At 64.7% G+C, this 55,638-nt stretch carries 54 protein-coding genes, 1 tRNA gene, 1 other RNA gene and 1 pseudogene (1 of these 57 only partly in view); 34 read left to right on the top strand and 23 right to left on the bottom strand.

Going from position 1 to position 55,638, the window contains the following annotated elements:
* From pth to GV368_RS08570, 11 genes are all read right to left on the bottom strand, one after another.
* On the bottom strand, positions 1-567 hold the 5' portion of the coding sequence (gene pth / locus GV368_RS08620; protein WP_169116238.1) for an aminoacyl-tRNA hydrolase. The gene continues 57 nt to the left of window position 1, outside the view; the window shows 567 of its 624 coding nt (coding positions 1-567); the start codon lies at positions 565-567; the stop codon falls past the left edge of the window.
* Positions 568-587: 20 nt separating this feature from the next.
* The gene (locus tag GV368_RS08615) at positions 588-1,193 is read right to left on the bottom strand and encodes a 50S ribosomal protein L25/general stress protein Ctc (RefSeq protein WP_169116237.1); all 606 of its coding nucleotides are present in this window, start codon (positions 1,191-1,193) and stop codon (positions 588-590) included.
* A gap of 90 nt (positions 1,194-1,283) precedes the next feature.
* Entirely contained in the window at positions 1,284-2,234 is a 951-nt protein-coding gene (locus GV368_RS08610; protein ID WP_169116236.1) for a ribose-phosphate pyrophosphokinase, read from the bottom strand.
* Positions 2,235-2,321: 87 nt separating this feature from the next.
* Positions 2,322-2,398, bottom strand: a tRNA-Gln gene (locus GV368_RS08605).
* Between the two features lie 22 nt (positions 2,399-2,420).
* Complete coding sequence (gene ispE, locus GV368_RS08600; RefSeq protein ID WP_169116235.1) at positions 2,421-3,263, bottom strand: 4-(cytidine 5'-diphospho)-2-C-methyl-D-erythritol kinase; 843 nt, start codon at positions 3,261-3,263, stop codon at positions 2,421-2,423.
* Complete coding sequence (locus tag GV368_RS08595) at positions 3,260-3,799, bottom strand: outer membrane lipoprotein LolB (RefSeq protein WP_169116234.1); 540 nt, start codon at positions 3,797-3,799, stop codon at positions 3,260-3,262. The genes ispE and GV368_RS08595 overlap by 4 nt, the downstream gene beginning before the upstream one ends.
* 221 nt (positions 3,800-4,020) lie before the next feature.
* Complete coding sequence (locus GV368_RS08590; RefSeq protein ID WP_169116233.1) at positions 4,021-5,739, bottom strand: tetratricopeptide repeat protein; 1,719 nt, start codon at positions 5,737-5,739, stop codon at positions 4,021-4,023.
* 124 nt (positions 5,740-5,863) lie between these two features.
* A complete protein-coding gene (locus GV368_RS08585; protein WP_169116232.1) occupies positions 5,864-6,850 on the bottom strand; it encodes a metal ABC transporter solute-binding protein, Zn/Mn family in 987 nt (328 codons plus the stop codon).
* A 21-nt stretch (positions 6,851-6,871) separates the two neighbouring features.
* A complete protein-coding gene (locus tag GV368_RS08580; protein WP_142804776.1) occupies positions 6,872-7,744 on the bottom strand; it encodes a metal ABC transporter permease in 873 nt (290 codons plus the stop codon).
* Positions 7,741-8,514: a metal ABC transporter ATP-binding protein gene (locus GV368_RS08575; protein WP_169116231.1), complete on the bottom strand. Its 774-nt coding sequence runs from the start codon at positions 8,512-8,514 to the stop codon at positions 7,741-7,743. The genes GV368_RS08580 and GV368_RS08575 overlap by 4 nt, the downstream gene beginning before the upstream one ends.
* A 97-nt stretch (positions 8,515-8,611) precedes the next feature.
* Complete coding sequence (locus tag GV368_RS08570) at positions 8,612-9,037, bottom strand: Fur family transcriptional regulator (RefSeq protein ID WP_169116230.1); 426 nt, start codon at positions 9,035-9,037, stop codon at positions 8,612-8,614.
* Between the two features lie 99 nt (positions 9,038-9,136).
* Between GV368_RS08570 and GV368_RS08565 the strand changes: the two genes are divergently transcribed.
* The gene (locus GV368_RS08565; protein ID WP_169116229.1) at positions 9,137-9,844 is read left to right on the top strand and encodes a fumarylacetoacetate hydrolase family protein; all 708 of its coding nucleotides are present in this window, start codon (positions 9,137-9,139) and stop codon (positions 9,842-9,844) included.
* Between the two features lie 7 nt (positions 9,845-9,851).
* On the opposite strand, the gene GV368_RS08560 is transcribed toward GV368_RS08565, so the two are convergent.
* Together GV368_RS08560 and lgt are read right to left on the bottom strand one after the other, a co-directional pair.
* Complete coding sequence (locus tag GV368_RS08560; RefSeq protein WP_169116228.1) at positions 9,852-11,198, bottom strand: malonyl-CoA decarboxylase; 1,347 nt, start codon at positions 11,196-11,198, stop codon at positions 9,852-9,854.
* Between the two features lie 4 nt (positions 11,199-11,202).
* Positions 11,203-12,018, bottom strand: coding sequence for a prolipoprotein diacylglyceryl transferase (gene lgt / locus GV368_RS08555; RefSeq protein ID WP_142808927.1), 816 nt, complete (start codon positions 12,016-12,018; stop codon positions 11,203-11,205).
* Between the two features lie 100 nt (positions 12,019-12,118).
* Between lgt and ilvD the strand changes: the two genes are divergently transcribed.
* From ilvD to GV368_RS08525, 7 genes are all read left to right on the top strand, one after another.
* Positions 12,119-13,969, top strand: a complete 1,851-nt coding sequence (gene ilvD / locus GV368_RS08550) for a dihydroxy-acid dehydratase (RefSeq protein WP_169116227.1) — start codon at positions 12,119-12,121, stop codon at positions 13,967-13,969.
* A gap of 3 nt (positions 13,970-13,972) precedes the next feature.
* Complete coding sequence (locus GV368_RS08545; protein WP_142804769.1) at positions 13,973-14,182, top strand: hypothetical protein; 210 nt, start codon at positions 13,973-13,975, stop codon at positions 14,180-14,182.
* Positions 14,175-14,477 (top strand): cell division protein ZapA, encoded by a 303-nt coding sequence (locus GV368_RS08540; protein ID WP_142804768.1) that lies wholly within the window; start codon positions 14,175-14,177, stop codon positions 14,475-14,477. Before GV368_RS08545 ends, GV368_RS08540 begins: the two co-directional genes overlap by 8 nt.
* Positions 14,478-14,500: 23 nt before the next feature.
* Positions 14,501-14,682, top strand: a non-coding RNA gene (gene ssrS / locus GV368_RS11855) — 6S RNA.
* Positions 14,683-14,728: 46 nt separating this feature from the next.
* On the top strand, positions 14,729-15,529 hold the full coding sequence (locus tag GV368_RS08535; protein WP_169116226.1) for a sulfite exporter TauE/SafE family protein: 801 nt from the start codon (positions 14,729-14,731) through the stop codon (positions 15,527-15,529).
* Positions 15,530-15,535: 6 nt separating this feature from the next.
* Entirely contained in the window at positions 15,536-16,342 is an 807-nt protein-coding gene (gene queF / locus GV368_RS08530) for an NADPH-dependent 7-cyano-7-deazaguanine reductase QueF (protein ID WP_169116225.1), read from the top strand.
* 305 nt (positions 16,343-16,647) lie between these two features.
* On the top strand, positions 16,648-16,956 hold the full coding sequence (locus GV368_RS08525; protein WP_169116224.1) for a c-type cytochrome: 309 nt from the start codon (positions 16,648-16,650) through the stop codon (positions 16,954-16,956).
* A gap of 366 nt (positions 16,957-17,322) precedes the next feature.
* Here GV368_RS08525 and GV368_RS08520 read toward each other — a convergent pair whose 3' ends face one another.
* Complete coding sequence (locus GV368_RS08520; protein ID WP_169116223.1) at positions 17,323-18,345, bottom strand: CDP-6-deoxy-delta-3,4-glucoseen reductase; 1,023 nt, start codon at positions 18,343-18,345, stop codon at positions 17,323-17,325.
* 71 nt (positions 18,346-18,416) lie between these two features.
* On the opposite strand from GV368_RS08520, the gene GV368_RS08515 reads away from it, so the two are divergent.
* From GV368_RS08515 to GV368_RS08505, 3 genes are read left to right on the top strand one after another with little or no spacing between them, the layout of a single operon-like run.
* Positions 18,417-19,283 (top strand): NAD-dependent epimerase/dehydratase family protein, encoded by an 867-nt coding sequence (locus GV368_RS08515; RefSeq protein WP_206673362.1) that lies wholly within the window; start codon positions 18,417-18,419, stop codon positions 19,281-19,283.
* A 55-nt stretch (positions 19,284-19,338) separates the two neighbouring features.
* The gene (locus GV368_RS08510) at positions 19,339-19,752 is read left to right on the top strand and encodes a CopD family protein (protein WP_169116221.1); all 414 of its coding nucleotides are present in this window, start codon (positions 19,339-19,341) and stop codon (positions 19,750-19,752) included.
* A 9-nt stretch (positions 19,753-19,761) separates the two neighbouring features.
* Positions 19,762-20,919 carry a THUMP domain-containing class I SAM-dependent RNA methyltransferase gene (locus GV368_RS08505; RefSeq protein ID WP_169116220.1) on the top strand — a complete coding sequence of 386 codons (1,158 nt, stop codon included), beginning with the start codon at positions 19,762-19,764 and terminating at the stop codon, positions 20,917-20,919.
* A gap of 9 nt (positions 20,920-20,928) precedes the next feature.
* Here GV368_RS08505 and GV368_RS08500 read toward each other — a convergent pair whose 3' ends face one another.
* Both GV368_RS08500 and GV368_RS08495 read right to left on the bottom strand, forming a co-directional pair.
* Positions 20,929-22,062, bottom strand: coding sequence for a PilT/PilU family type 4a pilus ATPase (locus GV368_RS08500; RefSeq protein WP_169116219.1), 1,134 nt, complete (start codon positions 22,060-22,062; stop codon positions 20,929-20,931).
* A gap of 11 nt (positions 22,063-22,073) precedes the next feature.
* Positions 22,074-22,907, bottom strand: a pseudogene (locus GV368_RS08495) (type IV pilus twitching motility protein PilT); the annotation flags it as partial.
* Between the two features lie 278 nt (positions 22,908-23,185).
* On the opposite strand from GV368_RS08495, the gene GV368_RS08490 reads away from it, so the two are divergent.
* Genes GV368_RS08490 through GV368_RS08475 form a run of 4 tightly spaced genes read left to right on the top strand, consistent with a single transcriptional unit; the run spans position 23,186 to position 25,627 of the window.
* Complete coding sequence (locus tag GV368_RS08490) at positions 23,186-23,905, top strand: YggS family pyridoxal phosphate-dependent enzyme (RefSeq protein WP_169116218.1); 720 nt, start codon at positions 23,186-23,188, stop codon at positions 23,903-23,905.
* Positions 23,902-24,720, top strand: coding sequence for a pyrroline-5-carboxylate reductase (gene proC, locus GV368_RS08485; RefSeq protein ID WP_169116217.1), 819 nt, complete (start codon positions 23,902-23,904; stop codon positions 24,718-24,720). Before GV368_RS08490 ends, proC begins: the two co-directional genes overlap by 4 nt.
* Positions 24,720-25,313: a YggT family protein gene (locus tag GV368_RS08480; RefSeq protein ID WP_169116216.1), complete on the top strand. Its 594-nt coding sequence runs from the start codon at positions 24,720-24,722 to the stop codon at positions 25,311-25,313. Before proC ends, GV368_RS08480 begins: the two co-directional genes overlap by 1 nt.
* Positions 25,310-25,627 (top strand): DUF167 domain-containing protein, encoded by a 318-nt coding sequence (locus tag GV368_RS08475; protein WP_169116215.1) that lies wholly within the window; start codon positions 25,310-25,312, stop codon positions 25,625-25,627. The genes GV368_RS08480 and GV368_RS08475 overlap by 4 nt, the downstream gene beginning before the upstream one ends.
* Here GV368_RS08475 and GV368_RS08470 read toward each other — a convergent pair.
* The 6 genes from GV368_RS08470 to GV368_RS08445 are packed head-to-tail and all read right to left on the bottom strand — an operon-like array spanning position 25,617 to position 31,825.
* Positions 25,617-26,891, bottom strand: coding sequence for a dihydroorotase (locus tag GV368_RS08470; protein ID WP_169116214.1), 1,275 nt, complete (start codon positions 26,889-26,891; stop codon positions 25,617-25,619). The two genes, GV368_RS08475 and GV368_RS08470, sit on opposite strands and share 11 nt — an antisense overlap.
* Positions 26,888-27,859, bottom strand: coding sequence for an aspartate carbamoyltransferase catalytic subunit (locus GV368_RS08465; protein WP_169116213.1), 972 nt, complete (start codon positions 27,857-27,859; stop codon positions 26,888-26,890). Before GV368_RS08465 ends, GV368_RS08470 begins: the two co-directional genes overlap by 4 nt.
* Positions 27,837-28,361, bottom strand: a complete 525-nt coding sequence (gene pyrR, locus GV368_RS08460; protein WP_169116212.1) for a bifunctional pyr operon transcriptional regulator/uracil phosphoribosyltransferase PyrR — start codon at positions 28,359-28,361, stop codon at positions 27,837-27,839. Before pyrR ends, GV368_RS08465 begins: the two co-directional genes overlap by 23 nt.
* Positions 28,358-28,825: a Holliday junction resolvase RuvX gene (gene ruvX / locus GV368_RS08455; protein ID WP_169116211.1), complete on the bottom strand. Its 468-nt coding sequence runs from the start codon at positions 28,823-28,825 to the stop codon at positions 28,358-28,360. The genes pyrR and ruvX overlap by 4 nt, the downstream gene beginning before the upstream one ends.
* 8 nt (positions 28,826-28,833) lie before the next feature.
* A complete protein-coding gene (locus tag GV368_RS08450; RefSeq protein ID WP_142808961.1) occupies positions 28,834-29,400 on the bottom strand; it encodes a YqgE/AlgH family protein in 567 nt (188 codons plus the stop codon).
* A 16-nt stretch (positions 29,401-29,416) separates the two neighbouring features.
* Positions 29,417-31,825 carry a penicillin-binding protein 1A gene (locus GV368_RS08445; RefSeq protein WP_206673361.1) on the bottom strand — a complete coding sequence of 803 codons (2,409 nt, stop codon included), beginning with the start codon at positions 31,823-31,825 and terminating at the stop codon, positions 29,417-29,419.
* A 160-nt stretch (positions 31,826-31,985) separates the two neighbouring features.
* Between GV368_RS08445 and pilM the strand changes: the two genes are divergently transcribed.
* The 19 genes from pilM to rpoS all read left to right on the top strand — a co-directional run bounded on the left by pilM (position 31,986) and on the right by rpoS (position 53,644).
* Complete coding sequence (gene pilM, locus GV368_RS08440) at positions 31,986-33,008, top strand: type IV pilus assembly protein PilM (protein WP_169116210.1); 1,023 nt, start codon at positions 31,986-31,988, stop codon at positions 33,006-33,008.
* Positions 33,005-33,592, top strand: a complete 588-nt coding sequence (locus GV368_RS08435) for a PilN domain-containing protein (protein ID WP_142808963.1) — start codon at positions 33,005-33,007, stop codon at positions 33,590-33,592. The genes pilM and GV368_RS08435 overlap by 4 nt, the downstream gene beginning before the upstream one ends.
* Complete coding sequence (locus GV368_RS08430) at positions 33,589-34,257, top strand: type IV pilus inner membrane component PilO (RefSeq protein ID WP_142808965.1); 669 nt, start codon at positions 33,589-33,591, stop codon at positions 34,255-34,257. The genes GV368_RS08435 and GV368_RS08430 overlap by 4 nt, the downstream gene beginning before the upstream one ends.
* Positions 34,254-34,796 (top strand): pilus assembly protein PilP, encoded by a 543-nt coding sequence (locus GV368_RS08425; RefSeq protein WP_142804746.1) that lies wholly within the window; start codon positions 34,254-34,256, stop codon positions 34,794-34,796. The genes GV368_RS08430 and GV368_RS08425 overlap by 4 nt, the downstream gene beginning before the upstream one ends.
* Positions 34,793-36,952, top strand: a complete 2,160-nt coding sequence (pilQ, locus tag GV368_RS08420; protein ID WP_169116209.1) for a type IV pilus secretin family protein — start codon at positions 34,793-34,795, stop codon at positions 36,950-36,952. Before GV368_RS08425 ends, pilQ begins: the two co-directional genes overlap by 4 nt.
* A gap of 127 nt (positions 36,953-37,079) precedes the next feature.
* Positions 37,080-37,631 carry a shikimate kinase gene (locus GV368_RS11365; protein WP_385916386.1) on the top strand — a complete coding sequence of 184 codons (552 nt, stop codon included), beginning with the start codon at positions 37,080-37,082 and terminating at the stop codon, positions 37,629-37,631.
* Positions 37,624-38,703 (top strand): 3-dehydroquinate synthase, encoded by a 1,080-nt coding sequence (aroB, locus tag GV368_RS08410; protein ID WP_169116207.1) that lies wholly within the window; start codon positions 37,624-37,626, stop codon positions 38,701-38,703. The genes GV368_RS11365 and aroB overlap by 8 nt, the downstream gene beginning before the upstream one ends.
* A gap of 1 nt (position 38,704) precedes the next feature.
* Positions 38,705-39,823, top strand: coding sequence for a deoxyguanosinetriphosphate triphosphohydrolase (locus tag GV368_RS08405; protein ID WP_169116206.1), 1,119 nt, complete (start codon positions 38,705-38,707; stop codon positions 39,821-39,823).
* A 218-nt stretch (positions 39,824-40,041) separates the two neighbouring features.
* A complete protein-coding gene (locus tag GV368_RS08400; RefSeq protein WP_169116205.1) occupies positions 40,042-44,721 on the top strand; it encodes a glutamate synthase-related protein in 4,680 nt (1,559 codons plus the stop codon).
* A gap of 23 nt (positions 44,722-44,744) precedes the next feature.
* Positions 44,745-46,211 carry a glutamate synthase subunit beta gene (locus GV368_RS08395; protein ID WP_169116204.1) on the top strand — a complete coding sequence of 489 codons (1,467 nt, stop codon included), beginning with the start codon at positions 44,745-44,747 and terminating at the stop codon, positions 46,209-46,211.
* Between the two features lie 71 nt (positions 46,212-46,282).
* A complete protein-coding gene (locus GV368_RS08390; RefSeq protein ID WP_142804739.1) occupies positions 46,283-47,482 on the top strand; it encodes an MFS transporter in 1,200 nt (399 codons plus the stop codon).
* 10 nt (positions 47,483-47,492) lie between these two features.
* Positions 47,493-47,969, top strand: coding sequence for a single-stranded DNA-binding protein (gene ssb, locus GV368_RS08385; RefSeq protein ID WP_142804738.1), 477 nt, complete (start codon positions 47,493-47,495; stop codon positions 47,967-47,969).
* A gap of 253 nt (positions 47,970-48,222) precedes the next feature.
* Positions 48,223-49,182: an MBL fold metallo-hydrolase gene (locus GV368_RS08380; protein WP_169116203.1), complete on the top strand. Its 960-nt coding sequence runs from the start codon at positions 48,223-48,225 to the stop codon at positions 49,180-49,182.
* Complete coding sequence (locus GV368_RS08375) at positions 49,179-49,931, top strand: tRNA threonylcarbamoyladenosine dehydratase (protein WP_169116202.1); 753 nt, start codon at positions 49,179-49,181, stop codon at positions 49,929-49,931. Before GV368_RS08380 ends, GV368_RS08375 begins: the two co-directional genes overlap by 4 nt.
* The gene (locus GV368_RS08370; RefSeq protein WP_169116201.1) at positions 49,928-50,311 is read left to right on the top strand and encodes a sirohydrochlorin chelatase; all 384 of its coding nucleotides are present in this window, start codon (positions 49,928-49,930) and stop codon (positions 50,309-50,311) included. Before GV368_RS08375 ends, GV368_RS08370 begins: the two co-directional genes overlap by 4 nt.
* Before the next feature lie 57 nt (positions 50,312-50,368).
* The gene (gene surE, locus GV368_RS08365) at positions 50,369-51,127 is read left to right on the top strand and encodes a 5'/3'-nucleotidase SurE (protein ID WP_169116200.1); all 759 of its coding nucleotides are present in this window, start codon (positions 50,369-50,371) and stop codon (positions 51,125-51,127) included.
* Complete coding sequence (locus GV368_RS08360; protein ID WP_142804733.1) at positions 51,124-51,780, top strand: protein-L-isoaspartate(D-aspartate) O-methyltransferase; 657 nt, start codon at positions 51,124-51,126, stop codon at positions 51,778-51,780. The genes surE and GV368_RS08360 overlap by 4 nt, the downstream gene beginning before the upstream one ends.
* Positions 51,781-51,801: 21 nt before the next feature.
* Positions 51,802-52,659, top strand: a complete 858-nt coding sequence (locus GV368_RS08355; RefSeq protein WP_169116199.1) for a M23 family metallopeptidase — start codon at positions 51,802-51,804, stop codon at positions 52,657-52,659.
* Positions 52,660-52,672: 13 nt separating this feature from the next.
* The gene (gene rpoS / locus GV368_RS08350; protein ID WP_169116198.1) at positions 52,673-53,644 is read left to right on the top strand and encodes an RNA polymerase sigma factor RpoS; all 972 of its coding nucleotides are present in this window, start codon (positions 52,673-52,675) and stop codon (positions 53,642-53,644) included.
* A 202-nt stretch (positions 53,645-53,846) separates the two neighbouring features.
* Here rpoS and GV368_RS08345 read toward each other — a convergent pair whose 3' ends face one another.
* Positions 53,847-55,604, bottom strand: coding sequence for a transglutaminase TgpA family protein (locus tag GV368_RS08345; protein ID WP_328514250.1), 1,758 nt, complete (start codon positions 55,602-55,604; stop codon positions 53,847-53,849).
* Positions 55,605-55,638 lie beyond the last annotated feature (34 nt).

The raw sequence follows: 55,638 nt of genomic DNA, 5'->3' as shown, positions 1-55,638 counted from the left end.
GATGCGCCCCATGGCGCGTTCCCACTGCCCGGCGGCGATGTCGGGCCAGGCGGCGAGCGCGCGCTCGATGGCCTCCTCGATCGCCTCGCGCTCTTCGGCGCGGGGGGGCTTGAGTACGTAGTGGATCACCGCGTCGCGTTGCCCCGGATGACCGATCCCCAGGCGCAAACGCCAGAAATGGTCGGTGCCGAGTGCGGCCTGGATGTCCTTGAGGCCGTTGTGGCCGGCGTGGCTGCCGCCGAACTTGAGGCGCACCTGCCCGGGGGGGAGGTCTAACTCATCATGGACCACGAGGATCGCTTCGGGTTCGATGCGAAAGAAGCGCGCGAGCGTTCCCACCGCCAGCCCGCTGCGGTTCATGTAGGTGGTGGGCAGCAACAGCCGCAGCTCACCCGTGCGGCCGACGAGGCCGTGAAATCGACTCTCGGGGGCGAGTGGGATGCCGAGCCGCTCGGCGAGCCGCTCACAAAACCAAAACCCGGCGTTGTGCCGGGTTTGGGCATATTCGGCCCCGGGGTTGCCGAGGCCGACCACGAGGCGCGGTGAGGCGGTAGGGAGTCGCGTCATCGCCGGGTTGTCTGCCTCATTCAGCTTTCGGTGGTTTCGCCGCCCTCAGGCCCACTTTCGCCCCGCACCTTGAGCGCCGTGGCCACGACCGGATCGCCTTCGCCGTGGTGTACGGCTTCGACGCCGGGGGGGAGTTCGAGCTGCGACAGGTGCAAGGATTGTTCGGGCTGCATATTGGAGAGGTCGACGGTGATGTATTCGGGCAGATCCTTGGGCAGGCAGCGTACCTCGATTTCGGTGAGTACGTGGCTGATGATGCAGCCGCCGAGCTTGACGGCGGGGCTGTTCTCACCGCCGATGAAGTGCAGCGGCACGTTGAGGTGAATCTTCTCGTCGGCCGAGACGCGCTGGAAATCGACGTGTAGCACGAGCGGTTTGTAGGCGTGCCATTGGGTATCGCGCAGCAGGACGCTCTCGCGCTCGCCGTCAATCTCGAGCGTCAGGATCGAGGCGTGGAAGGCCTCGTTGTTGAGCTGGTGGTAGAGCTCGTTGTGATCGAGGGTGATCGGTTGGGGGGCCTTGTCGCCACCATAGACGATTCCGGGCACGCGGCCGGCACGACGCAGGCGGCGGCTCGCACGCGATCCCTGCTCGGTTCTCCGGCTGGCTTTCACGGTGATTTGCATCGAAGTTTCTCCTTACGGTTGCTGGGTGCCGCCCGCGACCAGGCGGCGAAAAATCCCGGCACTTTTGCGCCGGGAAAATTTAGGGTAGGTTCATTCGCTGAAAAGTGAGCTTACCGACTCTTCGTTGCTGATGCGCAGCAAAGTGTCGGCGAGCAAGGCGCCGACGGAAATCTGGCGAATCTTGGGACAGGTGCGAGCATCGTCACGCAGCGGGATGGTGTCGGTGACCACGAGTTCGTCGAGTTCGGAATCCTGGATACGGGCGACCGCCGTGCCGGAGAGCACGGGATGGGTACAGTAGGCGAGCACGCGCGTGGCACCATTTTCCTTGAGCGCTTGGGCAGCCTTGCACAGGGTGCCGGCGGTATCGACGATGTCGTCCATGATGACGCAGGTGCGCCCCTTGACTTCGCCGATGATGTTCATGACCTCGGAGACGTTGGCCTTGGGGCGGCGCTTGTCGATGATCGCGAGGTCGCAGTCGAGGCGCTTGGCAAACGCGCGGGCGCGCACCACGCCGCCGACGTCGGGCGAGACGACCATGAGGTTCTCGTAACGCTGTTTTTCGAGGTCGTCGAGCAGTACCGGCGTGGCGTAGATGTTGTCCACCGGGATGTCGAAGAATCCTTGGATCTGGTCGGCGTGGAGATCCATGGTGAGCACGCGCTGCACGCCCACGGCCTGGAGCATGTTGGCCACGACCTTGGCGGTGATGGGCACCCGGGCGGAGCGGGGGCGGCGGTCTTGTCGCGCATAGCCGAAGTAGGGCAGGGCCGCGGTGATGCGCCAGGCCGAGGCGCGCTTGAGCGCATCGACCAGCACGATGAGCTCCATCAGGTTGTCGTTGGTCGGGGCGCAGGTGGGCTGTAGGATGAAGACGTCCTGACCGCGGACGTTTTCCAGGATCTCGACGTTGATTTCTCCGTCGGAGAAACGGCCGACCGTGGCCGCTCCCAGCGGGATTCCCAGGCGCCGCACGACGTCTTGTGCGAGCTTGGGGTTGGCGTTGCCGGTGAAAACCATCATGCTGCCGCGAGGCATGCGTATTCTCCGCACCCGAGTCCGTCTTCACGGGACCAGACCCGTGAAAGTCGAAACGGGCAGGCGATGCTTGCCTGCCCGTCGTGTTGGCTGGGGAGGAAGGATTCGAACCCTCGAATGCCGGAATCAAAATCCGGTGCCTTGACCAGCTTGGCGACTCCCCAAGTAACCGGTTCGCAGCGGCGCTCAGATCCAATCATGGAGTGGATGGCGATGCAGGGTTCGCACGACCTTCGCCTGCCAGCCCGAAGGCACTTCGGCGGCGATGCGCTCGGCCTCGGAGGGCTCCGCGAATTCGGCGAACACGCAACTGCCCGATCCGCTCATCCTGGCCATTCCGGCATGCCGGGCGAGCCATTCGAGCGCCGCATCGACTTCCGGAAACAGCTCTCTTACTACTGGTTCGAGATCGTTTCGCAGAGGCGTCGCTGCGAGAGACGCTATTGTGCCAATGGGGGTATTCCTTGTCAAGCGGGGCGAGGCAAAAACCTGGGCCGTGGGGACGTGGATGCCTGGCCACAAGAATACGAACCAGCGCTCGGGGCCAGGGTAAGGGGTGAGACGCTCGCCAATGCCCTCGACGAAGGCGTCTTCGCCGAAGAGGAAGAAGGGGACGTCGGCGCCGAGCTGCAGGCCGAGTTCCATGAGCTGGGCCCGGGAAAGCCCGCCGTTCCAGAGGCGGTTGAGGGCGATCAGGGTGGTGGCGGCATCCGAACTGCCGCCGCCCAGGCCTGCGCCCGTGGGCAGGACTTTGTGCAGAGTGATGTCGACTCCGTAAGGGGTGCCGAGACGCGACTGGAGCAGATGGGCGGCCCGCAGGGTGAGATCGGCCGATTCCGGTACGCCGGGGAGCTCGTGCGTGCGGCGGATGCGTCCGTCGTCGCGGCGCACGAAGTCGAGGGTGTCGCTCCAATCGATGAGGCGAAAGTGCGATTGCAGCAGGTGGTAGCCGTCTTCACGCCGACCGACGACGTGCAGGAAGGTGTTGAGCTTGGCCGGGGCCGGACAGCCGCTGAGCCGCGCGCTCATGATTCGGGGTTCCAGGTGTCGAGGAGCAGGACCAACCGTGCGGCGCCGCGCTCGATCGTCAGGCGCCGGGGGCGGGCGTCTTGCCAGGAGTCGAACGTGACGATCCAGCCGGAATGCCAGACGCGCTGGAGTCTGCCCGTCGGGTCGCGTTCGATCCGGTCGGGCGTAGGCCCGGGATGGCCTTGGATCCAGGCGGTGAGGGCGGACAGTGGGGGCGGGGCGAATCCGAGGAGTGGTTCGAGGAGCGCAGCGGCGTCGGTTTCCTGGCGTTCGCCATCGGGTGTGCGCAGGGTGGCTACGCTGGCTTCGAGTGTCAGGATCGCCAAAGTTTGTCCGGTGGGGGAGAGCAGAGTGAGCGTGCTGCGTTTGGGGGCGTGGTCCCAGGAGAAGGAGGTCGCAAAACGCTGTTGGTCATCTTCGGCGAGCAAGCGGCCGCCGAGGCGAAACGTTTCGCGATATGGGACTTGCGTCGGTGTGGTCGCAGAAGGGGTGTCGACCGGGGAAGTGGCGCAGCCGCCGACGAGCAGGAGCAGCAAGGGGAGTAGGTAGGCGATGAACCAAGCACGATGGCTGCATGGCGGCGTTCTCCGATGCTCGGACGTTTGCCCATCGAGGTGATGTGGCTCACAGCCTGTGCTTCGGCTGTCTACCCTTGCAGCCGATCTCGAGGGGCTTTTGCGGCAGCTGCAAGATAGATCGTTGCAGTACAGGGGACGCCTGGCGAGGATTTTGCTGCCGACGAATTTTTCACGAGGGATCATCGGTTCCGTTGCTCGAGCCAGCGCCGCACGCGTTGTAGCGGCTCGGCATCGGGTGAGCGTGCAGTCGCTTGTTTGAGCAGGGCTTGGGCTTCTTCGTGTCGCCCGAGGACGGTGAGGACTTCGACCAAATGGGCGGCGATCTCGGGGTCGTACTGGCGTCGGTAGGCGTTTTGCAGCAGGGAAAGCGCTTCTTCGAGCCGTCCCTGGCGATAGCGTAGCCAGCCGACGCTGTCGAGGATGTACGGATCGTTGGGAGCGAGCTCGAGCGCACGGGTGAGCAGGCGTTCGGCTTCGTCGAGGTCGCGGTTGGCATCGGCGAGTAGATAGCCCAGGGCATTGAGGCCATGGGCATGGTCGGGGTATAGCGCGATGAGTTTGCGCAAGTATCCTTCGGCGGATTCGTGTCTCCCGAGCCGTTCCAGGATCATGGCATATTCATAGAGCAGATCGGGTTCGTCGCCGAGCTCGGCGATTGCTTCGTCGACCCAGCGACGGGCGTCTTCCAAACGGTCGGCATCTTGTAGCAAGCGACTCTTGAGCAGGACCTCCGTTGTCGGGTCGAGTACGATCCTCGTCTGGTCGAGCGTTTCGAAGGCGGCGTCGATCTTGCCTTGTTTGGCGAGTGCGTGTGCGAGCAGGCGCTTGCTTTGGTCTTCGAGGGCGGGGTGGGTGATTTGGCGCAATACGGATTCAGCGCGACGTGGCTGCTTGGCGGTAAGGTAGAGTTGCGCGAGTTGGAGGCGCAGAAAATCGACGTTGTCTCCGCCTTTGGAAATGACGTGCTCGAGGGCGGAGATGGCGCGGTCGAGGTGGCCGGTGCGTTCGGCCATCAATGCCACGGCCTGGAGCAATTGCGCATCGTCAGGGGCATTCGCCAGCAGTATTTCGAGGTGTCGTAAGGATTCTTCTTCCCGGCCGGGGGTCACGGCGAGGTGCTTGGCCAGGGTGAAACGTACGACTCGGGCGTAAGGGTACTCTCGGAGGTAGGTTTCGAGGCGGGCGATTGCCGTATCGGTCTCGCCGAGTTCGCCGAGGATTTCGGCCCAAAGCGCCAGCGCGAGATCCCAGTCGGGACGTAGCGAGAGCGCATGTTCGGCTGCAATGCGTGCCGTGAGGAGGTCGTTGGCACGGCGTGCGGCTTCGGCACGGGCGAGTTGCGCTTCGGGGTATTCGAGGTAGGGCGTGGTGGCCAGCTCGATGATACGGCGAGCCATTTCGGGGTCGCCGAGCTCTTCGAGGGCGGCGTTGAGCCCTAGCAGGTTGTTCGGGAGTTGTTCGGGGTGTCGCCTCAGGATTTCATCCAGTTGGGCCAGGACGGCTTTTTCGCGTTGGGCGTCGAGCTCGGCCCGCATGCGTTCGAATCGTTCGATGGTCTCGGCGTTCGGTTCCACTTGGCGCCATAGGGTGAGGGCGCGGTTGAGCATTTCGTTTTGGCGGGTGATGGCGGCGATCTCGGCAGCCCGGCGAGCGAGTTCCGGAGCGCGTGCGTGTTGTGCGGCAAGCAGAAAGGCTTGCGCTGCGCTGCCGAATTCTTGTTGCCTCAGTGCGATCTCGCCGATGAGCGTCCAATAGAGGGTTTCGCCGTCCAATCCTTCGGCGGATGACACGATGGGGGGGGCAGTGCCCGCGGGGGGGTGGGGCGATTGGGCGAGCGCGCAGGCACAGGCCGTGGACAGGCCCAGCGACAGGAGAATACGGCCAAAGCGACGGTTCATGGCATCTCGATGAGAGGAAGGCCGGATCGAGGAAAGGGCGCGCGACCATGACGCCACTTCCTCTCCCGGTCGACGTTTTCCATAGGATAGCGCAGAAATGGCCGATCCGCGCTCCCGGCGTCGTTCAGCGGGCTGTCGACGCCGCGAGCGCCTCATGGAGTGTACGGGCGTTGACTTCGACCAGGTCGAGGTAGGTGGGGGCGGGGCCGGTGGGCCCGCTGAGGGCATCCGAATAGAGACGTCCGCCCACGGTGAGCCCCGATTCGCGGCGTAGTTGCTCGACGAGGCGGGGATCGGCGACGTTCTCTAGGAAGGCGACGCGAATGCCCTCGCGTCGTGCGCGATCGGCGAGCGCGGCAAGTGCCTTGGCGCTGAGCTCGCCGTGCGGTACGACACCCTGGATGCCGATGAGTTCAAGGCCGTAGGCCCGGGCGAGGTAACGGAAGGCGTCGTGATTGGTGTAGGCGCGGCGTGCGTCGGGGGGAAGGGCGGCAAAGCGTTCGCTCCATTTACGCCACAGCGATTCGAGCATGTGCGCATACTCGGTGGCGCGTTGCCGGTAGTGGTCGGCGTGCGCGGGATCGCGCTGGGCGAGCGCTTCGGCCAGCGGCGGCATCGCCTGGGCCACGAGGCGTGGGTCCTGCCAGAAATGGGGGTCGAACTCCCCATGCGCGGGGTGATCGCCTTTATGGTCGTGCGCATCATGACGGTCGTGGTGGTCGTGACCGTCGTGTAAGGCGACGGCGGACAGGAGGGCCTTTTCGGCGAGCAAGATTTTGCCGAGCAGTAGCAAGTCGTTTTTCTTGCCCGCGCTACGGGCGAGCCGCTCGACCCAGTCGTCGAACCCCAAATCGATGCCGACGACGAGGGCGGCTTCCTTGATGACGCGCGTGTCCGAGGGTTTGGGTTGGTAGCCGTGCGCATCGGCATCCGGGCCGATCAGGGAGGTGACCTGTACGCGATCGCCGCCCACTTGGCGTATCCAGTCGGCAGCGATGGAAAAAGTGGCGACGACGGGCAGAGGGGAACTCGCCTGGACTTTGGGGGCGCGCAGCCCGAGCAGCGGCGCGGCGGCAAGTGCAAGGAGGATGCGGCGGCGGGCAGTAAGCATGATGGGGGAACTCCGATCGGTTCAGTTTTCGAGGTGGCGTTTGCGCGGATGGCGCCGGCGTAGAAAGCCGTGCGGGGCGAGCAAGAGCGAGACGAGATAGGGCAGCGCGAGTGCGAGTGCGATGGCCGGACCGGCGGGGAGGTCCCAGCGAAACGACGCGACGAGCCCGAGGTAACTGCCCAGGGCGCCGCAGCCGGCGGCGAGCACGAGCGCTTTCCCCAGGCCGTTGACCCACAGGCGGGCGGTGGCAGCAGGCAGGATCAGCACGCTGATCGCCAGCAGGGTGCCGATGGCATGGAAGGCGGCCACGAGGTTGAGTACCACCAGGACGAGGAATCCGTAGTGCGCCAGCGCCGACAGGCGCGGGCTATGACGGCGCAGGAAAGGGGCGTCGAAACATTCGAGTACGAGGATGCGCCAGCCCAGGGCGAGCAGCACCAGCGTGGCGGAAGCGACCAGGGCGATGAGGGTGAGCGTGTCGCGGTCGATGGCGAGGATGGAGCCGAAGAGCAGCTGCAGCACGTCCACAGGGCGGCCGTGCGCCGTCATGAGCAGGATGCCGGCGGTGAGCGACAGGATCTGGAACGTCCCCATGGCGGTGTCTTCGAAGAGTACCGAGTGGCGTGCCGCCCAGCCCGTGGCGATCGCCACGAGCACGCCTGCGGCCAGGCCGCCGAGCGTCATCGCGCCCAGGGATAGGCCGGAGAAAAAGTAGGCGGCGGCTACGCCCGGAAGAACCGCGTGGCTCATGGCATCGGCCATGAGGCTCATGCGGCGCAGCATGAGGAAGACGCCCACGGGAGTGGCGCCCAGCGTGAGCATCAGGGCGCCGGCGAGCGCCCGGCGCATGAAATCATAGTCGGCAAAGGGGGTGAGGAGCTGGGGCAAGGTCATTGGTGGACCACCTCGTCTTTTTCCTCGTCCGCGGGCAGGGGACAAGGGGCGGCATGCTCGTCGAAGGCTTCCGCATGGTGTCGGGCGCGTTCGAGGTGCTCGGCGCTCAGCACCGCTTCGGTGGGGCCGAAGGCGACGAGCTCGCGCGCGAGCAATAGGGTTAGAGGGAAGTAGCGACGCACCCGCTCGAGATCGTGTAGCACGGCGATCACGGTGCGCCCTTCGTCGTGCCAGCGACGGATGAGGGCGAGGAATTCTTCTTCGGTGGACTCATCGAGTGCGTTGAACGGTTCGTCGAGCAGGATGAGCCGGGCATCCTGCACGATGATCTGGGCAAAGCGCACCCGCTGCAATTGGCCGCCGGAGAGCGATTGGAGCGGTCGATGCTCGAATCCTTGCAATTTGACCGCCGCAATGGCTTCCGCCACCCGACGGTGTGCCGCTTCATTGAGGGCGCGCCAAGGACCGAGCCAAGGCCAGCAGCCCATGGCTACCGCGTCGTGGACGTCGACGGGAAAATCCAGGGACCACGTCGGCTGCTGCGTGAGGTAGGCGAGTTGTTGCCGGTACTCGGGCGGCAGACCGACGCGGCCCGTCATGGGCTTGAGCTCGCCGGCGAGCACTTTGAGCAGCGTCGACTTGCCGGCACCGTTGGGCCCGGCCACGGCGAGTAGCGCGCCGCAGGGGATCGTTGCATGCAGGTGATGGATGGCCGGATGGCGGCCGTAGCCGGCGGTGAGATCGTGCAGGACGATGCCCGGGCTATTCATCGGGTACCCCAGACGTAGAGCAGCCAGATGAGCCCCAGGGGCAGCGTCGCCAGGCCGAGGCGACCGAGGATACCCAACGTCCACAAGGATCGTACGCTCATGGGGTATCTCCGGCGCGGCAGGCGGCGCACAGGCCGTGGATCACCAGCTCGATGCGTTCGGCCGCATACCCCGGCGGCAGCGGCGGCAGCGGCGGTGTGGGTGCGGGCAGGCAGCGCGTCTGAGCGCAGCGGCGGCACTGGAAATGGGCATGCGCTTCCCGATCCTCGACCGGCTCGTAGCGGGCGGCGCGCCCTACCGTCGCCAGCCGCCGTACCAGACCGTGGATGGCGAGCCAGTCGATCGCGCGATAGATGGTGACCCGATCGGGGACGTGATCGGAATTCCGGCCGAGGTACTCCAATACCTCATCGGGCGTGAGCGGCTCGTCGGCGTCCGCCAGACAGCGCAATACGGCCAGGCGCGCCGTGGTCACGCGGCCGCCGGCATCGCGGATGCGCCGGGAAAGATCTGGATCGGTCATGGCGGGTTTCGTTCGGGTCTTTTTGCCATTTTATTGCATTTTTAACCGGCGTCAAGGCAGCGTAGAATCGCGCTGAACGTTCAAGACGAGGAGTCGAGCATGTCCCCTGAAGAATTCGTGATCCCCGTTCCTTCCCGGCCGGTGGTTCCGGTGGGCTGCGGGGGGCTCTTCCCCGTGCGCCGCATCTTCTGCGTGGGGCGCAATTACGCCGAACACGCGCGCGAGATGGGGGGTGATCCGAGTCGCGAGTCGCCGTTCTTCTTCATGAAACCGGCCGATGCCGTCTGGCACCCCGGCGATGCCGACGCGCGCTGGCCCTATCCGCCGGCCACCCACGAGGTGCACCACGAGGTCGAACTGGTGGTGGCGCTGCGCGCCGGAGGCCGGGAACTCTCCTTCGAGGAGGCGGCAGAGGCGATCTACGGCTATGCCGTGGGGCTCGACATGACGCGGCGTGACCTGCAGGCGGAGGCGAAAGCCAAAGGTCGGCCTTGGGACGTGGCCAAGGGGTTCGATGCCTCGCTGCCGATCTCCGTGATCCTGCCGAAAGCGGGCGAAGTGCTGCGCGGCGGGCAGATCGGCCTCGAGATCGACGGTGCGCCGCGCCAGCGCGGCGACCTCGCACAGATGATCTACGACGTACCAGCAGTGATCGCCGAGATCTCGCGCTATTGGCGGCTCGCAGCGGGTGATCTGATCCTCACGGGAACGCCCGCCGGCGTGGGGCCGGTGCGCCCGGGCGAGCGCATCCGAGCCTGGGTGGAAGGCGTGGGCGAGCTCGCTTTCGTGGTGGGCGAGGCGGCTTGAGGCGGCGCTAGCGTGCGAGGCGACGCACTGCGGAAGTCGCCTCGATAAGACCGTCGCGCTCGTAGGCGTCGATGCGATCCTGCAGCTTGTCTGGCTCGTAGCGGTAATTGACCATGATCGCCCAGGATTGGCGCCAGCCTTTGGGCGAGGTGTCGGCGAGCCAGTTGAGCCGCTCGATGCGCGCGCCGTTGCCCAGATGGAATCGCGCCACCGGGTCGAGGGCGCGATCGTTCTCCGTAGCGAGCAGATAGCGCGCCGCGGCGCGCAAGAGGGGCGTGGCAAGCGCCTCGCGCCACGCCTCGGTGCCGGCGATTTCCGGCGTTTCGAGGAGCTGCTGCAGGAGCTCCGTTCCCTCGGGGGCGCTGGCGGCGCGTAGCCGGCGCCAGTCGGAAGCGGTGAAGGCTTGCGCGAGCGCTTCCGGGTGTGCCCGGTACCAGCGTACCAGCCCCGGCATGGGGGAGAGCGTGGCAAAGCACTCGAGTTTAGGGAAATCGCGGCGCAGGTCGTCGATCACCCGCTTGAGCAGAAAATGGCCGAAAGAGATGCCGCGCAGCCCTTTCTGCGTATTGCTGATGGAGTAGAAAATGGCCGTGTCGGCACGCTCGGAGGCAAAGAGGGGCGCCGAGACGTCGAGCAGCTGCTGCACGTCGCCCGCCAACCCTTCGGTCAGCGCGACCTCGACGAAGATGAGGGGCACCGAAGGCATGCGCGGATGGAAAAACGCGTAGCAGCGCCGGTCGGAATCGAGCCGGTTCTTCAGATCTTCCCAGGATTTGATCTCGTGCACCGCTTCGTATTGCACCAGGCGCTCGAGCACGTCGGCCGGGCTGTGCCAGGTGATGCGCTGCAGCTCAAGGAGCGCCACGTCGAACCACGAGGCGAGCAACCCCTGCAGTTCCAAATCGAGCGGGGCGAGCAGGGGATCGTCGCGCAGAAAGTCGAGCAGCTCGGCGCGCAGGTCGACGAGGAAATGCACGCCCGCATCCGAAGCGGAGAACTGGGTGAGGATACGGCTGCGGGGGGTGCGCAGGCTCTCGCGCAGCGCCGCTTCCGCTTGCCATTGCGCATCGCTGCCGCGCGCGCTGCGGTAGGTTTCATAGGCATCGTCGATGCGCTCGGGTTCGGGGCCGAATTCGGTGAGCAGGATGCGCAGGAATGCCCGCCGGCCGTTTTCATCGAGCTCGGTATACGTCTTGGCGAGCTTGGCGGCACGCTGGCGTGCGCTCACCTCGCCACCGATGAGATCGGCACATTCGCGCAGCTCGTCGCGGATGCGCTCGAGCACTTTCTCGGGCGGCGGTTCGAACCAAGCGCGCACCAGGGACAAGCCTTTGCTCAGAAGGTCGTTGCTCATTCGTTCATCCTTGCGTCGAAGAGAAGGAAGAATCGGGTCGTTGGCGTGCGTACAGGTACAGAACGGCGCCAGCCAATAGCATCGCCAGTGAGAGCCACTGCGCCGTGCTCAGCGCCGGGGTGAGCCAGGAGAGGATGCCCGGGTCGGGCGTACGGAAACACTCACAGACGAAGCGGATGGCACCGTAGCCCATGAGAAAGACCGCTGCGACCCGCCCCTTGGGGCGTGGGCGACCGGCATACCACCACAGCAGCACGAAGAGCAACAGACCTTCGCCGAGCGCCTCATAGAGCTGCGATGGATGGCGCGGCAGGGTATCGACTTGGGGATAGATCATCGCCCAGGGCAGGGACTCGGGGGCCGGACGGCCCCAGAGCTCGCCGTTGATGAAATTGCCCAGCCGCCCGAATCCCAGGCCGGGCGGCACGAGCGGGGCGACGAAGTCGGCTACCTGCCAAAACCCCATACCCTCACGTCGTGCAAAGAGCAACATGGCGACGATGGCGCCGACGAGCCCCCCGTGGAAACTCATGCCGCCACGCCAGATGGCGAAGATTTCGAGCGGATGGGCGAAATAGTATTGCGGCTGGTAGAAGAGCACTTCGCCCAGCCGCCCCCCGAGCACCACGCCGAGTACGCCGTAGAAGAGCAGCGCGTCGAGACGCTCCCGCGTCCATCGCACATCGCCCATGCGCTGTGCATGGCGTGGCGCGAGCCACAGGAAGGCGAGAAAGCCGGCGAGGTACATGAGGCCGTACCAGCGTACCGACAAGGGGCCGAGCGAGAAGGCGACGGGGTCGAACTGCGGATGCACGAGCATGGATCCCAGACCACTGTATGGACCGAGAGTTCATTGTAGCCCAAGGCCGGTTCGGGACTAGAATAACGGGCATCGCAGCCGACGTTCGAGGATACAGTCCATGCCGCAGTATCGATCCCGCACCAGTACCCACGGTCGTAACATGGCCGGTGCCCGCGCCCTGTGGCGCGCCACCGGTATGAAGGAAGAGGATTTCGGCAAGCCGATCATTGCGATCGCCAACAGTTTCACCGACTTCGTGCCCGGGCACGTGCACTTGCGCGATCTCGGCCGCCTCGTGGCCGAGGAGATCGAAAAGGCGGGAGGCGTGGCCAAAGAGTTTCACACCATCGCCATCGACGACGGCATCGCCATGGGGCACCAGGGCATGCTCTATTCCCTGCCCTCGCGCGAGCTCATCGCCGACTCGGTCGAATACATGGTCAATGCGCATTGCGCCGATGCGCTGGTATGCATCTCCAACTGCGACAAGATCACCCCGGGCATGCTCATGGCCGCCTTGCGGCTCAATATCCCGGTCGTCTTCGTTTCCGGTGGTCCGATGGAAGCCGGCAAGGTGCGATGGAAGGATCAGGACCTCTCGCTCGATCTGGTCGACGCCATGGTGAAAGCGGCCGACCCCAACGCGAGCGACGAGGAAGTCGCGCTCGTCGAGCGTTCGGCCTGCCCCACCTGCGGTTCCTGCTCCGGGATGTTTACCGCCAACTCGATGAACTGCCTCACGGAGGCCTTGGGGCTGGCGCTGCCGGGCAACGGCACGCTCGTGGCCACGCACCGCGACCGCGAAGGACTTTTCCGCCGCGCCGGGCGGCTCATCGTCGAACTCGCCAAGCGCTATTACGAGCAAGGTGACGAATCCGTCTTGCCGCGGCGCATCGCCACCCTGGCCGCGTTCGAGAACGCCATGTCGCTCGACGTCGCCATGGGCGGGTCGACCAATACCGTGCTGCACCTGCTCGCCGCGGCGCACGAGGCCGGAGTGCCCTTCACCATGGTCGACATCGACCGCATCTCGCGCCAGGTGCCCTGTCTGTGCAAAGTGGCTCCGGCGGTGAGCACGGTCCATGTCGAGGACGTGCATCGCGCCGGCGGCGTGATGGGTATTCTGGGTGAGCTGCAGCGTGCCGGATTGCTGCACGACGAGGTGCCGACGGTGTATAGCCACACACTCAAGGCGGCGCTGGCGCACTGGGACGTCATGCAGACTTCGGTGCTCGACGTTTTCGAGTTCTATCGCGCCGCACCCGGTGGCGTGCCGACGCAGCGTCCCTTTTCGCAAGAGCGGCGTTATCCCTCGCTCGACATGGATCGCACCGCCGGGGTGATTCGCGACCAGGCCAACGCCTTTTCCCAGGACGGCGGGCTGGCCGTGCTCTACGGCAATCTCGCGCCCAAGGGCTGCATCGTCAAGACGGCGGGCGTGGACGAGTCGATCTGGGTCTTCCGCGGGCGCGCCCGTGTTTTCGAGAGTCAAGAGGAAACCGTCGCGGCCATCCTCGGTGACCGGATCCAGCCCGGCGACGTGGTGGTGGTGCGCTATGAAGGGCCCAAAGGGGGGCCGGGGATGCAGGAGATGCTCTATCCCACGAGTTATCTGAAGTCCAAAGGCTTGGGGAAATCCTGTGCGCTCCTCACCGACGGGCGTTTCTCCGGTGGAACCTCGGGCCTCTCCATCGGGCACGTCTCGCCGGAAGCCGCCTGCGGTGGCACGATCGCGCTCATCGAAGAGGGCGACACGATCGAGATCGACATTCCGCAGCGGCGCATCCATCTGGCGGTCTCGGAGGAAGAGCTCGCGCGCCGGCGGGCGGCGATGGAGGCCAGAGGAGAGGCGGCCTGGCGTCCGGCGTCGCGCCAACGCCAGGTCTCGGTAGCGCTGCAGGCCTACGCGGCGCTCACCACCAGCGCCGATACCGGGGCGGTGCGCGATCTCGGGCAACTGCGGAGGTAAGCGATGGAGACGGAACTAGCGCATCTCGAACGCCAGGCCGAGCGGCTCGCGCAGCTCGTGGAGCGTCTGAGCGCACACAACCAGCGGCTGCAGCGCCAGGTGGCGCAGCTCGAGGCCGACAAGCGCATCCTCGAGGGCAAGCTCGCACAGGCGATTCGCGGCATCGAGCGTGCCGTGACTCTGCTCGAACCGGAGGAGGTGAGCGATGTCTGAAACGCACGTCGATGTGACCCTCATGGGGCGCACCTATCGCCTGGAGTGTGAAGCGGGCGAGGCGGACTCACTCGCCCAGGCCGCGGCTTTGCTCGACGAGCGCATCACCGCTCTGGCGAAACGCTCGGGTCTGAGCGGCGAGAAGCTGGTGCTATGGACGGCGCTGGAAGTGGCGCTCGACCTGGTCAAACTACAGCAGCAGGGAGGGTTTGACATCACGCGATTCAAGCGTAGAATTGAGCTCATCGGCGCGCGGCTCGATGGGGTGCTGAGTCAATACGATCGCCCCTTGTAGAAGATGGAGCCGTCGCCCTCAGGTTTCCCCTGCGGCGTTCGGGAGGGTCGTACGATCCTAGAACCAATATCGTGACGATGGGTCGCGGCCCCGAGAAACCGCCAGTGTGCGCGCCCTTTGCGGGTGTGCCTGAGGCGGAAGGAAAGCGACCAACCTGAACCTCGGGTTCAGGAGCATCGGCCCGATCGGCGCTCGCGGGGGATCTCCTTCTTCAAACCCGGCTCAGTCCGGGTTTTTTCATGGGGCAAGCGATGGATGCATGGTGGCTGGCCTATCCGCTGCTCGGTGTCGTGGTCGGCCTCTTCGCCGGTTTGCTTGGCGTGGGCGGCGGGGCGATCATGGTGCCAATCCTCACTTCACTCTATACCGTTCAAGGGTTTCCCGCTGAAAACGTGGTGCATCTGGCGCTCGGAACGTCCATGGCGAGTATCGTGCTCACTTCGGTGAGCAGCTCCCGGGCGCACCATGCGCGCGGGGCGGTGGAGTGGGGGGTGGTGGTGGCCATGGGGCCGGGCGTGCTCGTCGGCATTTTCCTCGCCTCGTTCATCGCTGCTGCTTTGCCTTCGCGGCCTTTGGCGATCTTCTTCGCCTGTTTCATCGCCTACGTCTGCGTGCAGATGTTACTCGACATCAAGCCCAAGCCCTCGCGGCAGTTGCCTGGTCCCTGGGGGTTGGCGACGGCCGGCGCCGTGATCGGGGCGGTGTCGGCGCTGGTGGCGATCGGCGGCGGTTCGCTCACCGTCCCCTTCCTCACCTGGTGTAACGTGCCGGCGCATCGCGCCATCGGGACGTCCGCCGCTCTGGGGCTGCCGATTGCGCTCGCGGGTACGGTCGGTTACCTCGTCATGGGTTGGGGGCATCCGGGCTTGCCATCCTATTCGCTGGGCTACGTTTATCTGCCGGCGGTGATCGGGGTGAGTGCCGTGAGCTATTTCACCGCCCCGCTGGGGGCGACGCTCGCCCATCGTCTGCCGGTGCGCACGCTCAAGCGCATCTTCGCCTTGGTGTTGCTCGCGCTGCTCGCGAAGATGCTGCATGCTCTCTTTGGATGATCGACCATGAACGAATTGTGGCTCGGCCGCCAGGTGGCGGTTCCTGCGTCCTACGACCCCGGCGTGCTCACGCCGATCGCGCGTGCGCAGACTCGCCGCGACCTCGACCCGCCCCCTTTCGTCGGTTTCGACGAGTGGCATGCCTATGAGCTCTCCTGGCTCGACGGGCGCGGCAAGCCGGTAGCGGCGCTGGGGCGCTTGCGCGTGCCTTGCGATTCGCCCTGTCTCATCGAATCCAAGTCCCTGAAGCTCTACCTCAATGGCTTGGGTAGCACGCGTTTCGCCGAGGTCGAGGCGGTCGCGGCCACGATCCGGGCCGATCTGTCGCGGGCGGCCGGGGCGTCAGTGGAGGTGGCGATCGTACCGCTGTCGACCCGGCCGCGGCGCGCGCCGGGCTATCCCGAGGGGTATTGCGTCGACGATCTGCCGGTGGAAATCGAGACCTACCGCTACGATCCCACGCTGTTGCGCGTCGTCGAAAACACACCGAGCGAGCAGCGGCTCGTGAGCCATTTGCTGAAGTCGAACTGTCCCGTCACGGGGCAACCCGATTGGGGCTGCGTCGTCGTGCACGCCCTGGGGCCGGTGATCGATCCGGCTTCATTCCTGCGCTACGTCGTTTCCTTTCGCGAACAGCAGGAATTCCACGAGCAGTGCGTCGAGCGCATCTACCGCGACCTGTGGCGCCTGGGGATGCAGGAGCTGCTGGTGTTCGCCTGCTACACCCGTCGCGGGGGATTGGACATCTCGCCGGTGCGCGCTTCGCGCGTCGGCTTGCTGCCATCCACGGTGCCCGAAGAGATCCGGCAATGATCGATGGATTGAACGAACGATTGGCCGCGAAGCGAAGCTGTAGGGGGCGCTCTCCGGCGCTCGGTGTGCCGTGCTTTGCGCCCGCTCGCAGCGGGGGCGGCAGCCTACGCTATTGTGTTTCCTTCGGTAAAAAACGCTTGCGTTCATCGTGTTTCGGGCTAAGGTGATGGATGTTCGAAGGTTCAGTTTGGGTTAACATAGCGCCTCGCGCCGCGGGCTGTGCCGCGGTTCGAGTGACGAAGGCCCTAGCAGCGCACCTCGCTGGGCGCTTCGCTCCATTTTCGGTGATACAAAGGAGAGAAACGATGTACAAGGCACTTTGGGTCGGCGCTGCGGCGCTGTTCTTGGCTGGGCCGGCGCTCGCTGCCACGGAAGGCGAAACGCTGATGAAAACCAAGGGCTGCGCTGCATGCCATGCCGTCGACAAGAAACTGGTCGGCCCGTCGTACAAAGACGTGGCTCAGAAATACACCGAAGCCGACGTGCCCAAACTCGTTGAAACAGTGAAGAAGGGCGGTGTGGGCGTGTGGGGTCCCGTGCCGATGCCGCCCAATCCACAAGTGGCCGATGCGGACATCGAAAAGATCGTCCGTTGGATCCTGACCTTGAAGTGAGTCGAGTCAGCCGCGGCCCATCGAAAGAGAGGCCGCGGTTTTTTCAGTCAGTCAGTACACTCACAGTCAGCACACTCACCCGTTGTATTCTGGAGCAATGATATGCACGGGGCTCGTGCCATCGTACCAGCCGAGGCAAAGAGGTAATTTTTTCTGCGGCCAGGGGCAAGAGGGCTTGAACTTTGGGGTGGGAGAGGGCAGGCGAGGAAGTCTCCTCCGGCCAATCCCGTTCAGGAGCTTTGGCTCGGGAACGCGCCGGCCCAAGGGCGCATTCCGTGCTCGAAGCGTGCAGTAACAGGCGATTGGCGGTGATCGCCTGCCTGAGGTTGACCACGGGCTCTCGGGTGAGAACGGTGTCGAGAGCAGTCATGATGGGTTCGCAAAAGTGAATGCGTCACTGTGAAAGGCATCGACGTCCAGCCCTTGGATGAGGAAGTCGCGCCGCGCCGCTTCGATCATCGCTGGAGCGCCGCAAGCATAGACTTCATGGCCGGCGAGCGTTGGAAAATCCTGCAGCACGGCGCGGTGCACGAGTTCGGTGCGCCCTTCCCATCGATCTTCCACGAGGGGTTCGGAGAGCACCGGGACATAGCGCAGCCAGGGATGTTCGGCGGCGAAGCGTTCGAGCCATTCGTGCCGATAAAGGCCGGAACGCGTGCGTGCGCCCCAGTAGAGCACGGCGGGACGGGCGATGCCGGCATGGTGCATGTGCCGCAGCATCGATTGGATCGGGGCAAATCCCGTGCCGCCAGCGAGGAAGAGGATCGGCGCTTCGCTTTCCTCGCGCAGAAAGAAGCTGCCGAGCGGCCCCTCGAGTCGCAGCACTTCCTTGGGCTTCATCGCCGTGAAGACGTGCGTGGTGAAGCGACCGCCGGGCACGAGCCGGACGTGGAGTTCGAGGAAATCGTTTTCCTCCGGGGCATTGGCGAGTGAGAAACTGCGCCGCGCCCCGTCGGGCAGCAGCACGTCTACGTACTGGCCGGCGCGGAAGCGGAAGTCCAGGCTCGCCGGCCGTTTGAGGGTGAGGATCATCACGTCGTCGGCGGCGCGCTCCAGGTGTTCGACCCGGGCGGGGAATTTGTGGACCGGGAAGTCGTCGGCGCGGCGCAGCTCGCGCACGGCGATGACGAGATCCGTGCGCGCGTGGGCACGGCAGGGCAGGAACCAGCCTTGTGCCCGTTCTTCTTCGGTGAGCGCCGACGCGGCCACCGGGCCGCGGTATTCGATCTGCCCCTCGACGAGCCGGGCGCGGCAGGCGCCGCAGGCACCGTCACGGCACCCGTAGGGCAGCAGGAGCCCGGCGGCGAGCGCCGCTTCGAGGATGGTCTGATTCGGGGCAACGGAGAAACCGGCACCAGGGTGGTCGGCGATGCGGACGGTGGCGTTCATGGTAGGCTTGCGTATCCAGCGTGACGCAGAAAGCGCAAAAGGATAGCATGAAGCGGGCAAGGAGATTGCTGGTGGTTGGGGCGGGCGACGTGGCGGCGCGGGCGATGCGTTTCCTGCCTGCCGGGGTCCGCGTCGTCGCTCTGGTGCGTCGTCCCGAGACGGCGCCGGTCTGGCGTGAGAGGGGGGCGAAGGTGCTGATCGCCGATCTCGACGACCGGCGTAGTCTGCGTCGCCTCGCCGGGCTCGCCTCGTGGGTGTGGATGCTCGCGCCGCCACCGGCCGCGGGGACGGAGGATCCCCGCTCGCGTCGCCTCGCGGCGGCGCTGGCTCGCGGCGGAAGGCGACCCCGCCGCCTGGTCTATGTCGGCACGAGCGGCATCTACGGCGATCGGGGCGGCGCTTGGGTGAGAGAATCCGATCCCCCGCGACCGCAAACCGCCCGAGGGAAAAGGCGTCTTGCGGCCGAGCGCTGCTGGCGCGCGTTTGCGCGTCGCCGGGGCGTGCGGCTGACGATCCTGCGTGCGCCGGGGATCTACGCCGAGGATCGCTTGCCCCTGGAGCGGCTGCGCCGGGGGTGGCCGGTGCCGCGTGAGCCGGTGTGGACCAACCACATTCACGCCGACGATCTCGCCCGTGCGCTGTGGTTTGCCACTTTCCGCGGAGCGAGCCTGCGCGCCTATCACGTGGTCGATGAAAGCGAGCTGACCCTTGCCGCATTCTACGAGCGGCTCGCCGCGACCTTCGGCCTGCCGCCGCCGCCGCGTCTACCCTTGGCCGAGGCGCTGGCGGCGGTGCCGCCGGTCGTGGCCTCTTTCATGCGAGAATCGCGCCGTCTGCGCTTCGAGCGGCTGCGGCGGGAATTGCGCCTGCGTCTGCGTCACCCGACGGTGGAGGGCGTGTTGGCGGCGATCGCAGCCCGTCGTGAAACGAAAGGGTAGCTCGAAGAACCGTCGCGCACAGGCTATTCGAGGTGTCCAACAGGAGAATGAGTCCATGCTGGTCGTCAAATCCCTGCACATCGTCTTCGTCGTGAGCTGGTTCGCCGGGCTCTTCTACCTGCCGCGCATCTTCGTCAATCTGGCGATGGTCGAGAACGAGCCGGCGGTGCGGGCGCATCTCTTGGTCATGGCGCGCAAGCTCTACCGCTTCATGACGCCGCTGGGGGTGCTCGCGATCGTCTTCGGTCTGTGGCTGTGGTTCGGCTTCGGCTTTTCCGGCGGCTGGCTGCATGCGAAGACGCTGCTCGTGGCCTTTCTCGTCGTCTATCACCTGGCGTGCGGCCGCCTGCTGCGCGCTTTTACCGAAGGGCGCAATCGTCACTCGCATCGCTGGTATCGCGTCTTCAACGAGATTCCCGTGCTGGTGCTCACGGCGGTGGTGTTCCTCGCCGTGTTGAAACCTTTTTGAGGAGGCGGCGTGAGCGAGCGGTTTTTCGTTCCTTGTCCGCGGGGTCTGGAGGGGGTGCTCGCCCGGGAATTGGCGAGCTTGGGGGTCGAGCGGCCCGAGCCGGCTTCTGCCGGGGTGGGGTTTGCCGGCGAGTTCGCGCTCGGTGCCTGGCTGAACCTGACGAGCCGCATCGCTACGCGCGTACTGTGGCAGGTGGGGGAAGGAGCCTATCGCAACGAGGACGAACTCTATCGTCTGGCCCGCGACGTTCCCTGGCCACGGCATTTCGCCGTGGAGCGCACGATCCGCGTCGATGTACGCGCGCAGCGCTCCCCTTTGCGTAGCCTCGAATTCGCGGCGCTGCGGGTCAAGGATGCGATCTGCGATCGATTTCGCACCCAGCTGGGCACGCGACCCAGTGTCGATACCGCCACGCCGGAAGTACGTATCTGGGTTTTCTTGCAAGAGCGGCGCGCGCGGCTCTATCTCGATCTGAGCGGTGAGCCGCTCTACCGCCGCGGTTTCAAACGCTCGACGGTCGCCGCGCCCTTGAAGGAAAATCTCGCGGCGGGGATCCTCATGCTCACCGGGTGGCGGCCGGACGAGCCGCTGGTCGATCCGATGTGCGGCAGCGGGACTTTTCTGCTCGAAGCGGCGATGGCCGCGCGCGGCATCGCCCCGGGGCTTGCGCGGGGTTTCGCCCTGGAAAAGCTGGAAAATTTCGATTCGACGCAGTGGCGGGCATTGCGCCGGCGCGCCGAGGCGCTGCGCCATGATACGCCACTGAGATTATGGGGGTCCGACGTCGATGCGGCGATGGTGGCGGCGGCACGCGAGAACCTCGCCGCGGCGGGACTGGAAGAATCGGTGGATTGGCAAGTGGCCGATGTGGCAGAGCTGGCTACCCCGGCACCGGAAGGCGTTTTGGTGGCCAATCCGCCCTATGGTGTGCGACTCGACGAGGCGCAGCGGCTGGCGGCGTGGTATCCGCGCCTGGGCGATGCCCTCAAGCGCCATTGGACGGGCTGGCGTGCCTGGATCCTTACCGCCGATCCGGAATTGCCGCGCGGCATCGGGCTCAAGGCGAGTCGGCGCGTGCCGCTCTTCAACGGGGCGCTGGAGTGTCGCCTTTTGGAATACCGCCTCGTGGCTGGCCCGATGCGGCGGCGCCCCAGTACGCCGCCGTGACGCACGCCATCAGAGGACGTCGAGGCCATCGGGCGGACGGATGTCGGGTTTGTCTTCCCGTTTGCTGTAGAGCTTGATCTGCAGCCGCAGGTCATTGACCGAGTCGGCATAGCGCAGCGCGTCCTCGTAGCGAATGAGCCCTGCCTCGTAGAGGTCGAAGAGGGACTGGTCGAAGGTTTGCATACCCAGTTCGCGCGAGCGTTTCATCACGTCCTTGATCTCGCCCACCTCCCCTTTGAAGATGAGATCGGCGATGAGTGGGGAGTTGAGCATGATTTCTACGGCCGGGATGCGGCCTGGGCCGTCGGCGCGCGGCAACAGGCGCTGCGACACGAAGGCGCGCAGGTTGAGTGAGAGATCCATGAGCAGCTGCTGGCGCCGGTCTTCGGGGAAGAAGTTGATGATGCGATCGAGCGCCTGGTTGGCGCTGTTGGCGTGCAGCGTAGCGAGCGCGAGGTGGCCGGTTTCGGCGAAGGCGATGGCATAGTCCATCGTCTCGCGATCGCGAATTTCCCCCATCATGATGACGTCCGGGGCTTGGCGCAAGGTGTTTTTCAGGGCGATTTCCCAGTTTTCGGTGTCGATGCCGATCTCCCGTTGCGACACGATGCAGTTCTTGTGCGTGTGTACGAATTCGATCGGATCTTCGATGGTGATGATGTGGCCGAAGGAATTCTCGTTGCGGTAATCGACGAGCGCGGCGAGCGAGGTGCTCTTGCCGGTGCTGGTGCCGCCGACGAAGACCACCAGGCCGCGCTTGAGCATGGCGATTTCCTTGAGAATGGGGGGCAGCATCAGCTCCTCGAAAGTCGGGATCCGGTCGGCGATGGCACGAAGTACCAAGGCGACGGCCCCTTTCTCGAGATAGGCATTGACACGGAAACGCCCGATTCCCGTGGGATTGATGGCGAAGTTGCATTCCTTGGTCGCCTCGAACTCGGCGGCTTGCCGGTCGTTCATCAAGGAACGGGCGATCTCGGCGGTATGGACGGCGGTCAGCGGCTGCGCCGTTTGCGGCGTGACCTTGCCGTCGATCTTCAGCGCCGGGGGGAAATCCGGGGTGATGAAGAGGTCGGAAGCCTTTTTCTGCTTGGCGAGCTTGAGCAAGTCGTTGACGAAGCGCAGCGATTGGTCTTTTTGCATGATGACGGTCCTTAGCGGAACTGATCCTTGTTCTGCGCCACCGACCGGGCGTCGTCGACCGAGATCACCTGCTGGCGCACCAGCTCCATGAGGCACTGATCCAGCGTCTGCATGCCGATGGCCTGATTGGTCTGGATGATGGAGTACATCTGGGCCACCTTGTTCTCGCGGATGAGGTTGCGGATGGCGGCGTTGGCGATCATGATTTCATGTGCCGCCACGCGGCCGGTACCGTCCTTGCGCTTGAGTAGCACTTGCGAGATGACGGCGCGCAGGGATTCGGAAAGCATTGATCGCACCATCTCTTTCTCGGTGGCGGGGAAGACGTCGACGATCCGGTCGATCGTCTTGGCGGCCGAAGAGGTGTGCAAGGTGGCGAAAACGAGGTGGCCGGTCTCGGCCGCGGTGAGCGCGAGCCGGATGGTTTCGATGTCACGCATTTCGCCGACCAGGATCACGTCCGGGTCTTCGCGCAGCGCCGAGCGCAGCGCATTCTCGAAAGAATGGGTGTCGCGGTGTACCTCGCGCTGGTTGATGAGGGCTTTCTTCGGCTCGTAGACGAATTCGATGGGATCTTCGATGGTGAGGATATGGACCGGTTGATGGGTGTTGATGTAATCGAGCATCGCCGCCAAGGTGGTCGATTTCCCCGAGCCGGTCGGACCGGTGACGAGCACGATGCCGCGGGGTTGATCACAGATGGTCTTGAACACGGGGGGGGCGGAGAGATCCTCCAAGGTGAGAACTTTGCTCGGGATGGTGCGAAAGGCCGCTCCCATGCCGCGGTCCTGCATGAACGCATTGACGCGGAAGCGGGGACACCGGGAACTTCGAAGGAAAAATCCTCCTCCAGATGCTCCTCGAAGTTCTTGCGCTGCGCATCGTTCATGATGTCGTAGACGAGCGCCTTGACGTCGGCATCGGTGAGCGTGGGCAGGTTGATGCGCCGGATGTCACCGTTGATGCGCAGCATTGGCGGCATGCCGGCGGAGAGGTGGAGGTCGGAGGCCTTGTTCTTGACGGAGAAGGCGAGCAGTTCGGTGATGTCCATACGATCTCCTGGGAGGCGGACGGCGGCGATGCTATACTCGATGCGGTCTTGGACTCGGAGTATGGCCTCGGAATGACGATTGTAGCGGATTCGCCGCATCGCGAGGAGTTTTTGTGTCATCGGCTCGATGCGTTGCGTGCGCGCGTGGCCGAGGCCGAGGTGCGCGCCGGGCGTCCTCCCGGTTCGGTGACGATCGTGGCGGTGTCGAAAACTCAGCCGCCGGAAGCCGTGCGCGCGGCCTTTGCCTGCGGGCAGCGGGTCTTCGGCGAGAACTACGTACAGGAAGGCGTGGCTAAGGTCGAGGCGCTCTCGGTCCTGCCGCTCGAGTGGCATTTCATCGGCCCCATCCAGAGCAACAAGACGCGGGCCATCGCCGAACACTTCGCCTGGGTGCATTCCGTCGATCGCCTGAAAGTGGCCGAGCGGCTGGCGACGCAGCGCCCGGCCGCCTTGGGGCCGCTGCAGGTGCTGCTGCAGGTCAATGTGAGCGGCGAAGCGAGCAAGTCCGGCGTGGCACCGGCCGAGGTGCCGGCGCTCGCGCAGGCGGTGGCGGCATTGCCTGGTCTGCGCCTGCGCGGTCTGATGTGCATTCCGGAGCCGACTTCCGACGAGGCTGTGCTGTGTGCGCGTTTCCGGACGCTGCGTCATTGTCTGGAGGAGCTGCGCGCGAGGGGGCTCGAGCTCGACGTGCTCTCGATGGGCATGTCGGGCGATTTCACCCTCGCCATCGAGGAGGGAGCGACGCACGTGCGCCTGGGGACGGCGATTTTCGGGGAGAGGAAGAAACCATGAGAATCAGTTTTCTTGGCGGCGGCCGCATGGCCGAGGCCCTGATCGGCGGTTTGTTGGCGCGCCAGATAGCGAGTGCGCGCGGGGTCCAGGTGATGGATCCCGACGCGGTGCGCTGCCGGACGCTGGAAGCGCGCTTCGGCGTGGCGGCGCAGCCGGTGCTCGACGATGCCTGGTTTGAGACCGACGTGATCGTGTTGGCGGTCAAGCCCCAGCATCTGCGCGAGGCCGTGGCTCCGCTCGCCGGCCGCCTGGGGCGGATCCTGGTGCTGAGTATCGCCGCGGGTTTGCCGCTGGGCGTGATCGGACGCTGGCTCGGCGGCCATAGGCGGCTCGTGCGCGCCATGCCCAATACGCCCGCCCTGGTGGGAGCCGGTGTCACGGGACTCTACGCCGACCCGAGCGTCGATACGCTGGGGCGTGAGGAGGCCGAGCGCATCATGGCAGCGGTGGGCGAGGTGCTCTGGGTCGAAGAGGAAGGCAAAATCGACGCGATCACCGCACTCTCCGGCAGCGGCCCGGCCTACGTCTTCGCCTTTCTCGAAGCCTTGCAGGCTGCGGGCGAAGCGCTGGGGTTCGACGCTGCCACTGCCCGCCGTTTGGCGCAGGCCACGGCCGCCGGCGCGGTGCGGCTCGCCCAGGAGAGCGAGGAGCCGCTGTCGCGCCTGCGCGAGAACGTGACGTCCAAGGGCGGAACGACGGAGGCGGCGCTGGTGCGCTTGAATGAACGCGGGTTTGCCGAAGCCATCCGCGAGGCGGTGTTTGCCGCTCATGCGCGCAGCCAGGAACTCGCGCGGCAGCTGGGCGAGGCGCCGTGATGATGGGACAGCAGCTCTTCGACCTGGTATTCGGCACACTCGCGCAGGCCTTCACCGCTGTGCTCTGGCTGCGGGTGCTGATGCAGGCGCAGCGCATCTCTTTCTACACCCCGCTGGGCCGTTTCGTCCTCACGCTCACCGATTGGGCGGTGTTGCCGCTGCGCCGCGCCTTGAGGCCGCGCATGCGCTGGGACGTGGTGAGCCTGGGTCTGGCCTGGGCGACGCAGTCGCTCTTCGTGCTGCTGAAGATGGCAGTGTTCGGTCAGCTCGCGCTCCTGCCGCTGGGTGGCCTCGTCGGTTTGGTGGTGCTTGGGGGGCTACTCGAGACGTTCTACGTGCTGGGATATCTCCTCTTTTTCGCCGTCCTTTTCGCGGCGGTTTTGAGCTGGGTCAACCCCCATGCTCCGGCCGCGGCGCTGGCCGAGGCGATCGTCGCACCCTGGCTCTATCCCATACGCAGAATCGTGCCCACGATCGGCGGCATTGATCTGAGCCCTCTGGTCTTTTTGTTGCTGCTGCAGGTGCTGGCGATCGCCGGCGGGCAGATGCGATTCCTGCTGGTGCGGCTGTTGCTCGGTGGCGGGATGGGATGAGCGAGGCGCCGATCCGCCTCGAGCGCGAGGCCTTGGTGGTGAGGCTGCACGTTCAGCCGGGCGCCAAACGCAGCCAGTGGGCGGGATGCCATGGCGGCGCGCTGAAGCTGCGCGTGGCCGCGCCTGCCGTGGAAGGGAAGGCGAACGAGGCGCTCGTGCGCTTTCTGGCCGAATTCTGCGGCGTGCCGCGTTCGGCCATCGAGATCCTGCAGGGGGAAGCGAGCCGCACCAAGCGCGTGCGCATCGCCACCCCGGATCCGCAGGCGGTGGCGGCGCGGCTCGCGACGATTGCTTCGCCGGCGCTCAGCGACTGAAGACCGGTCGGCCGCCTACCAGAGTGGCCACCACGCGCCCTTGCACCGTTTGCCCCAAGAGCGGCGTGTTCTTCCCGAGGCTTGCGAGCGACTCGGGCGTGACCTGCCAGCGGGCTTGTGGGTCGAAGAGGCAGAGGTCGGCCACCGCGCCTTCTCCGAGATGTCCCGTGTCTTCCATGCCGAGGAGCCGGGCAGGATGGTCGGTGATGGGGGCGAGCGCTTCGGCAAGTCCAAGCCCTTGCTCGCGTCCCCAGGCAAGCGTGAGCGGCAGCAGCAGCTCCAGCCCAGTCGCACCGGGTTCGCTCTCGGCAAAGGGGACGGCCTTGGCGTCGTCGTCGACCGGGGTGTGGTTCGAATCGATCACGTCGATCAGTCCTTCGGCCACGGCCTGGGCGAGCGCCGCGCGGTCGGCCTGGCTGCGCAACGGGGGGATCACGTGTGTGTGGGTGTCGAAGTGCCCGATGTCGTGTTCGCTGCAGGCAAGGTGCAGCGCCGAGACGCTGGCGCTCACGGGCAGCCCCGAGGCTTTCGCCTGGGCGAGCAGCGGCAGCGAAGCGGCGCTCGAGAGGTGCTGCACGTGCAGCCGCACCCCGGTGGCACGGGCGAGCTCCAGGAGCCGCGCCAGGGCGATGGTCTCGGTGCAGGCGGGAATTCCCGGCAGGCCTAGGCGGGCGGCCACTTCCCCATCGTGGGCACAGCCGGCGGCCGCGAGCCAGGGGTCGGAGGCGGTGAGCCATACGGGGAGATCGAAGGTCGCGGCGTACTGGAATGCGCGAAAGAGCGAGAGGGTATCGGCGATGGGCACGTCGGCCTGACCCAGGGCGACGCAGCCGACTTCAGTGAGGAGCACCATTTCCGCGAGGCGCTCGCCTTTGAGTCCCAGCGTGAGTGCGCCCACCGGGTACACGCGGGCGAGCCCCAACGCCTCGGAGCGGAAACGCAGCATCTCGACGAGGCCGGCTTCGTCGAGCGGAGGATCGGTGTCGGGCGGAGTGACCACCCGGGTGATGCCGCCGCCGACGGCAGCCTCGAGCTCGGAGGCGAGCGTGGCGCGATACTCGAACCCCGGCTCGCGCAAGCGCGCGAAGGTGTCGATGAGGCCGGGGCAGACGACCAGCCCTTCGGCCTCGATCGTCTGATCGGCGTGGAAATCCGGGGCCGGGCCACGGCCGACGATGCGTCCGTCGGCGATCAGCAGATCGGCGAACTCTTCCTGGCGGCGACGGGGATCGACGAGGCGGGCGCCGCGGATGCGCACTCTCATGCTTGGGCTCCTTGTCCGGCGAGCAGGCTCATCACCGCCATGCGCACGGCGATGCCGAAAGTGACTTGGGGAAGGATCACCGACCGAGGGCCGTCGGCCACGGACGAGTCGATTTCGATGCCGCGGTTGAGGGGCCCCGGGTGCATGACAATGGCGTCGGGCTTGGCGAGCGCGAGTTTCTCGGGCGTGAGCCCGAAACGTTGGTGATACTCTTCCTTCGAGGGCAGCAAGGCCCCTTTCATGCGCTCGTTTTGCAAGCGCAGCATCATGACGACGTCCACGTCGCGCAAGCCCTGGCGCAGGTCGTGAAAGACCCGGGCGCCGAACTGTTCGAGCCCTACGGGTAGCAGTGTCTTGGGGCCGATCACGCGCAGCTCGCCCACGCCCAGGGTGGTGAGCGCGGCGATCTCGGAGCGGGCCACGCGCGAGTGGAGCACGTCGCCGACGATGGCCACCGTCAGCCGCGAGAAATCTTTCTTGTAGTGCCGGATGGTGTACATGTCGAGCAGCCCCTGGGTGGGGTGGGCGTAGCGTCCGTCGCCGGCATTGACCACGTGGACGTGCTCGAGGCCGCGCTCGCGCAGGTGGCGGGCGATGAGGAAGGGCGCGCCGCTGCTCGCGTGGCGGACGACGAACATGTCGGCGTTCATCGCGCAGAGGTTGTCGATGGTGTCGAGCAGGGATTCGCCCTTGGTGGTGGAGCTCGTGCTGACGTTGAGGTTGATGACGTCGGCCGACAGACGCTTGGCGGCGATCTCGAAGGTGGTACGCGTGCGGGTGGAGTTTTCGAAGAAGAGGTTGAAGACGCTCTTGCCGCGCAGCAAGGGTACTTTCTTTACCTCACGCTCGGTGACTTCGAGGAAAGGTTCGGCCATGTCGAGGATCTGGAGCAGCACTTCGCGCGGCAGTCCGTCGAGGCTCAGGAGATGCTGCAAGCGGCCATGTTCATCGAGTTGTGGGTGGCTCATCGCGCAGGGTCCGGAGGGTGAAGAGGCCCGCTTCGTCGCGGGCGAGTTCGAGCCGCTCGCCGGCGGGCAGCGGCTGGGGCAGGGTATGGGCCACGTAACGCGCGCAGATGGGGAGCTCCCGCTCGCCACGATCGACGAGCACGGCGAGCTCCACGCGCGCCGGGCGGCCGTAGTCGAAGAGCTCGTTGATCGCCGCGCGTACCGTGCGACCCGTGTAGAGCACGTCATCGACGAGCAGGATCCGCGCATCCTGCACCGGGAAAGGGATGTGGGAGGCGCGCACGCGCGAGCGCCCCAGACCCCGTTGGGCGAGGTCGTCGCGGTAAAACGAGACGTCGATGCTGCCGAGCGCCTTGGTAGGAGCGAGCTCGCGCTGCAGCCGCTCGGCGAGCCAGGCTCCGCCGGAGTGGATGCCCACCAGCGCGTCGAAGTGGTCGATGTCGGAAGCGAGCCGTTCGCGCAGCGTCGCGTAGAGGCGTTCTGCCTCGGGTATCGGGTTCATGCGGGCTCCTTGGAGGCGAGGGGGTCGCGCCAGGGGGCACCGTCGAAGAAACTTTGCAGGATGACGCTCGCGGCGAGGGCATCGCGTACCGGCTTGCGGTGTCGCCAGTCGCGTCGGCCGATTTCTACGAGCTGGCGTTCGGCGAGGCACGAGGAGAGGGATTCGTCGACCAGCACGACGGGTAGGCGGTGACGGCCGTGCAGGCGGCGGGCGAAGCGCTCGCAGCGCAGTCCAAATGCGTGCTCCTGGTTTTCACCTGGACGGCCAACCACGAGCAGCACCGGATGCCATTCTGCGAGCAGCGATGCGATGGCAGAGAAGAAAAACGACTCATCGGTGGATTCGAGCACCGCGAGTGGCATGGCAATCCGGGTCTCGAGCTCGCCCTGGGCGATGCCTGTACGTGCGAGGCCGTAGTCGAATGCGAGCACGGTTCCGCGGTGCGGGATCATCGGCGAAGACATGGGCGGTATCAGCCGTGTCCGGAATGGACGACGAGGTGGTGTAGCGCAACGCCCAAGAGTGCGAGGGCGGCTTCATAGCGTAGCGCCGGGTCCACGCCAAAGATCAAGTCCGGATCGGCAGGGACGCTGAGCCAGGCGTTTTGCGCGAGCTCTTGCTCGAGCTGACCGGGTGCCCAGCCGGCGTGCCCCAGCACGACGAGGAAATCGTGAGGGTCTTTGCCTTCGCCGATCGCTTGCAGTACGTCGCGTGAGCTGGTGAGCGCTAGGCCATGGGGCAAGACGGTGGTGCCGTGCCATGAACCGCCGGGGCGGTGCAGGACGAAACCACGCTCGGTGGCCACCGGTCCGCCGAAGAAGACCGGTCGGACGGCCACATCAGGGGCGGGGGCAGGCAGGTCGATGCGTTCGTAGAGCGTGCCGAGCGTGATTTCGGTGGGGCGATTGATGATCACGCCCATGGCCCCTTCGTCGGAGTGCTCGGCGAGGTAGACCACCGTCTGGGCAAAGTTGGGATCGGCCATGTCAGGCATGGCGATCAGAAAGTGGTGTTTGAGGCTCATGCTGGTTTTCTTCATGGGCGGATTCTAGCATTCAGTTCAGGAATGGACGTTCCAGGATCGGTGCGTGCCTCGGTTCCACGGGTTGCGGTAGCCTTCGTTGCCGAATGAGGTCGTAGAGAGGATCTTCACTCGTGTCGTTTGCGGCGGGATGCTCGTACAGGAATTCGGGGAATTCGGGCATCGGTGGATAGGGCTCGGGGGGTGGGAATTCACTGTAATGATATTCGGGCACGTCGCCGAGTAGCACGGTCGAGATGCCTTCGGGCATGGGGCGTTTGACTTCGGGTTGGCCTCGCAGTGCTGTCTCCATGTACTCGATCCAGATCGGAAGCGCCGCGCGCCCCCCCGTCTCTGCGCGACCGAGCGAGCGCGGCTGGCTGAAACCGAGCCAGCTCACGGCGACGATCTTGGGTTGATAGCCGGCAAACCAGGTGTCGACCTGGTTGTTGGTGGTACCGGTCTTGCCGGCCAAGTCCGAGCGTTTGAGTTTGCGCGCGGCGGTGGCGGTGCCGCGTTCGACCACGCTGCGCAGGAGCGAGTCCATCAACCAGGCATTGCGCTCCGAGAGGACGCGCGGAGCATCCCGTGCGGCAACCTTGGGTTGTACGCGAAGCAGGAGGTTCCCCTGGGCGTCGCGGATCTCCTGGATGAAGTAGGGTTCGACGAGGTAACCCCCGTTGGCGAAGACCGCGTAGGCGCGTGCCATCTCCCAGGGGGTCGCGCTGCCCGATCCCAGCGCCATTGCGAGATAGGGGGGGTGCTTGGCCGGGTCCAGACCGAAACGGGTGAGCCACTGCTGGGCGTATCCCGTCGTGATGTCATTGAGCACGCGGACGGCTACGACGTTCTTGGATTTGGCGACTGCATCCCGCAGTCTCATCCATCCTTCATAACGATTGTCATAGTTCTTGGGTTCCCAGTCTTTGCTGCCAGTGACTTCGGCAGAAAAGCTGATGGGTTCGTCCTCGACCCAGCTGCCCGGCCCCCAGCCTTTCTCGAGTGCGGCGGAGTAGATGAAGGGTTTGAACGAAGAGCCCGGCTGACGCTGACCTTGAGTGGCGTGGTTGAATTTGGTGAGACTGAAGTCGTAGCCGCCCACGAGCGCGCGCACGGCGCCGGTATCGGCGTCGATCGATATGAGCGCGGCCTGGGCTTCGGGAATTTGCGTCAATTCCCATCGTCCTTCGGGAAGTGCGCGGATACGTACGATCGCACCCGGACGCAGCCGTTTCGCTTCGGGTATCTTGGTTCCGATGTTACTGCGTACGAAATCGAGCGCTTTGCCGGTGAATTCGATGGTTTGGCCGTGCCGCCAAACGACGAGCTTACGCTCATTCGCTTCCACTACGACGGCCGCCAGCGCATCGGGTAGATCGGGGAAACCGGAGAGCTGGGCGTCGAGTGCGTCCCAATCCTCTTCGGTGATGGCCTCGGGCGCGATCCAGCCTTCTGGTCCGCGATAGCCGTGTCGCCGATCATAGGCCAGCAGGCCATGTCGCACGGCGGCCTCGGCCGCGCGCTGGTCTTCGATACGAATCGTGGTGAAAATCCGGATGCCGGCGGTGTAGGCCGCCTCTCCGAAACGTTCCAGCGCAAAGAGCCGGGCCATCTCGGCCACGTACTGGCCAGTGCCATTGTCATTGATGGCAGCGGGATCTCTACGGGAGCGGTCTTGTACGAGCACGATCGGCTCGGCTCTCGCGGTTTCATATTGCGCTTGGTCGATGAACCCCGCGTCGAGCATGCGAGAGAGCACGTATTCACGACGTCTTTTGGATGCTTCGGGATTACGCAGGGGGTTGAGCAGCGAAGGAGCCTTGGGCAGTCCGGCGAGCAGTGCGGCCTCGGCCAGCGAGAGCTCCTGCACGGGCTTGCCGAAATAGGTACGAGCAGCGGCGGCAAATCCGTAGGCGCGCTGGCCGAGATAGATCTGGTTGAGGTAGAGCTCTAGGATCTGATCTTTGGTGAGTTCGCGCTCGATCTTGAAGGCGAGCAGGATTTCGTAAAACTTGCGGTTGAAGGTCTTTTCACGCGAGAGGTAAAAATTGCGCGCCACCTGCATGGTAATGGTGGAAGCGCCTTGTGCCCTCCCGCCGCGCACGAAATTGACCAAGGCAGCGCGCGCGATGCCCACCACGTCGACGCCCGGGTGTTCGTAGAAGCGTTCGTCTTCGGCGGCGAGTATGGCCAGCTTGAGATGTTCGGGCACGACATGCACGTTCAAGACCACCCGTCTTTCCTCTCCGAACTCGGCCAGCGGCTCCCCTTCGGCGGAATAGACGCGCAGAGGTATTTTCGGCTGGTAGTCGAGGATCTGATCGAGCTCGGGAAGTTTCTGCCAGGCCAGCGCAGCCGTGGTGGCGATGACGCCAAAAGCAGTGGCAATCAAGGCCAGTAGGACGACGAGCAGGGATTTTACCCAAGGCATGAGGATGTCCATCAGAGAATTTTTTGATTATACCGAGCGAAAGGACGTTGTCGTTTGCATGATATGCCGATTATAATCCTCGCACCTTGGATGGGTGCATGCCGTGGCTGCAGGGGGACGACGGATGGACTTGAAGCAGATTTTTGGGTTCGGGAACGGGGGAAGCGGCAGTTTGATCGGCATCGACCTGTCGGCCTCGGCAGTGAAAACCCTCGAATTGTCGGGTACGGCCGATGCCCCGCAAATAGAGCAGTCTGCCATCGTCGCTTTGAAAGAAGGGGCCATGGTGGACAATGCCTTGGTCGATTTCGACGCGGTGGTCGGTGCGCTGCGTCGCGCGCTCGATATGCACGGAAAAGGGAAGGAGCGTCTGGCCTTCGCACTGCCCGACTCGGTCGTCATGATGAAATCGGTGGTACTCGCCGCCATGCAGAGCGAGCGGGAGTTCGAAGAGCTCGTCATGATGGAGGCGGCCCGCTTCGTGCCTTTCTCTCTCGACGAGGTCGCACTCGACTGGCAGGTGCTGGGACCCGGGCATATCGAGGATACCGTCGAAACCTTCATCGTCGCCGCGCGGCGAGATCGCGTCGACGAGCTCGTTGCGCTCGCCGACGCCGTCGATGCCCAGCCGGCCGTGGTCGACGTCGCGTCGCTCGCCTGGCAGCGGGCGATGTTCCGGAATGCAGAAAAGGAAAGGTCGAATCGCATCGAGGCGCATTGTAATCTCGGCGCGAACCTCCTGGAAGTGCTCATCTTCCATCGCGGCAAACGTATCTTCGACCGTACCCAGCCCGTCGGCGGCAGGCAACTCGAACACGAACTGATGCGTCGCAGCGGGAAAACCGCCCAGGAAGTAGAGCAAATGATGCGGCAGCGGAGCTGGCCGATCGACCTCCTCTCCCAGGTGGTGACGCCGTTTTGTGACACCCTCGCCCAGGAGATCGCTCGCGCCTTGCAATATTTTTTTGCAACTCAGTCGTCCGATCACATCGATGGGGTCGTCCTGGGCGGGGGTTTGGCGGCGCTGCCGATGCTTCCCGACGCCGTCCGGCAGCGGGTCGCCGTGCCCGTGGAAGTGGCCGATCCCTGGAAAGGGTTCCACCTTCATCCGCGGTTGCGCGATCGTTTGCAACCCGTCGATGCGCCGCGGATGATCATCGCCACCGGTCTCGCTCTGCGGAGGTTCGAATCGTGATTCGCATCAATCTGTTGCCTTGGCGCGAAGCGCTCAGAGAACGCCGTCGACGCCTTTTTTACGTCCATCTGGGCCTGGCCGGTGCAGCGGGAATCCTGGTCGGAGTGATGGGCTCGCTGTATCTCGACGGGCTCATCGAGCGGCAGCAAGGGCGCAACCGCTTTCTCTCCGAGCAGATCGGCCAACTCGACAAGCAGCTGGCAGAACTCAAAGATCTTCGAGCGCTCATCGACGGCATCATCGCGCGCAAGAACGTCATCGAGTCCTTGCGTGCGCGTCGGGTCGAACCGGTTTTGCTCGTTGATGAGTTACCTCGGCGCTTGCCCGAAGCCACTTTCCTCGAATCGCTCGAGCGCCGCGATGCGTTGGTGACCCTGCGCGGTATCTCCCAGTCGAATGCGCGAGTCTCCGAGACGATGCGAAGCCTCGAATCCTCCCCTTACCTCACCGACGTGCGTCTGATCGAAACGGTAGGATTGGACCGTAACAACCAGCGAGTGGTTCGTTTCGGGCTTCAGCTGCGGATGGATCGAAAGACGATAGAAACCATGGGGGCGCCCGACGCGGGGGAGGGTAAGCCATGAAACGCACGGCATCGTTTGATTTGGCTCAGACGCTCGATCGCCTGCTTCTCCAGTTTCGCGATCTCGATCCGCAAGACCCTGGTCGCTGGCCCCCTGCGCCTCGATTCCTCGTCATGATCGTCGTCTTCGTCATGATCGTTGCCGGCGCCTGGTGGTTTTTCTGGGGGGATCAGACGATGGAGCTCGAAAAAGCCAGGGCTCAGGAAGCACAGCTGCGTGAACAATGGCTCTCCAAGAAGCGCCAGGCGGTCAATCTACCCGAATATCGTGCCCAGCTGCGAACGGCGGAGGCACAGTTCGGTGCCCTGCTCAAGCAGTTGCCGAGCAGGTCCGAAATGGACGGCCTGTTGCAGGACGTGCATCAAATCGGTTTGAAGCGGGGCTTGCGCTTCGAACTGTTTCGTCCGGGTGATGAGCTCAAGCGCGACTTCTACGTGGAAATGCCCGTGGCGATCGTCCTCGATGGTGGCTATCACGAGATTGCCGGTTTTCTGAGCGACGTGTCGTCCATGCCTCGTGTCGTGACTTTCGGGGATCTGAAGATTTCTCCGCAGAAAGAATCCGGGTTGAAGTTCGAGGCGACTTTGCACACCTACCGTTATCTCGACGAAGACGAAATCCCAAAAAATGAGCCCAAGCCGTCGGCACAAGGGAGGAAGAAATGAATTTTCCCTCCGTTCGGAGCACGCTACCAGCCTTGATTTCGGCAACATTGCTGGTGGCGTGCGTGGAAGCGCCTCCTTCCGGGGTCGCGGACATCGAGCAATGGATGCAGGAGTCTTCCAAGGGGATGAAAGGGCGGGTACCTCCTTTGCCCGAAGTACACCCCTTCCCCTCCATCGCGTATGCCGCTTACGATTTGCCCGATCCTTTCGATCCCGGTCGTCTGGCTCCTCCAGCCCTGAAGTCGGCCACGGGGAGCGGTCTGCCGGCACCCGACATGACCCGGCCGCGGGAGCCGCTCGAGCGTTTTTCTTTGTCTGAACTCAGGCTAAGGGGCGTGTTGCGCAAAGGAAGCGAGATCAGGGCTTTGATCGAGGCTCCGGACGGAGTCTATCCCGTCGGGGTCGGGGCCTATCTCGGCCAGAATTTTGGCCGTGTCGTAAACATCCAAGAGACCAAGGTCACGATAGAAGAGATGGTGCGGGAGGCCGATCAATGGGTCAAGCGGACGGCAGAATTGAACCTGGAGGAAAAACCATGAATCGCATGGGCTATACCACTTTGTGCGCGTCAGCCAAGGGAGATGCTGTCGCGCTTTGGCTCGGATCGTTCGTCTTGGGGCTTTGTTTCGCGCTTCTTGCCGGCTACGCGCCCCAGGGATGGGCTGCCGCGGACTCCTCGGTCGCGCTGAAAGACGTCTCCCTCGTCGAGTCGGGGGAAGGGGCAGCCCGGCTGGATCTCGTCTTCGACGCGCCGGTGGGCGCTCCCGCGCATTTCTCTTTGGCGAGCCCTGCACGCATCGTGCTGGATTTCCCCGAGGCCAAAAATCTGTTGGGCGCCCCCTCCAGGGAAATCAAGCGCAGTGGCATCGAGCGTATCTACGCGGTCGAGGGAGCAGGGCGTCTGAGGGTGGTGTTGGCGCTTTCCCAACCGATGCAGTACCGCTTGACCCAAGTCGCAGGGGGGTGGGGGGTGGAACTCCAGACTGCGTCTTCGAGTACGGGTACGAGTTCGGCGCAAGAGGCACTGGCACCCTATCAGCGCGACGGTGGCGGCGTGCCGAGTTCGACTGCCTCGGCGCCCGCAGGCACCCCTGCCATCGTATCGGTCGATTTTCGTCGTGGCCCGGAAGGGGAAGGGAAAGTGATGGTTCGTCTCTCTTCCGCCGACATCGCGCCGGATCTACGCCGCGCTGGTGAGCGTGTCGAGATCGTCTTTCCCGAAACGGCTCTGCCGCAGGAGCTCTATCGGCGCAGCGACGTGACCGATTTCGCCACGCCGGTGCAAAGTTTCCGTTTCGAGCGCAGAGGGCGGGACACCGTGCTCGTGATCGAACCCAAGGGGAATTGGCAACACACCGCCTATCAAGCCGATACGCTCTTCGTCATCGACATCCAGCCAATTCAGGAAGACCCCAATAAAGTGCTCGTGGGTAGGCCGCAGTACAAGGGCGAGCGGCTCACTCTCAATTTCCAGAACATCGACGTACGCGCCGTGCTGCAGGTGTTGGCCGACTTCAGCGGTTTCAACCTCGTCGTCTCCGATACGGTTCAAGGCACGATCACGCTGCGCCTGGTCGACGTGCCCTGGGATCAGGCCCTCGACATCATTTTGCAGAACAAAAAACTCGACAAGCGGCAGCAGGGCAACGTCATCTGGGTCGCTCCGGCCCAGGAGCTCGCCGAGCACGAGAAAATACGACTCGAGGCGCTCAATCAGAGCATCGAAAAAGGCGTGTTGCTCACCGAGAGCTTCCAAATCAATTATCATTCGGCGGCCGAGATCCATCAAATGATCTCGGACGAGAGCACGGGTGGTGGTGGCAGCAGCAACAAAAAAATCCTCTCCGACCGCGGCATGGCCACTTACGACGTTCGGACCAACAAGCTCTTCGTCACTGACGTCGAGGAGCGGCTGCAAGCGGTGCGTGAACTGCTGAAACAGATCGACGTACCGCCGCGTCAGGTCGTGATCGAGGCTCGCATCTTGGAGGTGTCGTCGAATTTCGGCAAGGAGATCGGGGCGCGGCTCAATACGGGTGGTCGACCTCTCTTCTCTGGAGATCGTTTTGATTTCGGCCCCTTCAACCGTCCGTTCTACCAGCAGAGTTCGCTACCGGGCGGCCAGTTTTCGACTTTTGCCCTGTCGATCTTCAATCGCTCGGCCACACGTTTCCTCAACCTGGAACTGAATCTGGCAGAGGCCACGGGCAAGAGCCGCATCGTCTCCAATCCCAAGATCATGACGGCGAACAACATCGAGGCGCGCATTGCCGTTGGCGACGAGATTCCCTATACCACGACTTCGACGGTGGGTAACTTGACCACGCAGGACGTCCAATTCAAGGAGGCGTTGCTCGAACTGCGGGTGACGCCGGTGCTCACGCCCGACGGGCGAGTGCGGATGAAGGTGCTCGTGCGTAAGGATCGTGCGGATTTCTCCCGCTCGGTTCAGGGTAATCCGCCCATCCTGAAGAAAGAGGTAACGACCGATGTACTCGTGGAAAATGGAGGCACCGTCGTACTGGGCGGCCTGTTCGAGGAGTCCGAAACCAATTCGGTCGATAAGGTTCCAGGGTTGGGTGACATCCCGCTCCTGGGGAATCTCTTCCGGAACAAGGCAGACACGGCTCAGCGCACCGAGCTGATGGTGTTTCTCACTCCGCGTATCATTGCCGAAGATCTGCGTCTGCGCTGATCGTACGTTCCTTCTTCCGCGAAGACCCGCCCCGTCGCCGACGGGCGGGTTTTTTTACGCCGTATGACCGCTCTTTTTACGGTACACTAATTCCGATCAACGAACGTGAGCGTATCGGGTGGAGCCCATCGTGTTCATCGGAATGATGGGGGCCGGCAAGACGACCGTCGGGCGCGCTTATGCGGCACGACACGGGCTGGCTTTCATCGACAGCGACCAAGAGTTGGAGGCGCGCACCGGCGTCTCCATTCCCACGATCTTCGCCGTCGAGGGCGAGGCGGGATTTCGCGAGCGCGAGACGCGGCTGCTCGCCGAACTGCTCGGCCGCGAGGACATCGTGCTCGCCACCGGCGGCGGGGTGGTGCTGCGGCCGGAGAATCGGGCGCAGCTGCGCCGCCGTGGCATCGTCGTCTATCTGCACGTGCCACCGGAGGTGCTCTGGGAGCGGCTGCGGCACGACCGCCATCGGCCGCTGCTGCAGGTGCCACAGCCGCGGCAGCGCATTTTCGAACTCTATGCCCAGCGTGACCCGCTCTATCGCGAGGCGGCCGACATCGTCGTCGATGGCGGTCGGATGAAGCCCGCGGCCATGCTCGCGCGCGTCGAGGATGCGGTACGCGGCTACCTGTCAGGTAGAGGGGAAAGGGCAGTGATCGCGCAAGGAGAAGGGGATGCGTGAGCTGGCCGTCGATCTGGGTGAGCGGTCCTATCCTATTTTCATCGGCTCCGGCGTGCTTACGGCCCATGAGTTGCTGTTGCCGCACCTGGAGCAGCCGCGCGCGGTGCTCGTCACGAACGAGACGGTGGCGCCGCTCTATCTCGAGCGCGTAACGACCATGCTGGAGCGTCACGCCGTGCGCGTCGACTCGGTGGTGCTGCCCGACGGGGAACAGTACAAAAACTGGCAGACGCTGGAAAAAGTCTACGACACGCTCGTCGATACCCGCGCCGAGCGTGCCACCACCCTCATCGCCTTGGGCGGAGGCGTCGTCGGCGACATGACGGGTTTTGCCGCTGCCACCTGGCAGCGCGGGGCTCCTTTCGTCCAGATGCCCACCACGCTCCTCGCGCAGGTCGATTCTTCCGTGGGCGGCAAGACGGCGATCAACCATCCGCGCGGCAAGAATATGATCGGAGCTTTCCATCAGCCTCGTGCCGTGCTCATCGACACCGACACGCTCGCGACCCTGCCGCTGCGCGAGCTGCGCGCGGGGCTTGCTGAGGTGATCAAGTACGGTCTCATCCGGGATGCCGCCTTCTTCGATTGGCTCGAGGGGCACATGGAGGCTGTGCTCGCGCTGGAGCCGGGGCCGGTGGCCTTTGCCATCGAGCGTTCCTGTCGCAACAAGGCCGAGGTGGTCGCAGCCGACGAGACCGAGCGCGGCGAACGGGCCCTGCTCAATCTCGGACATACCTTCGGCCATGCGATCGAGACGGGGACGGGTTACGTCGATTGGCTGCACGGTGAGGCGGTGGCCGTGGGGATGCTGATGGCGGCCGAGGTGTCCTTGCGCCTCGGGTGGCTCGATGAGAGCGAACTCGCGCGCATCGAGGGGCTTTTGATCCGGGCTGGCCTGCCGGTGCAGGGGCCCGCTTTGCCGGTGGATGAGATGTTGCACTGGATGGCCGGCGACAAGAAAGTGAGCGGTGGGCGGCTACGCTTGGTCCTGCTCCAAGGGCTCGGCAAGGCGGTGGTGACGGCAGACGTGCCGCCATCCGTGTTGCGCGCCGCGATCGCAGCAAGGAGCTGAGATGCTGGCCCCGTACGCGGTCCATGAAGCGGCGAGCCGCGGGCGCCGGCACCCGGAGCCGAGCGCGGCGCCGCGTAGCGAATTCCAGCGCGACCGTGACCGGATCGTGCATTCGAGCGCCTTTCGCCGGCTGGAATACAAGACGCAGGTCTTCGTCAATCACGTCGGGGACCACTTTCGCACGCGGCTCACCCATTCGCTGGAAGTGGCGCAGATCGGCCGTTCCATCGCCCAGATGCTCGGCGTGAACGACGTGCTGGTCGAGGCGATCACTTTGGCGCACGACCTGGGGCATACGCCTTTCGGGCACGCCGGGCAGGAGGCGCTCGACGAGTGCATGAAAGAAGAGGGCGGATTCGAGCACAACCTGCAGTCGCTGCGCATCGTCGACGAACTCGAGGAAAAGTACGCCGAATTCGACGGGCTCAACCTCATGTTCGAGACGCGTGAGGGTATTTTGAAGCACTGCCGTCCAGAACACTGGGCCCGGCTGGGAGAGGTGGCCGAGCGGTTTCGCCGTGATCTGCGGCCTTCGCTGGAAGCCCAGATCGCCAACCTCGCCGACGAGCTCGCCTACAACAACCACGACATCGACGACGGCCTGCGCTCCGGCCTCATCACCCTCGAGGCGCTCGAGGCGGTGCCGATCTTCGCGCGCACGCGCGCCGAGGTGCAGGCGCGCTATCCGGGTTTGGAGCGCAAGCGACTCATCCATGAAACGATTCGCCGCATGATTTCGCTCATGGTGCTCGACCTCGTCGAGGAGAGCCGGCGGCGCATCGTCGAAGCCGACACCGCCTGCGTCGAAGACGTGCGCCGTGCGCCGCCGCTCGTGCGGCATTCGAGCGCGATGCGCGAAGAAGTCGCAGTGCTCAAGCGTTTCCTCTTTCTCCAGCTCTACCGCCATCCGCGGGTGGTCGACATGAACCGCCGGGCGCAGCGCATCATCCGTGAGCTCTTCGCCGCCTATGCCGCCGATCCTTCGCTGCTGCCAGAGGGGTACCGGCGCCGTTTCGCCGAGGAAGGCCGTCGCGCCTTGGCCGATTACATCGCCGGGATGACCGACCGCTATGCCGTTCGCGAGCATCGCCGCATTTTCGGTCTGGAAGAGGCGTTCTGAGGTTTTTTCTGGCGTTGACCGCAATCACGTCGGGGATAAATTTTTTCCTCGACCGATCTTGATCGGCGGCCTCTTCGACGGTATAGTGTTTGGCCGCCTTTTCGTGCGCTAGGATACTCCGCCCGTCTCTCGTAACGGTACCCGGTCGATCCCGTAGCGCCACAGCGGCGCGCCCTTTCTTTCACCGTCATTGGATCCGAGTCGAGGAAAGCCTGACCATGTCCGAATCGTCGCCATCTGCCGGTCTCTATCGTCCCGAGTTCGAACACGACGCCTGCGGCGTCGGTTTCGTCGCCCACCTGAAAGGCGTGAAACGCCATGACATCGTCACCCAGGGGCTGGAGATCCTGAAAAATCTCGATCACCGTGGTGCCGTGGGGGCCGATCCCCTGCAAGGCGATGGGGCCGGTATCCTCATCCAGATCCCAGACCGGCTCTACCGCGAAGAGATGGCCAAGCAGGGAGTGACCCTGCCGCCGGCCGGCGACTACGGCGTGGGGATGATTTTCCTGCCGCAGGAGACTGCCTCGCGCCTGGCCTGCGAGGAAGAGATCGAGCGAGCGGTACGTGCCGAGGGACAAGTGGTGCTCGGTTGGCGCGACGTACCCGTCGATCGCACCATGCCCATGTCGCCGGCGGTGAAGGCCAACGAACCGGTGATCCGGCAGATCTTCATCGGCCGCGGCCCCGAAGTCATGGTCACCGACGCGCTCGAGCGCAAGCTCTACGTGATCCGGCGTCGCTCGGCCAACGCCATTCGTGAGCTCAGCCTCGAGCATGCCAAGGAATTCTACGTCCCTTCCATGTCGGCGCGCACCGTCGTCTACAAGGGGCTGCTGCTCGCCGACCAGGTCGGGCGCTACTATCGCGACCTCGCCGATCCGCGCACCGAGTCGGCGCTCGCGCTGGTGCACCAACGTTTCTCGACCAACACCTTTCCCAAGTGGAACCTCGCCCATCCGTTCCGCATGATCGCGCACAACGGCGAGATCAACACCCTGCGCGGCAACTACAACTGGATGCGGGCGCGCGAGCGGGGCGTCTCCTCCACCTTGCTAGGCAAGGATCTGGAAAAGCTCTGGCCCATCATCTATCCGGGACAGTCGGATTCGGCCGCTTTCGACAACGCGCTCGAGCTCCTGGTGATGAGCGGTTATACGCTCGCCCACGCCATGATGATGCTCATTCCCGAGGCCTGGGAGGCGCACACCCTCATGGACGAGCGGCGCCGTGCCTTCTACGAGTATCACGCGGCGATGATGGAGCCCTGGGATGGCCCGGCGGCGGTGGCCTTCACCGATGGCCGCCAGATCGGGGCGACGCTCGATCGCAACGGCTTGCGGCCGGCGCGCTACCTCGTCACCGACGATGATCTCGTCGTCATGGCGTCCGAGGCCGGCGTCTTGCCGATTCCCGAGGAAAAAATCGTACGCAAGTGGCGCCTGCAGCCGGGGAAGATGTTCCTCATCGACATGGAGCAGGGCCGCATCATCGACGACAAGGAGCTCAAGGAGACGCTCGCCAACGCCAAGCCCTACCGCGAGTGGATCCAGCGCATCAACATCAAGATTGATTCCCTGCCCGCGCCCGGCAGCGCCGCCGTGTATGCGGCGCAGTCGCACGTCCCCATCCTCGATCTGCAGCAGGCTTTCGGCTATACCCAGGAAGACCTCAAGTTCATCCTCGATCCCATGGCCGAGACCGGGGAGGAGGCGGTGGGGTCGATGGGCAACGACGCGCCGCTCGAAGTGCTCTCGGCGCGGCCCAAGCCCATCTACCATTACTTCCGCCAGCTCTTCGCGCAGGTGACCAACCCGCCGATCGACTCGATCCGCGAGCAGCTGGTGATGTCGCTCGTCTCTTTCATCGGTCCGAAACCGAACCTGCTGGAGTTGAACGAGATCAACCCGCCCTACCGGCTGGAGGTGCCGCAGCCGGTGCTCGATTTCGAGGCGATGGCCAAGCTGCGCGACATCGCCCGGTTCACCAAGGATCGTTTCCGCAGCCACGAGATCGACATCTGCTATCCCGTTTCCTGGGGGAAAGACGCGGTGGAGGCGCGGCTCGCCTCGCTGTGCGCCCAGGCCGAGGATGCGGTGCTCAATGGCTACAACCTGCTCATCGTCTCCGACCGCAAAGTCGATGCCAAGCACGTCGCCATCCCGGCGCTGCTCGCCACTTCCGCCATCCACCAGCACCTGGTCAACAAGGGGCTGCGTACCCGCACCGGCCTGGTGGTCGAGACCGGCTCGGCGCGCGAGGTGCACCATTTCGCCGTGCTCGCGGGCTACGGGGCGGAGGCCGTGCATCCCTATCTCGCGCTGATGACGCTGCGTGAGCTTGCCAACGGCGACGAGAAACAGGAGAAGGAATACGTCAAACACTTCATCAAGGCCATCGGCAAGGGGCTGATGAAGACGATGTCCAAAATGGGCATCTCGACTTACATGTCCTACACCGGCGCGCAGATCTTCGAGGCCGTGGGCATCAAGCAGTCGGTGTGCGACAAATACTTCACCGGCACGGTGAGCCAGGTGGAGGGGCTGGACGTTTTCGATCTGATGGACGAGGCGATCCGCCTGCACCGGGCGGCGTTTGGTGAGAACCTCTTCCTCGAGAACCGGCTCGACGTCGGCGGCGAGTACGCCTACCGGCGCTTCGGCGAGGAGCACATGTGGACGCCGGATGCCATCGCCAAGCTGCAGCATGCCACGCGCTCGGGGCGTTTCGAGACGTACGAAGAATACGCCCGCATCATCAACGACCAGAGCCGGCGCCTCATGACCCTGCGCGGCCTCTTCCGCTTCCGCAAGGCGGCGCAGCCGATTCCGCTCGAAGAGGTCGAACCGGCCGCCGAGATCGTCAAGCGCTTCGCCACCGGGGCAATGTCGCTCGGCTCCATCTCCACCGAGGCGCACACCACGCTCGCCGTGGCGATGAACCGCATCGGCGGCAAATCCAACACGGGTGAAGGTGGCGAGGATCCGGCGCGCTTCAAGCCGATCGCCAAACCGACCAAGCTCTCGGAGGTGATCGGACCGCATCGCATCGCCCGCGATCTCGAGCTCAAGCCCGGCGACAGCCTGCGTTCGGCGATCAAGCAGGTGGCGTCCGGCCGCTTCGGGGTGACGGCCGAATACCTCGTCAATGCCGATCAGATCCAGATCAAGATGGCGCAAGGCGCCAAACCCGGCGAGGGCGGTCAGCTGCCGGGGCACAAGGTCACCGAGTACATCGGCTTTCTGCGCCACTCGGTGCCGGGCGTCGGCCTCATCTCACCGCCGCCGCACCACGACATCTATTCGATCGAGGATCTGGCCCAGCTCATCCACGACCTGAAGAACGTCAATCCGAAGGCTTCGATCTCGGTGAAACTGGTGGCCGAGGTGGGGGTGGGTACCGTCGCGGCGGGCGTGGCCAAGGCCAAAGCCGATCACATCGTGATCGCCGGCCACGACGGCGGCACGGGGGCTTCGCCCATTTCCTCGATCAAGCACGCCGGTTCGGCCTGGGAGCTGGGTCTGGCGGAAACGCAGCAGACGCTGGTGATGAACCGCCTGCGCGGCCGGGTGCGGGTGCAGGTCGACGGTCAGATCAAGACGGGGCGCGACGTGGTCATTGGCGCGCTGCTCGGTGCCGACGAGTTCGGCTTTGCCACGGCGCCGCTGGTGGTCACCGGCTGCATCATGATGCGCAAGTGCCATCTCAACACCTGCCCGGTGGGGGTGGCGACGCAGGATCCCGAGCTGCGCCGGCGCTTTTCCGGGCAGCCCGAGCACGTGATCAACTACTTCTTCTTCGTGGCCGAGGAGGTGCGTCGCCTCATGGCCGAGCTCGGCGTGCGCACGTTCGACGAGCTCATCGGCCGGGTGGATCTGCTCGACGTGCGTGAGGCCCTCGATCACTGGAAGGCCAAGGGGCTGGATTTCGGCAAGGTGCTCGCGCGCATCGAAGCGCCGGAGGGGGTGGCCACTCGCCACTGCGAGACCCAGGACCACGGGCTCGACAAGGCGCTCGATCTGCGTTTGCTCGAACTCGCCAAGCCGGCGATCGAGGCGCGCAAGGTGGTGCACGCCGAGGTGCCGATCCGCAACGTCAACCGCACGGTGGGCGCGATGCTCTCCGGCCGCATCGCCGAGCGCTACGGCCATGAAGGCTTGCCCAACGATACGGTGCGCTTCACGTTCCGCGGCACGGCCGGGCAGAGCTTCGCCGCCTTCCTCGTGCGCGGCGTCACCTTCGACCTGATCGGCCAGGCCAACGATTATGTCGGCAAGGGGCTCTCGGGCGGGCGCGTCATCGTGCGCCCCGATCCGGCCTTCCGCGGCGAGGCGCCGGAGAACATCATCGTTGGCAACACCGTGCTCTACGGGGCGATCGAGGGCGAAGCCTACTTCAGCGGCGTGGCCGGCGAGCGGTTTGCCGTGCGCAATTCGGGGGCGGTCGCCGTCGTCGAGGGCGTGGGTGACCACGGCTGCGAATACATGACGGGAGGGACGGTGGTGGTGCTCGGACGTACCGGGCGCAACTTCGCCGCCGGCATGTCGGGTGGCATCGCCTACGTGCTCGACCTCGACGGGGATTTTGCGCAGAAGTGCAACCAGGTGCAGGTGGCGCTCGAGCCCCTGCCCGAGGAGCTGGAGGCGCGGGCGCAGTCCGACTTCGGCCCCGAACTCGAAACGCACGGCTTCGTGCGCATCGACCATCTGACGATGGGCGACGAGCTCATCCTCAAGGGGCTCATCGAGCGCCATGCGCGCCTCACCGGTAGCCGCCGCGCCAAGGAGGTCCTGGCGCACTGGAGCCTGTGGCGCGCCAAGTTCGTCAAGGTGATGCCTCATGAATACCGTCGCGCGCTGCGCGAACTCGCTGCCGCCCGTGCGGCCAGCATGGCCTGATTCTCTCTGGAGACTGCAAGGAAATGGGCAAACCCACAGGTTTTCTCGAATACCGCCGCGTCACGGAAGCCTACGATCCGGTTCCCGAGCGGATCCGGCATTACAAGGAGTTCGTGCATCGCCTCTCGGAGAACGAGGCGACGATCCAGGGCGCGCGCTGTATGGACTGCGGCATTCCTTTCTGCCACAACGGCTGTCCGGTGAATAACCTCATCCCGGACTGGAACGACCTCGTCTATCGCAAGCGCTGGCGCGAGGGTTGGAACGCGCTCGATGCGACGAACAATTTCCCCGAATTCACTGGCCGCGTGTGTCCGGCACCGTGCGAGGCGGCCTGTACGCTCAACATCAACGATGATGCCATCGGCATCAAATCGATCGAGCGTTTCCTCATCGACCTCGCCTGGGAACGCGGCTGGGTGCTGCCGCATCCGCCCAAACGCAAGACCGGCAAGAAAGTCGCGGTGGTCGGCTCCGGTCCGGCGGGCATGGCGGCGGCGCAGCAATTGGCGCGCGCCGGGCACGAGGTAACGCTCTTCGAGAAGAACGACCGCATCGGTGGCCTGCTGCGCTACGGCATTCCCGACTTCAAGCTGGAGAAATGGCTCATCGACCGGCGGTTGGCGCAGATGGAGGCCGAAGGGGTGCGTTTCCGCACTGGCGTGCTCGTCGGGGCGTCGGATACCCCCGCCGCGATCCAAAACGCGGCCAAGAGTTTCGTCTCCGCCGAGGAGCTGCGCCGTGAGTTCGACGCGGTGATGCTCGCCGCGGGCTCGGAGGTGCCGCGCGACCTGCCGGTGCCGGGGCGCGAGCTCGAAGGCATCTACTTCGCCCTGCAATTCCTCATTCCGCAGAACCGGGAAGTGGCCGGCGACGCGCCCAATCCGATCTCGGCCAAGGGCAAACACGTGGTGGTGATCGGCGGGGGCGACACCGGCGCCGACTGCGTGGGAACGGCGATTCGTCACGGGGCCAAGTCGGTAACCCAGCTCGAGCTCATGCCCCGCCCGCCCGAGCAGGAGGACAAGGCTCTCACTTGGCCTTACTGGCCGAACAAGCTGCGTACCTCGACCTCCCACCTGGAAGGAGAGGTGAAACGCGAGTTCGCCGTGCTCACCAAGGCGTTTATCGGTGACAATGGCCGTGTGCGCGCGCTGCGCCTGGCGCGGCTCGACTGGAGCGGTGGGCAGATGAAAGAGATCCCGGGCTCGGAATTCGAGATTCCCGCCGATCTCGTCCTGCTCGCCATGGGATTCATCCATCCGCTCGGGACGCTGCTCGAAGCCTTCGGCGTGGAAAAAGATGCGCGCGGCAACGCTGCTGCGCCTACCGAAGGCCCTGGAGCCTACGCCACCAGCGTGCCGGGCGTGTTCGCTGCCGGGGACGTGCGCCGGGGTCAGTCGCTGATCGTTTGGGCGATCCGTGAGGGACGGGAAGCGGCCCGCGCGGTCGATCTCTATTTGATGGGCGAGAGCATCCTGCCGGCCTGATCGGCAGGCTTCGTCATGAATCTCGAGGAAGCCGGCCGCCTTCGTGGCCGGCTTCATTTTTTGGAGTGTGCATGGACGATCGACTCTCTCGCAGCGAACGACTGATCGTGGTGCGGCTCGCCGCGGTCTTCGCGCTGCGCATGCTGGGGCTCTTTCTGATCCTGCCCGTCTTTGCCGAATACGCGCGGCATCTGCCCGGTGGCGGGAACGAGGCGGCGATCGGCTTGGCGATCGGTATTTACGGTCTCACCCAGGCGGTGTTGCTGATTCCTTTCGGCGCGGCCTCCGACCGCTTCGGGCGCAAACCGGTGATCGTCGCCGGACTCGCCCTCTTCGTGGTAGGCAGCCTCGTGGCTGCGTTTGCGCCGGATCTGCACTGGGTCACCGTGGGGCGAGCGCTGCAAGGCGCGGGGGCAATCTCGGCCGCCGTGACGGCACTAGTGGCCGACCTCACGCCCGAGACGCACCGCACGCGCGCCATGGCCATGATCGGCTCGACCATCGGTCTCTCCTTCGCCCTCTCTCTGGTGCTGGGGCCGACGCTCTACGGCCTGGTGGGTATGCGCGGCATCTTTCTCCTCACGGGCGTGCTTGCTGCCGGGGCGGCGGTGATGGTCTGGCGCAGCGTGCCCACTCCGTCACGACCGGCCGCGCCCGTGGCCGCGTCTCGCGCCTCCCTGTGGGCAGTGCTCAAGGACGGGCGTCTGCTTCGGCTCGATGCAGGCGTGTTCTCGTTGCATTTCATCCAGATGGCGATGTGGGTGGTCGTGCCAGGGGCGCTGGTCAAGCATGGCGCACTGCCACTGGAAGATCACTGGAGCGTTTATTTGGTCGCGGTGCTCTTCTCCTTCACGGTGATGGTGCCCGCCATCGTCTTCGCTGAGCGGCGTGGCCGCCTGAAAACGGTCTATCTCGCCTCCATCGCGCTGCTTGCCGTGGTGCAACTGGGGTTTGCCCTGTGGGCGAGGGATCTATGGACGATCGGACTGTGTCTGACAGCATTTTTCGTCGCCTTCAACATTCTGGAAGCGACCCAACCTTCTTGGGTATCGCGCATCGCTTCGCCGCAACGGAAAGGGGCGGTACTCGGCGTTTATAACACCTTGCAATCTTTGGGGTTGTTTTGCGGTGGATGGATGGGCGGGTTGATCGCCCAGCACCTCTCCCCTCAGGCGATCCACTGGGTGGCGGCGGGGCTCGCGCTCGCGTGGTATGCTTTGAGCCTCGGGTTGCAGCCTCCGGCACGCCCGCAAGATTCGCAATCTTTATGAGGATGGAACGATGGCATCAGTCAATAAAGTGATCTTGGTTGGTAACCTCGGCCGTGACCCCGAGACCCGCTACATGCCCAGCGGCGAGGCCGTGTGTAATTTTTCGCTGGCCACCTCCGAAACTTGGAAGGACAAGGCCACGGGTGAGCGCAAGGAGGCCACCGAGTGGCATCGCGTGGTGCTTTTCGGGCGGCTCGCCGAGATCGCCGCGCAGTATCTGCGCAAAGGTTCGTCGGTCTACATCGAGGGAAGTCTGCGCACGCGCAAATGGACCGACCAGAGCGGTCAAGAACGCTATACCACCGAGATTCGGGCCGATGTGATGAAGATGCTCGGTGGGCGCGGTGGTGCGGGAGCCGGGCCCGATGCGCCTTTGGATGAGGGAAACGCTTCGCCCGCCACTGCGCCTAGGCAAGGTGCTCAGTCTGCATCGGCGGCCAAAAAGAATTTCGACAACGGTTTCGAGGAAGACGACATTCCTTTCTAGGGGTCGTGCCTCGGTCAGAGTTTTCATGTGCGCCGAAAGATTCGTTTTTTCGGATGGACCGAATATCCGTGCCGCGGAATCGAGGAAGGTAACGGCCATTATGGGGGCACTGTAAAAGAACCAACGCGAGCGCTTGTAGAGCAAGGATTCCGGAGCGTGGAATGCGAGGCAATGTCATGGATAAGCGAGCGCGTAGCGCCGCCATGCGGCCGCACGGTAGATCGTTCGAGATGTCCACAGGGAAGGGCATGACGTGGATTACGTGATTGCACACGAGGACGGAGTACTCACCGTCGATACGGGCTATCTGCGTCCGGGTTTGGCCGCGGTGCACCTGATCGTGCAGGATGGGCGGGCAGCGGTGGTCGATACGGGGGTGAATGCCTCGGTGCCGCGGGTCTTGGAAGCACTGGCGGCGAGCCACGTTGCGCCCCAGGGGGTGGAATACGTGCTGCTCACGCACGTGCATCTGGATCATGCCGGCGGAACGGGGCATCTCATGGCGGCTTTGCCCAACGCCCGGCTGGTGGTACATCCGCGTGGTGCGCGCCACATGATCGATCCCTCGCGGCTATGGCGGGCAGCCGCTGCCGTCTATGGTGAAGCCGAAGCGTATGCCATGTACGGCCATTTGGTGCCGGTGCCCCCGGAGCGGGTGATTGCGGTGGATGACGGGCAGGTGTTCTTTCTGGGATCGCGCGCACTGACGGTGTGGCATACGCCGGGGCATGCTCGCCACCACGTGGCGATTCATGATTCGGTGGCACAGGCCGTTTTTACGGGAGACACTTTCGGCGTCTCATACCGGGAGCTGGACGTGGCGGGACGGGCGTCGGTGATTCCGACGACGACGCCCACCGAGTTCGAACCGGAGGCGCTCCATGCCTCCATCGATCGCATTCTAGCCGCCCGTCCCTCGGCCGCCTATTTGACCCATTTCGGGCGCGTGCGTGAGCTCGAGCGCTTGGCGACCGACCTGCATCGTCTGATCGATGCCTACGTCGAAGTGGCCCGGTCGGCCCGCGGCAAAGGAGTGGCGCGGCATCTGGAGATCCTCGCTGGTTTGCATGCCTTGATGCACGAGGAAGCGGAGCGTCAGGGCTGGCTAGTGCGGGGGGATGCGCTCATCGAGTTGCTGCGTATGGATCTCGAGCTCAATGCCCAGGGTCTGGGCGTGTGGCTGGATCGGCAGCAGCTGGTCAGTACCGGATGAGTGAAGCAGTCGAACTGGAGCGACGCTTCGGGGGGATCGAGCGTCTCTACGGCAAAGGCGCGCTTGCCCGTTTGCAGCAAAGCAAAGTGGCGGTGGTGGGCGTGGGCGGGGTCGGTTCCTGGGCGGCCGAGGCGCTCGTGCGCAGCGGCGTGGGGGGAGTGCGCCTCATCGATCTCGACGTGGTGGCGGAATCGAACTGCAACCGTCAGATCCATGCGCTTTCCTCGACGCTGGGGCGTGCCAAGGTGGAAGCGATGGCAGAACGCTTGGCTGACATCAATCCTTCATTGTCGTGTGAGCCGATCGACGACTTCCTCACGCCGGAGAATTGCGCCGCGCTCGCCGCCGGGATGGACGCGGTGATCGATGCCGTCGATGCGGTCCGCGCGAAGGCGGCGTTGGCGGCGCACTGCCGGGCGCAGGGAATTTTTCTCGTGATGACGGGGGCAGCCGGAGGCAAGCGCGATCCGGCGCGACTCGAGGTGGCGGATCTGGCGCACGCCGTACAAGACCCGTTGCTGGCGAAGACACGGGCTTCGTTGCGTCGCGAGTACGGGTTTCCGCGTGGCCGGGGCCGTTTCGGCATACCGGCGGTGTTCTCGGCCGAGCCGATGCGCCGCGATGCCCAATGCGATGCTCGCGCCGGACTCGCTTGCGCCGGCTACGGTTCGAGCATGATGATGACGGCCACGATGGGGCTGATCGCCGCCGAGCGCGTCGTTGCATGGCTGGTGCAGGAGGAGCGATGAGCGGGGCACCTGCGGTGATTCTCTTCGCGCACGGGGCGCGCGATCCGCGGTGGGCGGAACCGGTGCTCGCCTTGGCGCAACGGCTGCGGCAGGCGCTGCCCGAGGCGTTCGTGCAGCCGGCGTTCCTGGAATTTCTCGCGCCCAGCCTGTCCGAGGCGGTGGATGCGGCGCTCGCGCGTGGCCATCGGCGAGTGACGCTGATTCCGGTGTTCATTGCCGTCGGCGGCCATCTGCGCGAGGACCTGCCGCGCTTGTTGGCGCCTTTGCGCGCAGCGTATCCAGACGTCTCGTTCGAGGTGCTGCCAGCCTTGGGTGAGTCCGAGAGGGTCCGGGAGGCGATGGCCGCGACCGTTTTGGAATGGATCGGGGCGGGCGAATGAAACGCTCGGGATCACTGTGGTAATATCGATGCACGAACGATAGCTCGCGAATGATCCATGCGTTTCCTGCTCAGCAACGACGATGGTTATTTCTCTCCTGGCCTGGAGGCGCTCGCGCATGCCCTTCGCACCTTGGGCGAGGTAACGGTGGTCGCCCCTGAGCGTGACCGCAGCGGGGCGAGCAATTCGCTTACGCTCGATCGTCCGCTCATCGTGCGACGGGCGCCCAACGGGTTCTATTTCGTCAATGGCACGCCGAGCGACTGCGTCCATTTGGCGGTGACCGGCATGCTCGACGTGCAGCCCGACATGGTCATATCGGGCATCAACATCGGGGCGAACATGGGCGACGACACCGTTTATTCGGGCACGGTGGCGGCCGCGACCGAGGGGTATCTGCTGGGGGTGCCGTCGCTCGCCGTGTCGTTGGTGAGCAAGTCGCCACAGGATTTTTCCGCCGCGGCCTACGTCACTCGTCGGTTGGTCGAGCGGCTCCTGTCCAAGCCCTTGTCGCGCCAGGCGGTGCTGTTGAACGTCAATATCCCTGATCTGCCCTTGCCACAATTGAAAGGGTATCGAGTCACGCGTCTGGGAAGGCGACACAAGGCCGAGCCCGTGATCCCAGCCAAAAATCCGCGGGGAGAGACCGTTTATTGGATCGGCCCGGCGGGGAAGGCGGCCGAGGCGGGCGAGGGGACCGATTTCCATGCCGTCGCCGAAGGTTACGTGTCCATCACCCCTTTGCAAATGGACCTGACGCACTATGAGTTGCTGCCCGAGGTAGAGGGTTGGTTGCAGGAGACGGGCGCTCCATGAACCATGCTGCAGTACGCTTCGATGCCATTTCTTCGCGTGCGCTCGATCGTTTGCTCGACAAGTTGCGTCACGAAGGTATTCGCGATGAACGGGTGCTCGAAGCGATGCAGCGTGTCCCGCGCCACCATTTCGTCGAGGAAGGGCTGCAGCTTCGGGCCTATGACGACATCGCCCTGCCGATCGGGTTTCAGCAGACGATTTCCCAGCCCTATGTGGTGGCGCGGATGCTGGAGTTGCTGCTCGCCGGCCGCGAGCCGGGGCGTACGCTGGAAGTGGGTGTGGGTTGCGGGTATCAAACGGCCTTGCTGGCGCAACTCGCGCCGGAAGTCTACGGTATCGAGCGCATCCGGGCGCTCTTCGATCTGGCGCGAGAGAATCTTCGGCCGTTTCGTTTCGCGCACGTTCGCCTGAAACACGGCGATGGTATGTTGGGGCTGCCCGAGGTGGCGCCGTTCGATTCGATCATCGTCGCGGCGGCGGCGCCCGTCGTTCCGCCCGCGCTCGTGGAGCAGCTCTCTTTGGGCGGAAGGCTGGTCATGCCGGTGGGCGATGCGGTGCAGTCGTTGCGGGTGGTCGACCGAACTTCTTCCGGCATCGTGCTCTCAGAGCACGAACCGGTACGTTTCGTGCCCCTCCTGGGAGGAGTGGGTTAAATGCTTGGAAGGAGCCTTGAGATGACGAAAGGGTGGGGTCGCCGAGTGGCCTTCCTCCTGGGCTTGGCAGGGATTTTGGCGGGTTGTTCGAGCGCGGTCAAAGCGCCGGTGGCCGATCGATCGACGGGCGCTCCAATGGCTGCGTCAGCCACGGCAACGCAAGCGACACCCGCAGCCCCTGGCCCGGTCCATCACGTCGTTCAACCCGGTGAGACGTTGCGCGGCATCGCGAGGCAATACGGGGTCTCGGTCGATGAGCTGGTGACGCTCAACCGGCTCTCGGATCCGAATCACATCGTCGTTGGCCAGACCCTCAGGGTTCGCGAAGGTCCGTCTTCGTCGCCGGCCGAGGCGAGTGGAGTGCAAGTGGTTCCGGTGCCGCTCGATGGTGCGCCTCAGGCGGTGAGCGCTGCGCCGGTGGTGACTTCGCCCAAGGGCGGGCGAACCGGTGCAGAGGCAACGTCCGCGCCCCTCGCCCCGAAGGCCGAAGACAGGGCGCCGGGGGCAGGCGAGGGCTGGCAATGGCCGGCAGACGGGCCGCTCCTTACCCGTTTCAACGGCACGAGCGTCAAGGGCATCGACATCGGCGGCAAGACGGGTGATCCGGTGCGCGCAGCGCTCGATGGTACGGTCTCTTACACCGGCGAGGGGATCGAGGGCTATGGACTCATCGTGATCATCCAGCATCCCAACGACTACGTTTCGGTGTATGCCCACAACAGCAAAGTCCTCGTCAAGGAGGGCCAGCAGGTCAAGCGTGGTGAGGTGATCGCGGCCATCGGCCAGACCGGGAAGGACGTGAAGCAGCCGAAACTGCATTTCCAGATCCGCAAGGCCGGTCAAGCGGTCGACCCGCTCAGACTCTTACCGTCACGCTGAGGAGGCACTCATCATGGAGGAGGACGACGTCACAGGCATCCAGGATATCCATGCCGACGGTGAGGTGGCTTGGTGGCGTGACCTGGGCGAGGCGACCGAGGAAGTTCCTCCCGAGATTTTGGCGTTCGACGAAGACAAGGTCGTCGATGACGAGCTCTTTTCCGATGTCACGCAACGCTATCTCAACGAGATCGGCACCTACCCCTTGCTCACGCCCGAAGAGGAGCGGCGGTTGGCGCAGCTCGCCAAGGAGGGGGACGAGGCGGCGCGCCGGACGATGATCGAACGCAACCTGCGCCTGGTGGTGAGCATCGCCAAGCATTACCAACACCGCGGGCTTCCCTTTCTCGATCTCATCGAGGAAGGAAACTTGGGCTTGATCCACGCGTTGGAGAAATTCGATCCTTCTCGAGGGTTTCGCTTTTCCACTTATGCCACGTGGTGGATACGGCAGAACATCGAGCGAGCCATCATGAACCAGGGGCGCACGATCCGCTTGCCGATCCACGTGATGAAGCGCATCAACCGGCTCTATCACGCGCGACGTGCGCAGGCCGTGGAGCAGGGCAGCGAGACGCCCCAGTCCTTGGCCGAACGGCTCGGCCGTCCGGTGGAAGAGGTGCACGAGTTGCTCGCTTTACTGGAACCGACGACTTCGCTCGATGCGCAGATCGACCGCGATGCGGCAAAATCCCTCGTCGAACTGGTGGCCGATGAATCGAGTACGACGCCCGAAGAGCAGATCTACGATGCCGAACTCGAAGCGCTGGTCCAGCGTTGGCTCGACGCCCTGCCGTCCAAACACCGTTTCGTCATCATCCATCGCTATGGATTGCGCGGGATCCTGCCGTGCACGCTCGAAGAGCTGGCCGATCAGATGGGGCTGACGCGCGAGCGGGTGCGTCAGATCCAGATCGAATCCTTGCGTCGCCTGCGTCGCATGGCGCGTGATTCGGGCCTCGACGGTCAGACGCTCTTTTCCTGACGGATCCACGAGCGGATCGTCGCGCATGGTNCGATATGTCTCGGTCGCTGCGCTCCGTGCGCCTTGCGCTTCATCCCGCTCGCTCATTTCTTCAGCGTCTCCTTGGCACGAAGCACCCTGCATGCGGCGGTAAAAAGACCATCGAGAAATGACCGGCGCTCGCGCTGCACGACGACGCGATCGGGGCGCGCCGCGGATCGATTCACTGATGCTTACGCAGGCGTCGGCGTAGCCGGCGCAGGGCTTGGCGCATTGCGATGGCCGCTTCGTCCGAACCGCGGCCATAGCGTGCTTCGAGATAAGGGCGGAGCACGGCCTCGATCGCATCGCTTGCTTCGGGGAAGCGGGTCATCAGTCGCCGGCCATAGTCGAGCGGGCCTTCCGCTGGGGCGCGCGCCAGGCCATGCCGTGCCATCGAGCGGCAGAATCGTTGCCACTGGCGTTCGAGCGGGTCGCGTGGTGCGTACGGGCGCTGCATCCTCCATGCGAGCAAGAAGGTCAGTGCGAGCACGATTCCCGTCGCAGCGATGGCCCAGCCCAGGGCACGATCCGGCCTCCAGCCTAGAATCCGCCATAGGCGATGCTGGCGATCGGCGTCGAACCCCGCGACCCAGACGTTCCAGCCGTATTCCCAGGCTTCGAGCTGGGCGCGCAAACGCCAAGCCCAGCGCCATTCGGGCCGCAACAGTAGCGGCACGCCCTCACGCCCGCCGAGCACTTCACCCAGCTGGCGATCGGCGCGCTCGGGCTGGGCGAAGAGGGTGGGATCGACGCTGATCCAGCCCGTACCCTCGAACCAAACCTCCACCCACGAGTGGGCGTCCGCCTGACGAATGGTCCAATTGCCATTGGCGGGATTGCGTTCGCCGCCGAGGTAGCCAAGAACGATGCGGGTGGGGATCCCGGCGGCGCGGGCCATCACGGCGAAGGCATCGGCGAAGTGCTCGCAGAACCCGGCACGGACCTCGAAGAGCACCTGGTCGGCGCTATCGCGCTCCATGGGCGGGGGGGTCAGGGTGTAGCGTAATCCCCGTTCACGGAAAAAATCGATGATGGCCGCTAGCCGGTCTTCGGTTCGGGGGTATCGGGTGGAGAGGGCTTCACCGACTTCTCGGGTGCGGGGATTGACCCCCGGCGGCAGGAACGTCAAAGCGCGGATCGAAAGCGGGGAGAGGGGCTCCGGGAGGGGTTCGCCCGAGCGGGCTTCACCCTCGAAAAGGGTGCGCTGCAATAGAGGCCGGCGAGTACGCCAGGAACCGGTCGGCATGCGTTCCACGTCCGCCGCGCCGCGCAGCGCATGGGTGCGCTCCAGGGTGAATACCCACGTGAGGTCGGAGGGTTCCTGGAGACTGCGGTAGCGTACGTGAGCTGGCTGGGGCGAGGCGTCGAGCATGGGGTTTGCTGCCCGCCACGAAGAGGGTTTCCAGCTCCGACCGTCGTAGACTTCGAGCACCGGACCTCGCCAGTAGCGAGGGGTGGGTAGCCGTCCTTCCAGGACTTCGACGACGAAGGCGATCTCGTCGGATCGGGCAAGGCTTGCGATGCTGCCCGCTTCCATCGTCTCGGACATTCCGGTGCGTCCGGCACGAGCGTCGGCGGGCAGTCCCCACAGTGGCCCGGGAACGCGCGGCACCAGCACGAACAGAAGCACGGCGAGCGGGAGTGCCCAGAGCATCGCACGGCCGGCATCGCGATCCGCCAGAGCGAGAGGGGCCGGAAGGATGGGGGAAACCGTCAGTCGGGCGCAGGCGAGCAGGACGAGACCCGCCCCGCTGAATGCCACCAGCGCGTGCAGCGGCGTTTGCCCGCGCAAAAATACGGCCGTGAGCAAAAAGAGAGTGAGTACGGCGACGGTGCGTTCGTCTCGCTCGGTGCGCGCCTCGAGCCACTTGACCCACACCAGCAAGGCGACGAGGGCGACTCCGGGCTCTTGGCCGAACCAGTAGCCATATTCCTGAATCCGTGGTCACCAAAGTCGAAACCTTTCCTGTGAG

The organism is Tepidiphilus baoligensis, from assembly GCF_012911495.1.
GTDB classification, from domain to species: domain Bacteria; phylum Pseudomonadota; class Gammaproteobacteria; order Burkholderiales; family Rhodocyclaceae; genus Tepidiphilus; species Tepidiphilus olei.
The sequence above is the reverse complement of the archived record's forward strand: the minus strand, read 5'-3'. Positions and strand labels throughout refer to the sequence as shown.

What these genes read in the sequence shown, in the direction of transcription:
- aroB (WP_169116207.1), top strand. Translation starts at nt 37,624, where the DNA reads ATGCGTGAGCTGGCCGTCGATCTGGGTGAGCGGTCCTATCCTATTTTC.
- GV368_RS08445 (WP_206673361.1), bottom strand. Translation starts at nt 31,825, where the DNA reads ATGGACATCCTCATGCCTTGGGTAAAATCCCTGCTCGTCGTCCTACTG.
- GV368_RS08575 (WP_169116231.1), bottom strand. Translation starts at nt 8,514, where the DNA reads ATGAATAGCCCGGGCATCGTCCTGCACGATCTCACCGCCGGCTACGGC.
- GV368_RS08545 (WP_142804769.1), top strand. Translation starts at nt 13,973, where the DNA reads ATGGAGACGGAACTAGCGCATCTCGAACGCCAGGCCGAGCGGCTCGCG.
- GV368_RS08565 (WP_169116229.1), top strand. Translation starts at nt 9,137, where the DNA reads ATGTCCCCTGAAGAATTCGTGATCCCCGTTCCTTCCCGGCCGGTGGTT.
- GV368_RS08450 (WP_142808961.1), bottom strand. Translation starts at nt 29,400, where the DNA reads ATGAAGAAAACCAGCATGAGCCTCAAACACCACTTTCTGATCGCCATG.
- GV368_RS08510 (WP_169116221.1), top strand. Translation starts at nt 19,339, where the DNA reads ATGCTGGTCGTCAAATCCCTGCACATCGTCTTCGTCGTGAGCTGGTTC.
- GV368_RS08400 (WP_169116205.1), top strand. Translation starts at nt 40,042, where the DNA reads ATGTCCGAATCGTCGCCATCTGCCGGTCTCTATCGTCCCGAGTTCGAA.
- GV368_RS08425 (WP_142804746.1), top strand. Translation starts at nt 34,254, where the DNA reads ATGAATTTTCCCTCCGTTCGGAGCACGCTACCAGCCTTGATTTCGGCA.
- GV368_RS08405 (WP_169116206.1), top strand. Translation starts at nt 38,705, where the DNA reads ATGCTGGCCCCGTACGCGGTCCATGAAGCGGCGAGCCGCGGGCGCCGG.
- pyrR (WP_169116212.1), bottom strand. Translation starts at nt 28,361, where the DNA reads ATGAACCCGATACCCGAGGCAGAACGCCTCTACGCGACGCTGCGCGAA.
- GV368_RS08535 (WP_169116226.1), top strand. Translation starts at nt 14,729, where the DNA reads ATGGATGCATGGTGGCTGGCCTATCCGCTGCTCGGTGTCGTGGTCGGC.
- queF (WP_169116225.1), top strand. Translation starts at nt 15,536, where the DNA reads ATGAACGAATTGTGGCTCGGCCGCCAGGTGGCGGTTCCTGCGTCCTAC.
- GV368_RS08375 (WP_169116202.1), top strand. Translation starts at nt 49,179, where the DNA reads ATGAGTGAAGCAGTCGAACTGGAGCGACGCTTCGGGGGGATCGAGCGT.
- GV368_RS08475 (WP_169116215.1), top strand. Translation starts at nt 25,310, where the DNA reads ATGAGCGAGGCGCCGATCCGCCTCGAGCGCGAGGCCTTGGTGGTGAGG.
- ilvD (WP_169116227.1), top strand. Translation starts at nt 12,119, where the DNA reads ATGCCGCAGTATCGATCCCGCACCAGTACCCACGGTCGTAACATGGCC.
- GV368_RS08370 (WP_169116201.1), top strand. Translation starts at nt 49,928, where the DNA reads ATGAGCGGGGCACCTGCGGTGATTCTCTTCGCGCACGGGGCGCGCGAT.
- proC (WP_169116217.1), top strand. Translation starts at nt 23,902, where the DNA reads ATGAGAATCAGTTTTCTTGGCGGCGGCCGCATGGCCGAGGCCCTGATC.
- GV368_RS08615 (WP_169116237.1), bottom strand. Translation starts at nt 1,193, where the DNA reads ATGCAAATCACCGTGAAAGCCAGCCGGAGAACCGAGCAGGGATCGCGT.
- GV368_RS08610 (WP_169116236.1), bottom strand. Translation starts at nt 2,234, where the DNA reads ATGCCTCGCGGCAGCATGATGGTTTTCACCGGCAACGCCAACCCCAAG.
- ssb (WP_142804738.1), top strand. Translation starts at nt 47,493, where the DNA reads ATGGCATCAGTCAATAAAGTGATCTTGGTTGGTAACCTCGGCCGTGAC.
- GV368_RS08490 (WP_169116218.1), top strand. Translation starts at nt 23,186, where the DNA reads ATGACGATTGTAGCGGATTCGCCGCATCGCGAGGAGTTTTTGTGTCAT.
- ispE (WP_169116235.1), bottom strand. Translation starts at nt 3,263, where the DNA reads ATGAGCGCGCGGCTCAGCGGCTGTCCGGCCCCGGCCAAGCTCAACACC.
- ruvX (WP_169116211.1), bottom strand. Translation starts at nt 28,825, where the DNA reads ATGTCTTCGCCGATGATCCCGCACCGCGGAACCGTGCTCGCATTCGAC.
- GV368_RS08390 (WP_142804739.1), top strand. Translation starts at nt 46,283, where the DNA reads ATGGACGATCGACTCTCTCGCAGCGAACGACTGATCGTGGTGCGGCTC.
- GV368_RS08430 (WP_142808965.1), top strand. Translation starts at nt 33,589, where the DNA reads ATGAAACGCACGGCATCGTTTGATTTGGCTCAGACGCTCGATCGCCTG.
- GV368_RS08395 (WP_169116204.1), top strand. Translation starts at nt 44,745, where the DNA reads ATGGGCAAACCCACAGGTTTTCTCGAATACCGCCGCGTCACGGAAGCC.
- GV368_RS08525 (WP_169116224.1), top strand. Translation starts at nt 16,648, where the DNA reads ATGTACAAGGCACTTTGGGTCGGCGCTGCGGCGCTGTTCTTGGCTGGG.
- GV368_RS08355 (WP_169116199.1), top strand. Translation starts at nt 51,802, where the DNA reads ATGACGAAAGGGTGGGGTCGCCGAGTGGCCTTCCTCCTGGGCTTGGCA.
- surE (WP_169116200.1), top strand. Translation starts at nt 50,369, where the DNA reads ATGCGTTTCCTGCTCAGCAACGACGATGGTTATTTCTCTCCTGGCCTG.
- pilQ (WP_169116209.1), top strand. Translation starts at nt 34,793, where the DNA reads ATGAATCGCATGGGCTATACCACTTTGTGCGCGTCAGCCAAGGGAGAT.
- GV368_RS08360 (WP_142804733.1), top strand. Translation starts at nt 51,124, where the DNA reads ATGAACCATGCTGCAGTACGCTTCGATGCCATTTCTTCGCGTGCGCTC.
- GV368_RS08500 (WP_169116219.1), bottom strand. Translation starts at nt 22,062, where the DNA reads ATGCAAAAAGACCAATCGCTGCGCTTCGTCAACGACTTGCTCAAGCTC.
- rpoS (WP_169116198.1), top strand. Translation starts at nt 52,673, where the DNA reads ATGGAGGAGGACGACGTCACAGGCATCCAGGATATCCATGCCGACGGT.
- GV368_RS08470 (WP_169116214.1), bottom strand. Translation starts at nt 26,891, where the DNA reads ATGAGAGTGCGCATCCGCGGCGCCCGCCTCGTCGATCCCCGTCGCCGC.
- GV368_RS08480 (WP_169116216.1), top strand. Translation starts at nt 24,720, where the DNA reads ATGATGGGACAGCAGCTCTTCGACCTGGTATTCGGCACACTCGCGCAG.
- GV368_RS08590 (WP_169116233.1), bottom strand. Translation starts at nt 5,739, where the DNA reads ATGAACCGTCGCTTTGGCCGTATTCTCCTGTCGCTGGGCCTGTCCACG.
- GV368_RS08560 (WP_169116228.1), bottom strand. Translation starts at nt 11,198, where the DNA reads ATGAGCAACGACCTTCTGAGCAAAGGCTTGTCCCTGGTGCGCGCTTGG.
- lgt (WP_142808927.1), bottom strand. Translation starts at nt 12,018, where the DNA reads ATGCTCGTGCATCCGCAGTTCGACCCCGTCGCCTTCTCGCTCGGCCCC.
- GV368_RS08570 (WP_169116230.1), bottom strand. Translation starts at nt 9,037, where the DNA reads ATGACCGATCCAGATCTTTCCCGGCGCATCCGCGATGCCGGCGGCCGC.
- GV368_RS08465 (WP_169116213.1), bottom strand. Translation starts at nt 27,859, where the DNA reads ATGAGCCACCCACAACTCGATGAACATGGCCGCTTGCAGCATCTCCTG.
- GV368_RS08540 (WP_142804768.1), top strand. Translation starts at nt 14,175, where the DNA reads ATGTCTGAAACGCACGTCGATGTGACCCTCATGGGGCGCACCTATCGC.
- GV368_RS08520 (WP_169116223.1), bottom strand. Translation starts at nt 18,345, where the DNA reads ATGAACGCCACCGTCCGCATCGCCGACCACCCTGGTGCCGGTTTCTCC.
- GV368_RS08580 (WP_142804776.1), bottom strand. Translation starts at nt 7,744, where the DNA reads ATGACCTTGCCCCAGCTCCTCACCCCCTTTGCCGACTATGATTTCATG.
- GV368_RS08585 (WP_169116232.1), bottom strand. Translation starts at nt 6,850, where the DNA reads ATGCTTACTGCCCGCCGCCGCATCCTCCTTGCACTTGCCGCCGCGCCG.